The 55,274-nt window shown below is 70.0% G+C and carries 55 protein-coding genes, 1 pseudogene and 1 other annotated feature (1 of these 57 running past the window's edge); of the genes and pseudogenes, 34 read left to right on the top strand and 22 right to left on the bottom strand.

The genetic code is table 11. The annotated features are described in order from the left end of the window. A protein-coding gene (locus HMPREF2863_RS00980) for a helix-turn-helix domain-containing protein (protein ID WP_168165745.1) crosses the window boundary here: on the top strand, window positions 1-397 show its 3' portion. Its footprint begins 104 nt before the window's first position; the window shows 397 of its 501 coding nt (coding positions 105-501); the start codon falls outside the window, past its left edge; the stop codon is at window positions 395-397. Continuing rightward, window positions 394-996, top strand: coding sequence for a PIN domain-containing protein (locus tag HMPREF2863_RS00975; RefSeq protein ID WP_070637298.1), 603 nt, complete (start codon window positions 394-396; stop codon window positions 994-996). The genes HMPREF2863_RS00980 and HMPREF2863_RS00975 overlap by 4 nt, the downstream gene beginning before the upstream one ends. Here the strand turns inward: HMPREF2863_RS00975 and HMPREF2863_RS00970 are convergent. From HMPREF2863_RS00970 to HMPREF2863_RS00960, 3 genes are all read right to left on the bottom strand, one after another. After that, window positions 962-2,026, bottom strand: coding sequence for a hypothetical protein (locus HMPREF2863_RS00970; protein WP_070637296.1), 1,065 nt, complete (start codon window positions 2,024-2,026; stop codon window positions 962-964). The genes HMPREF2863_RS00975 and HMPREF2863_RS00970 overlap by 35 nt on opposite strands. A 3-nt stretch (window positions 2,027-2,029) precedes the next feature. Further along, on the bottom strand, window positions 2,030-2,452 hold the full coding sequence (locus HMPREF2863_RS00965) for a hypothetical protein (protein WP_141756330.1): 423 nt from the start codon (window positions 2,450-2,452) through the stop codon (window positions 2,030-2,032). Window positions 2,453-2,819: 367 nt separating this feature from the next. Then, entirely contained in the window at window positions 2,820-3,575 is a 756-nt protein-coding gene (locus tag HMPREF2863_RS00960) for a class I SAM-dependent methyltransferase (RefSeq protein ID WP_070637293.1), read from the bottom strand. A gap of 58 nt (window positions 3,576-3,633) precedes the next feature. On the opposite strand from HMPREF2863_RS00960, the gene HMPREF2863_RS00955 reads away from it, so the two are divergent. The 15 genes from HMPREF2863_RS00955 (at window position 3,634) to HMPREF2863_RS00880 (ending at window position 16,511) form a co-directional block, all read left to right on the top strand. Next, a complete protein-coding gene (locus HMPREF2863_RS00955; RefSeq protein ID WP_083315134.1) occupies window positions 3,634-4,446 on the top strand; it encodes an alpha/beta hydrolase family protein in 813 nt (270 codons plus the stop codon). A 180-nt stretch (window positions 4,447-4,626) separates the two neighbouring features. Continuing rightward, window positions 4,627-5,250: a biotin transporter BioY gene (locus HMPREF2863_RS00950; protein ID WP_070637291.1), complete on the top strand. Its 624-nt coding sequence runs from the start codon at window positions 4,627-4,629 to the stop codon at window positions 5,248-5,250. A gap of 14 nt (window positions 5,251-5,264) precedes the next feature. Further along, window positions 5,265-6,074 carry an energy-coupling factor ABC transporter ATP-binding protein gene (locus HMPREF2863_RS00945; protein ID WP_067191555.1) on the top strand — a complete coding sequence of 270 codons (810 nt, stop codon included), beginning with the start codon at window positions 5,265-5,267 and terminating at the stop codon, window positions 6,072-6,074. Continuing rightward, window positions 6,071-6,712 (top strand): CbiQ family ECF transporter T component, encoded by a 642-nt coding sequence (locus tag HMPREF2863_RS00940; protein ID WP_070637289.1) that lies wholly within the window; start codon window positions 6,071-6,073, stop codon window positions 6,710-6,712. Before HMPREF2863_RS00945 ends, HMPREF2863_RS00940 begins: the two co-directional genes overlap by 4 nt. A 297-nt stretch (window positions 6,713-7,009) precedes the next feature. After that, a complete protein-coding gene (locus HMPREF2863_RS00935; protein ID WP_070637282.1) occupies window positions 7,010-8,482 on the top strand; it encodes an aldehyde dehydrogenase family protein in 1,473 nt (490 codons plus the stop codon). A 334-nt stretch (window positions 8,483-8,816) separates the two neighbouring features. After that, window positions 8,817-9,782 carry a phosphotransferase enzyme family protein gene (locus HMPREF2863_RS00925; RefSeq protein ID WP_070637278.1) on the top strand — a complete coding sequence of 322 codons (966 nt, stop codon included), beginning with the start codon at window positions 8,817-8,819 and terminating at the stop codon, window positions 9,780-9,782. A gap of 225 nt (window positions 9,783-10,007) precedes the next feature. Continuing rightward, a complete protein-coding gene (locus HMPREF2863_RS00920; RefSeq protein ID WP_083315129.1) occupies window positions 10,008-10,472 on the top strand; it encodes a PadR family transcriptional regulator in 465 nt (154 codons plus the stop codon). Next, on the top strand, window positions 10,469-11,668 hold the full coding sequence (locus HMPREF2863_RS00915; RefSeq protein WP_070637276.1) for a hypothetical protein: 1,200 nt from the start codon (window positions 10,469-10,471) through the stop codon (window positions 11,666-11,668). Before HMPREF2863_RS00920 ends, HMPREF2863_RS00915 begins: the two co-directional genes overlap by 4 nt. Then, window positions 11,665-12,723, top strand: a complete 1,059-nt coding sequence (locus HMPREF2863_RS00910) for a hypothetical protein (RefSeq protein ID WP_070637274.1) — start codon at window positions 11,665-11,667, stop codon at window positions 12,721-12,723. The genes HMPREF2863_RS00915 and HMPREF2863_RS00910 overlap by 4 nt, the downstream gene beginning before the upstream one ends. Window positions 12,724-12,846: 123 nt before the next feature. Next, window positions 12,847-13,125 carry a hypothetical protein gene (locus HMPREF2863_RS00905; protein ID WP_067191544.1) on the top strand — a complete coding sequence of 93 codons (279 nt, stop codon included), beginning with the start codon at window positions 12,847-12,849 and terminating at the stop codon, window positions 13,123-13,125. A 180-nt stretch (window positions 13,126-13,305) separates the two neighbouring features. Beyond that, entirely contained in the window at window positions 13,306-14,043 is a 738-nt protein-coding gene (locus HMPREF2863_RS00900) for a hypothetical protein (protein ID WP_135103337.1), read from the top strand. Window positions 14,044-14,331: 288 nt separating this feature from the next. Further along, window positions 14,332-14,721: a prevent-host-death protein gene (locus tag HMPREF2863_RS00895; RefSeq protein WP_260050847.1), complete on the top strand. Its 390-nt coding sequence runs from the start codon at window positions 14,332-14,334 to the stop codon at window positions 14,719-14,721. Between the two features lie 3 nt (window positions 14,722-14,724). Further along, window positions 14,725-15,375 carry a hypothetical protein gene (locus tag HMPREF2863_RS00890; RefSeq protein WP_067191538.1) on the top strand — a complete coding sequence of 217 codons (651 nt, stop codon included), beginning with the start codon at window positions 14,725-14,727 and terminating at the stop codon, window positions 15,373-15,375. 130 nt (window positions 15,376-15,505) lie between these two features. After that, window positions 15,506-16,219 carry a RelA/SpoT domain-containing protein gene (locus HMPREF2863_RS00885; RefSeq protein WP_082740069.1) on the top strand — a complete coding sequence of 238 codons (714 nt, stop codon included), beginning with the start codon at window positions 15,506-15,508 and terminating at the stop codon, window positions 16,217-16,219. Window positions 16,220-16,232: 13 nt separating this feature from the next. Further along, on the top strand, window positions 16,233-16,511 hold the full coding sequence (locus tag HMPREF2863_RS00880) for a hypothetical protein (RefSeq protein WP_067191534.1): 279 nt from the start codon (window positions 16,233-16,235) through the stop codon (window positions 16,509-16,511). Between the two features lie 9 nt (window positions 16,512-16,520). On the opposite strand, the gene HMPREF2863_RS00875 is transcribed toward HMPREF2863_RS00880, so the two are convergent. Beyond that, the gene (locus tag HMPREF2863_RS00875; RefSeq protein WP_082740066.1) at window positions 16,521-17,192 is read right to left on the bottom strand and encodes a DinB family protein; all 672 of its coding nucleotides are present in this window, start codon (window positions 17,190-17,192) and stop codon (window positions 16,521-16,523) included. Window positions 17,193-17,273: 81 nt separating this feature from the next. Here HMPREF2863_RS00875 and HMPREF2863_RS11690 point away from each other — a divergent pair, with 81 nt between their 5' ends. The 3 genes from HMPREF2863_RS11690 (at window position 17,274) to HMPREF2863_RS00865 (ending at window position 20,035) form a co-directional block, all read left to right on the top strand. Then, window positions 17,274-17,882 (top strand): hypothetical protein, encoded by a 609-nt coding sequence (locus HMPREF2863_RS11690; RefSeq protein WP_141756329.1) that lies wholly within the window; start codon window positions 17,274-17,276, stop codon window positions 17,880-17,882. Then, window positions 17,828-19,076 (top strand): IS3 family transposase gene (locus HMPREF2863_RS00870; protein WP_087133700.1). Its coding sequence is split into 2 segments (ribosomal slippage): window positions 17,828-18,129 and window positions 18,128-19,076, totalling 1,251 coding nucleotides; the frame shifts between segments, so codons are not numbered across the junction. Before HMPREF2863_RS11690 ends, HMPREF2863_RS00870 begins: the two co-directional genes overlap by 55 nt. After that, window positions 18,106-18,236: a sequence feature (AL1L pseudoknot), on the top strand. Its footprint overlaps the gene before it by 131 nt. Window positions 19,077-19,354: 278 nt before the next feature. Further along, on the top strand, window positions 19,355-20,035 hold the full coding sequence (locus HMPREF2863_RS00865; protein ID WP_067191406.1) for a metal-dependent transcriptional regulator: 681 nt from the start codon (window positions 19,355-19,357) through the stop codon (window positions 20,033-20,035). 5 nt (window positions 20,036-20,040) lie between these two features. Here the strand turns inward: HMPREF2863_RS00865 and HMPREF2863_RS12450 are convergent. The 5 genes and pseudogenes from HMPREF2863_RS12450 to HMPREF2863_RS11685 all read right to left on the bottom strand — a co-directional run. Next, window positions 20,041-20,685: pseudogene (locus HMPREF2863_RS12450) on the bottom strand (metal-dependent transcriptional regulator); the annotation flags it as partial. Window positions 20,686-20,745: 60 nt separating this feature from the next. After that, entirely contained in the window at window positions 20,746-21,621 is an 876-nt protein-coding gene (locus HMPREF2863_RS00860; protein ID WP_070637270.1) for a metal ABC transporter permease, read from the bottom strand. Continuing rightward, window positions 21,621-22,358, bottom strand: a complete 738-nt coding sequence (locus HMPREF2863_RS00855) for a metal ABC transporter ATP-binding protein (protein ID WP_067191410.1) — start codon at window positions 22,356-22,358, stop codon at window positions 21,621-21,623. The genes HMPREF2863_RS00860 and HMPREF2863_RS00855 overlap by 1 nt, the downstream gene beginning before the upstream one ends. Then, window positions 22,358-23,299: a metal ABC transporter substrate-binding protein gene (locus tag HMPREF2863_RS00850; RefSeq protein WP_083315128.1), complete on the bottom strand. Its 942-nt coding sequence runs from the start codon at window positions 23,297-23,299 to the stop codon at window positions 22,358-22,360. Before HMPREF2863_RS00850 ends, HMPREF2863_RS00855 begins: the two co-directional genes overlap by 1 nt. Before the next feature lie 29 nt (window positions 23,300-23,328). Next, window positions 23,329-23,598, bottom strand: coding sequence for a hypothetical protein (locus tag HMPREF2863_RS11685; protein ID WP_210386710.1), 270 nt, complete (start codon window positions 23,596-23,598; stop codon window positions 23,329-23,331). A 262-nt stretch (window positions 23,599-23,860) separates the two neighbouring features. On the opposite strand from HMPREF2863_RS11685, the gene HMPREF2863_RS00840 reads away from it, so the two are divergent. The 5 genes from HMPREF2863_RS00840 to HMPREF2863_RS00820 all read left to right on the top strand — a co-directional run bounded on the left by HMPREF2863_RS00840 (window position 23,861) and on the right by HMPREF2863_RS00820 (window position 30,442). Then, window positions 23,861-25,053, top strand: a protein-coding gene (locus HMPREF2863_RS00840; RefSeq protein ID WP_087133702.1) for an IS3 family transposase whose coding sequence is annotated in 2 segments (ribosomal slippage) — window positions 23,861-24,145 and window positions 24,148-25,053 — 1,191 coding nt in all. Because the reading frame shifts where the segments join, the coding sequence is not laid out codon by codon here. 20 nt (window positions 25,054-25,073) lie between these two features. Beyond that, entirely contained in the window at window positions 25,074-25,637 is a 564-nt protein-coding gene (locus HMPREF2863_RS00835) for a DUF3427 domain-containing protein (RefSeq protein ID WP_174520650.1), read from the top strand. Window positions 25,638-25,857: 220 nt separating this feature from the next. Beyond that, window positions 25,858-26,613, top strand: a complete 756-nt coding sequence (locus tag HMPREF2863_RS00830; RefSeq protein WP_070637261.1) for a hypothetical protein — start codon at window positions 25,858-25,860, stop codon at window positions 26,611-26,613. After that, entirely contained in the window at window positions 26,610-29,468 is a 2,859-nt protein-coding gene (locus HMPREF2863_RS11965) for a hypothetical protein (RefSeq protein ID WP_070637259.1), read from the top strand. The genes HMPREF2863_RS00830 and HMPREF2863_RS11965 overlap by 4 nt, the downstream gene beginning before the upstream one ends. Window positions 29,469-29,809: 341 nt before the next feature. Further along, window positions 29,810-30,442 carry a hypothetical protein gene (locus HMPREF2863_RS00820; protein ID WP_070637257.1) on the top strand — a complete coding sequence of 211 codons (633 nt, stop codon included), beginning with the start codon at window positions 29,810-29,812 and terminating at the stop codon, window positions 30,440-30,442. A gap of 203 nt (window positions 30,443-30,645) precedes the next feature. On the opposite strand, the gene HMPREF2863_RS00815 is transcribed toward HMPREF2863_RS00820, so the two are convergent. The 4 genes from HMPREF2863_RS00815 to purB form a co-directional block, all read right to left on the bottom strand. Next, complete coding sequence (locus HMPREF2863_RS00815) at window positions 30,646-32,241, bottom strand: DUF1846 domain-containing protein (RefSeq protein WP_083315126.1); 1,596 nt, start codon at window positions 32,239-32,241, stop codon at window positions 30,646-30,648. Between the two features lie 23 nt (window positions 32,242-32,264). Further along, window positions 32,265-33,482, bottom strand: coding sequence for a trimeric intracellular cation channel family protein (locus HMPREF2863_RS12445; RefSeq protein ID WP_083315125.1), 1,218 nt, complete (start codon window positions 33,480-33,482; stop codon window positions 32,265-32,267). A 201-nt stretch (window positions 33,483-33,683) separates the two neighbouring features. After that, window positions 33,684-34,100 (bottom strand): acyl-CoA thioesterase, encoded by a 417-nt coding sequence (locus HMPREF2863_RS00805; RefSeq protein WP_070637337.1) that lies wholly within the window; start codon window positions 34,098-34,100, stop codon window positions 33,684-33,686. Window positions 34,101-34,466: 366 nt separating this feature from the next. After that, window positions 34,467-35,906: an adenylosuccinate lyase gene (gene purB / locus HMPREF2863_RS00800; RefSeq protein WP_070637256.1), complete on the bottom strand. Its 1,440-nt coding sequence runs from the start codon at window positions 35,904-35,906 to the stop codon at window positions 34,467-34,469. Between the two features lie 172 nt (window positions 35,907-36,078). Here purB and paaI point away from each other — a divergent pair, with 172 nt between their 5' ends. The 3 genes from paaI to HMPREF2863_RS00785 all read left to right on the top strand — a co-directional run bounded on the left by paaI (window position 36,079) and on the right by HMPREF2863_RS00785 (window position 38,679). Continuing rightward, entirely contained in the window at window positions 36,079-36,498 is a 420-nt protein-coding gene (paaI, locus tag HMPREF2863_RS00795; protein WP_245232198.1) for a hydroxyphenylacetyl-CoA thioesterase PaaI, read from the top strand. A 10-nt stretch (window positions 36,499-36,508) separates the two neighbouring features. Continuing rightward, window positions 36,509-37,858, top strand: a complete 1,350-nt coding sequence (locus tag HMPREF2863_RS00790) for a phenylacetate--CoA ligase family protein (protein WP_070637255.1) — start codon at window positions 36,509-36,511, stop codon at window positions 37,856-37,858. A 185-nt stretch (window positions 37,859-38,043) separates the two neighbouring features. Then, window positions 38,044-38,679, top strand: coding sequence for a TetR/AcrR family transcriptional regulator (locus HMPREF2863_RS00785; protein ID WP_067191438.1), 636 nt, complete (start codon window positions 38,044-38,046; stop codon window positions 38,677-38,679). A gap of 55 nt (window positions 38,680-38,734) precedes the next feature. Here HMPREF2863_RS00785 and HMPREF2863_RS00780 read toward each other — a convergent pair whose 3' ends face one another. The 3 genes from HMPREF2863_RS00780 to paaZ all read right to left on the bottom strand — a co-directional run bounded on the left by HMPREF2863_RS00780 (window position 38,735) and on the right by paaZ (window position 43,292). After that, window positions 38,735-39,643: a hypothetical protein gene (locus tag HMPREF2863_RS00780; RefSeq protein WP_135103370.1), complete on the bottom strand. Its 909-nt coding sequence runs from the start codon at window positions 39,641-39,643 to the stop codon at window positions 38,735-38,737. Between the two features lie 282 nt (window positions 39,644-39,925). After that, window positions 39,926-40,873 (bottom strand): hypothetical protein, encoded by a 948-nt coding sequence (locus HMPREF2863_RS00775; RefSeq protein ID WP_070637252.1) that lies wholly within the window; start codon window positions 40,871-40,873, stop codon window positions 39,926-39,928. A 304-nt stretch (window positions 40,874-41,177) separates the two neighbouring features. Then, on the bottom strand, window positions 41,178-43,292 hold the full coding sequence (gene paaZ, locus HMPREF2863_RS00770) for a phenylacetic acid degradation bifunctional protein PaaZ (protein WP_067192350.1): 2,115 nt from the start codon (window positions 43,290-43,292) through the stop codon (window positions 41,178-41,180). 290 nt (window positions 43,293-43,582) lie between these two features. Here paaZ and panD point away from each other — a divergent pair, with 290 nt between their 5' ends. The 6 genes from panD (at window position 43,583) to HMPREF2863_RS00740 (ending at window position 47,845) form a co-directional block, all read left to right on the top strand. Next, complete coding sequence (gene panD / locus HMPREF2863_RS00765; protein ID WP_070637250.1) at window positions 43,583-44,020, top strand: aspartate 1-decarboxylase; 438 nt, start codon at window positions 43,583-43,585, stop codon at window positions 44,018-44,020. Window positions 44,021-44,034: 14 nt separating this feature from the next. Further along, window positions 44,035-45,375 carry a cytochrome P450 gene (locus tag HMPREF2863_RS00760; RefSeq protein WP_246828791.1) on the top strand — a complete coding sequence of 447 codons (1,341 nt, stop codon included), beginning with the start codon at window positions 44,035-44,037 and terminating at the stop codon, window positions 45,373-45,375. Beyond that, window positions 45,317-46,147, top strand: a complete 831-nt coding sequence (locus HMPREF2863_RS00755) for an SDR family NAD(P)-dependent oxidoreductase (protein WP_070637245.1) — start codon at window positions 45,317-45,319, stop codon at window positions 46,145-46,147. Before HMPREF2863_RS00760 ends, HMPREF2863_RS00755 begins: the two co-directional genes overlap by 59 nt. A gap of 67 nt (window positions 46,148-46,214) precedes the next feature. Then, entirely contained in the window at window positions 46,215-47,066 is an 852-nt protein-coding gene (locus tag HMPREF2863_RS00750) for an MBL fold metallo-hydrolase (protein ID WP_141756328.1), read from the top strand. A 235-nt stretch (window positions 47,067-47,301) separates the two neighbouring features. Next, a complete protein-coding gene (locus HMPREF2863_RS11960; RefSeq protein ID WP_070637243.1) occupies window positions 47,302-47,598 on the top strand; it encodes an ArsR/SmtB family transcription factor in 297 nt (98 codons plus the stop codon). Next, on the top strand, window positions 47,588-47,845 hold the full coding sequence (locus HMPREF2863_RS00740; RefSeq protein ID WP_070637241.1) for a hypothetical protein: 258 nt from the start codon (window positions 47,588-47,590) through the stop codon (window positions 47,843-47,845). Before HMPREF2863_RS11960 ends, HMPREF2863_RS00740 begins: the two co-directional genes overlap by 11 nt. A gap of 151 nt (window positions 47,846-47,996) precedes the next feature. Here HMPREF2863_RS00740 and HMPREF2863_RS00735 read toward each other — a convergent pair whose 3' ends face one another. From HMPREF2863_RS00735 to HMPREF2863_RS00710, 6 genes are all read right to left on the bottom strand, one after another. Next, window positions 47,997-48,971, bottom strand: a complete 975-nt coding sequence (locus tag HMPREF2863_RS00735; protein ID WP_070637239.1) for an HpcH/HpaI aldolase/citrate lyase family protein — start codon at window positions 48,969-48,971, stop codon at window positions 47,997-47,999. 422 nt (window positions 48,972-49,393) lie between these two features. Beyond that, window positions 49,394-50,263 (bottom strand): 3-hydroxyacyl-CoA dehydrogenase family protein, encoded by an 870-nt coding sequence (locus HMPREF2863_RS00730; RefSeq protein WP_070637237.1) that lies wholly within the window; start codon window positions 50,261-50,263, stop codon window positions 49,394-49,396. Between the two features lie 8 nt (window positions 50,264-50,271). After that, the gene (locus tag HMPREF2863_RS00725; protein ID WP_070637235.1) at window positions 50,272-51,111 is read right to left on the bottom strand and encodes an enoyl-CoA hydratase/isomerase family protein; all 840 of its coding nucleotides are present in this window, start codon (window positions 51,109-51,111) and stop codon (window positions 50,272-50,274) included. 11 nt (window positions 51,112-51,122) lie between these two features. Beyond that, window positions 51,123-52,349, bottom strand: a complete 1,227-nt coding sequence (locus HMPREF2863_RS00720) for a thiolase family protein (protein WP_070637233.1) — start codon at window positions 52,347-52,349, stop codon at window positions 51,123-51,125. 345 nt (window positions 52,350-52,694) lie between these two features. After that, complete coding sequence (locus HMPREF2863_RS00715) at window positions 52,695-53,120, bottom strand: hypothetical protein (protein WP_070637231.1); 426 nt, start codon at window positions 53,118-53,120, stop codon at window positions 52,695-52,697. Further along, a complete protein-coding gene (locus HMPREF2863_RS00710; RefSeq protein ID WP_070637229.1) occupies window positions 53,105-55,081 on the bottom strand; it encodes a primary-amine oxidase in 1,977 nt (658 codons plus the stop codon). Before HMPREF2863_RS00710 ends, HMPREF2863_RS00715 begins: the two co-directional genes overlap by 16 nt. Window positions 55,082-55,274: the final 193 nt, after the last annotated feature.

Genomic DNA, 55,274 nt, shown 5'->3' with positions numbered 1-55,274 from the left:
CGGCTCTGATCGTGTGGAGCTCGATCCCGAGCTGCGTCGGGTGCTGATGCGGGTGACGGATGCGTTCCGGCGCGGCGAGGCGGTGACGATCGTCCCGAGGAGTTCGACGGTGTCGACACAGCAGGCTGCGGACCTCCTGGGGGTCAGCCGGCCGACGGTGGTGAAGCTGATCGACGACGGTCACCTCACCTGCGAGCGCCCGGGCACACATCGACGCGTCAGCCTGGAGGACGTGCTCGCCTACAGGGACGCGCGTACCCAGCAACGTCGGGAGGCGCTGGGCACTCTCGGGTCGGCCGAAGGAGAACCGGATGAGCCTGCCGAGCTGGTGGCCGACCGCCTGAGGAGGGCGAAGGCAGAGGCGGGACGGCGCCGCCGGGCGGCGTCATCGTCGTGACTGTTCGCAGGGCTCTCCTCGACACGTGTGTCCTGTGGCCGAGCCTCCAGCGCGACTTCCTGCTGTCGCTCGCTGTGGAAGGAGCCTTCGAACCGCTTCTCAGCGAGGGTGTTCTCTGCGAACTCGAGGTCCACGAGGAGCTCAAGCTCCGGGAACGCCACGTGTGCGACGAGGTGGAAGCGCAACAACGAGCGGCGTTTCTCGTCGCACAGATGCGTGCGGCATTCGCCGACTGCATCGTCACGGGGTGGGAGAGGCTCGAAGGCTCCTTCCGGCTCCCGGACTTCGACGACGAGCACGTGCTCGCCGCGGCGGTGGTCGGCAGGGCGGAGTGGATCGTCACGGAGAATCTCCGAGACTTCCCACTCGGCCGAGTGCCCAGTGGGATACGGGTCGGGACCGCCCGCGAGTTCCTTCTTGAGGTCGTCGAGGACAGGCCGGATCTCGGAGCCGAGGCGGTGCGGCAGATCTCGAGTCGCTCGGGCCGTCTGCATGCGGCGCAGCCCGTGGAGCAGATCCTGGATTCCCTCGATCGTCTCTACGGGCTCGAGGACGTGACCGCTCTCATCCGACTGCGGTCTTCTCAGGCCTGGGGCTGACTGCGGGCGACGCCTCGTCCTCGGCCTGTCCGTCCTCCGTCGGAATCTCCTCGGCCGGCGCCTGCTTCTTCGCCGCCCACTCGGCCTTCTGCCGCTGGGACTTGCGGTGGTTCCGGACCGCGATGACGCCGATCACCAGACCGATCAGGACCGGCTTCCACACCTGGTCGTACTCGAGGATGGTCACGAGCCAGCCGGGCAGCGGCGGGAAGTCGATGTTCCACTCAGGAAGGTGCGGCACCGGCAGGTGGATCTGAGGGAACACCGGCACGGGCAGGTGGATCTGGGGCATGCGGAACTCGGGCAGATCCAGCTCGATGTCCGGCAGCAGCTGGGCCAGCAGCGGTAACACCACGAGGAAGACGATCGCCAGGCCGGCCTTCCCGAGTCCGCCCATCAGCGGGTACAGGATCCGTTTCACGCTGCTGGCCTCCATGGCGGCCTGCCGCTTCGCGCCGCGCGAGCCGGCGGGCGGGTCGAACTCGACCACGGAGGAGTCCTCGCGCAGCTGCACGGAGAGGATGTCGCCCAGCATGCTCGACTGGATCTTCAGTCTCCGAGCGTTCGATCCGACGTCGGAGCCGTACGTGGACCATCCGTCCTCGTCCTTGCGCGGATTCTTCAGTCGAATCTCGTCCACGCCGGTGCGCGGGTAGCGGCCGGTGACCGCGCCGTCGATCCGCACCTGCAGCCGCAGCGGCGGGTTCTTCATCCGCGCCCGCACGCGCCGGGCGTAGGAGGCGTCCAGGGGTGCGCGCTCGCCGTGGATCTTCCGTGTCCCGCTTCCCGACGACGGCTCGCTCGCCTCGTCGTGGCGGCCCGCCTCGAGCGTGCCCTCGCCGTGGGGGGCTGCGTTCTGTCTGGGTGCGTCCTGGCCGGACGCGTCCGGCTGGGAGTCCTGGGACCGGGCGTCCTGCCCGGCGGACATCGGGCGCGGCCAGTCCGGGTCCTCGGCGAGGAACTCGGCGTCGAAGCCCTGGCGCAGCTCGAGGAGTCCGTGCTCGGGGTGGTCGAGGGTCCAGACCTCCACGGTTCAGCCCTTGGTCCGGCGGCGGCCGCCGAGGGCGGTGCCGACGCGGGTCAGGGCGAGGACGCCGAGCGCGTAGATCCAGGTGCCGTCGTTCGTGTAGATACGCAGGCCGATGAAGCAGAGGATCGTCGTGAGGATCGGGAACGCCCAGGTCGTGCGGAAGGCGAGGCCGTCGGCCAGGCCGAGCAGCAGGGCGGCGAAGGGCAGCAGGGTCAGCAGGGCCGTGGTGGCGGTCGCGGCGGGCAGGGCGGTGCCGAGGAGGAAGGGAACGATCAGGTAGGCGACGGCTGCCGCGGCGTAGGCCCATGACTGCAGGCCGGTGCGCTCCGGCTCGGAGGCCTTCTTCGCCGGGGCGGGCTCAGGCTTGGTCTCTGCCGGATCGGCCTCGGCCGCATCAGCCTTCGCGGTGGCGTCGATGGTCTCCATGGACACTGAGTCTAGAAATCCCTGGAGCCGCGCAGCACCGCCATTCGTCGCGCGTCGTCACCGGCAGACCTGCGACTTTCGACGCCCCTCGCCAGACGTGCCGCCCCTCCGCGGAACCGGCCGGACTCGTCCTCGCCGCTCGCAGGGGACATCGCGCCGCGATTCCTCATCACTCGAACGGAAAGTCATCACTCCTCTGGTAATGAGAATCCGCGTGAGTGATGACTTTTCGCGTTTCCCTCCGCGCGCCGGGCACGGCACCGCGCCGTCGAACCAGAAGGATCGGTCACTTCGCGGTCGCCGGAAGCAGCCGAAGTCTCTGGTTCGGCGTGGGGGCGTGGGGTACGTCGGTGCATGGGGGCGGGGCTCAGACGCGCACGGCCTCCACGACCATCAACGCATCGCGCGACTCGTCGAACTCCTGCCGCTGCCAGCCGCCGGAGATCCGCTCCACCGTCAGCCCGGCGACCTCCAGGTCGGCCCGCACCTGCGCGGCGGACCGGAACTGCAGGTGCTCCTCGCCCTCGTGCACCGCCCCGGTGTCCAGGTCCTCCTGCCGCCACCGGTGCACCACCACACCCTGGCGATCCGGGGCAGAGGTGACCTCTGATTCGATCAGGCGAGCGGCCGTCGTCGTGGTCTCGGTGGGCTCGGCGTTCCAGCCCTCCCACGCGCGGAGGGCCGGGTTGCGGGTCTCGAAGGCGAGGCGGCCGCCGGGGGCGAGGCCGGCGGCGATGCGGCGGAGGGCGCGGTGCCAGTCGTCGCCGATGAGGTGCATGGCCACGTTGCCGCTCATGATCGCCAGGTCCGCGGAGGCCGGCTCGATCAGCTCGGCGGTGCCGCGCAGCCATCGGACCGCGTCAGCGCCGGGACGTGCCCGGGCGACCGCGAGCATCGCCTCGGCCGGATCGATCCCGACGACGGCCCGTCCACTCCCTGCGAGCGTCACCGTGAGGAGCCCCGTGCCGCAGCCGAGGTCCACGATCCGCCTGGCTCCGGTCTCCTCGGCGAGACGGCGGAAGAAGTCGTGGTCGGGCCCGTCCGGGTTCTGGGCGTCGTAGCCGGCGGCGACGGCCGGGTCGTCATAGGTGCGGCGGTTGGTGTCGCCGGGGGAGTGGGGCATGGGTGCAGGATAGCGGGCGCGACTTGCCCTGGTGCGGTGCGGCCGAGAGCATGGCGGCATGAGCGGCGAGACGAGCAGGACGAAGGCAGCGAACGTGGGTGCGGGTGCGGGTGCGGACGTGGCGGCGGAGGCGCCTGCTGAGACATCCGCGGACGCTGCGGCCGGCGGCCTTCCGGACCTGCCCGACGCCGAGAGGTTCCTCCTCGAGTTGGAGGACGTGCGGCTCGGCGGCTACGCCTGGTGGTGCGAGGGGGAGGCGCCGGCGGTCCTGCTGCTCCACGGGTGGGGCGAGGACGCCTCCGTGATGGCGCCGGTGGCCCGGCAGGTGCGGGAGCACGGCCTGCACGCGGTGAGCCTGTCTTTGCGCGGCTGGCCCGGCTCCACCGGCAGGGACGACTACGGCATCAGCGCGCCGAAGGACGTCGGCCGGGTCCTGGACTGGGTGCGCGGCCGTGCGGGGGTGTCCGGCGTGGTGCTGCTCGGCTTCTCGATGGGAGGCGTCATGGGTGCGCTGGCCTCCGCCGCGCAGGAGCCGGGGAGCCTGCTCGGCTTCGTCTCCGTGAGCGCGCCCTGCGACCTGCGGGACTTCTACCGGGGCACCGCGTACGGCGGGGTGCGCCGCTACTTCGACGCCACCCTGCAGGAGCACCAGTGGGTCGGCTGCTCACCCATCACGCATGCGGAGCGGCTGGGGCATCCGATGCTGATCGCCCTCGGGACGGAGGACACCATGACGCCGCCGGGCCACGGCCGGCGGATGGCTGAGGCCGTGGCGGACGCCGAGCTCATGGAGTTCGATGGCATGAGTCACGTCCCGGACGAGTCGCAGTGGGAGCAGATCCTGGACCGGATGGTGGAGCGGCTCGGCTAGGCCGGACTCGGGGCCCGCACCACCCCGTCGAGCCAGAAGGATCGGCTGCTTCACGCCCGCCGGAACCGGCCGAAGTCTCTGGGTCGGCGAGAGCCACCCGCCCCGCACACCTGATGTACACTCCCTGAACGGTGTTCACTGAACGCCGTGCATCACTCGAGTCTTCCCCAGGAGATGCCCATGGCCTCGACCGTCACGTCCCCGGCTTCCACCGACGCTCCGCGCGCCCAGCGCCCCGCGTCCCGTTCCGCCGGCCCCCAGCTGGCGCGCATCGCGGTCATGACGGCGCTGATCGCGGTGCTCGGCGTCATGCCGGGCATCCCGGTGCCGGGCATCGCCGTCCCCATCACCCTGCAGACCCTCGGCGTCATGCTCGCCGGCCTGGTCCTCGGCCCGTGGGCCGGTGCGGCGTCGGTGCTGCTGCTGCACGCCCTCGTCGCGATGGGCCTGCCGCTGCTCGCCGGCGGCAAGGGCGGCCTCGGCGTCTTCGCCGGCCCGACGGTCGGCTACCTGATCGGCTGGGTCTTCGGCGCCTTCGTGGTCGGCCTGGTGTTCCGCGCGCTCCGCGGCCGCACCGACCGCACCGGCCGCCTCGCCCTCGCCGCGGCGGTCGCATGCGTGCTCGGCGGCATCGTGGTGATCTACGCGTTCGGCATCCCCGGCGTCTCCCTGATCACCGGTGTCCCGTTGGACGCCGCCGCCCTCGGCAACGTCGCCTTCCTCCCCGGCGACGCCCTCAAGGCCGCCCTCGCCACCCTCCTCGTCGTGGGCCTCGCGAAGGCCTACCCACGCGCACTGCGTTGAGTACGCTCACCTCCGTGACCCCTCACCCCCTCCTTCCCGACGACGGCGCCCCACCCTCCGGAGGTGACCGCGCCGTCGTCGTGGACCACCTGACGGTGACGGCCCCCGGGGCCGGGCAGGACGCGGTCCTGCTGGAGGACGTGACGGTGACGCTGTCCGCGGCGCGCACGGCGGTGATCGGGGAGAACGGATCCGGCAAGTCGACGCTGGCGCGGGCGATCGCCGCGCTGGTGCCGGCCGCGTCCGGGACGGTGACGGTGCACGGGGTGGACGCCGAGCAGGACGTGAAGGCGCTGCGGCGGATCCTGGGGATGGTGTTCGCCAACCCGGCCGCGCAGTCGATCATGCCGACCGTCCGGGAGGACGTGGAGCTGACCGTCAAGGCGCTGCGGGACGATGCCGGGCGGAAGCTCGCCAAGGACGAGGTCGCCGGGCGGGTCGAGGCAGCGCTGGCCGAGCACCGGCTCACCGAGCTGGCGGACCGGCCGTGCCTGTCCCTGTCCTCCGGGCAGGCGCAGCGGCTTGCGATGTGCTCGGTGATGGTTGGGCAACCGCAGGTGGTGATCGCGGACGAGCCGACCTCGCTGCTGGACGGACGGCACCGGAGGATCGTGGCCGACAGGCTCCTCGGCGGGGCCGGGCGCGGCCGGTTCCAGCTGCTGCTGGTGACGCACGATCTGGAGCTGGCCCGCGACTGCGACGAGGCCGTCTGGATCCATGACGGGCGCCTTCGTGCCCACGGGCCCGCCGCACAGGTGGTGGGGGAGTACGAGCGGTTCCTTGATCAGGAGTTCGCGGGGGAGGCCGCGGGGCAGCCGCGATGATCTCCCTCTACGTTCCCGGCGACTCGTGGCTGCACCGCTGCCCGGCCGGGCTGAAGCTGCTCGCGCTGGCGGTGCTGTCCTTGGCGCTGATGCTCACGCCGCTGCAGGTGTTGGCCATCCCCGTCCTGGTGCTGCTCGCGGCGGTGGCGGTGGGGTTCCTCGTCGCGTTCGGTCCCGGCCGCGGTGTACGGCTGCAGGGCACGGACCTGCGTGGGATGTGGCTGTTCTATGCGGTGCTGCTGGCGTTTCAGGTGTGGCTGATGCCGTGGGGCGAGGCGCTGGTGGCGGTCGGGCGCGTGATGGGGATCGTGCTGTGCGCGCAGCTGCTGACCCGCACCACGCCGGTGACCGCCATGGTGGCCGTGGCCGAGGGGCTGCTGGGTCCGGTGCTGCGGATCCCCCGTGTCGGTCCGTGGCTGGCGGCGCGTGGGGTGCGGCCGGAGCGGGTCGGGCTGGCCATGGGACTGGTGCTCAGTGCTGTGGGGCACCTGACGCAGCTGGCCACGCAGGTGCGGCAGGCGCAGGCCTCCCGCGGGGTGACGATGGCGCCGTGGGCGTGGATCCTGCCGCTGCTGGTGCTCTCGCTCAGGCACGCCGACGACGTGGGCGACGCCCTCGCCGCCCGCGGGGTGGAGTGACGCGAGGTGGCCGGGGCCGGGGCGTCTGGCTGAGCCGGGGGCGGGGCCTCTGGCTGAGTGGGGGTGTCTGGCTGAGTCGGGGGCGGGGCGGCCGCCGGAGCCTCGCCGTTTTTCATCACTCGATACGAAAGTCATCATGCGAGGGGTGATGAGAATCGGATCGAGTGGTGAAGATCCGCGAGTGGTGAAGATCCGGAGGGATGGAGGTATCGGACGCCCCTGGACCTCGTCCCCGCCGTCTGGAAATGTCCGTAGTGCTTCACATCACCGCAGGCACACACTGGAGGCAGGAATCCCATGACGGAGAGCAAGACTCAGGCAACCTTCGCGGAACGGCCGGTCGACCGGCAGTACATCGCAGGCCATTGGCGTGACGGATCCGCCGGGGGACGCGCCCCGGACGTGAATCCCTTCGATGACGAGCTGGTCGCGGAGTTCGCGCTCGCCACCGTCGAGGACCTGGACGAGGCGTACCGAGCGGCCGCCGATGCACAGAAGGAATGGGCTGGCACCTCGCCTGCCGAACGCGCAGCCGTGATGCGCCGTGCCGCACAGATCCTGGAGGATCGCCGAGACGAGATCGTCGACTGGCTCGTGAAGGAGTCCGGGTCGACCGTGATCAAGGCGAACATCGAGGTCAGCCTCGCCGTCGGCATCACCGAGGAGGCCGCGTCCTTCCCCACCCGCGTGCACGGCACCATCCATCCGTCCAACACGCCGAACCGGGAGATGCGGGTGTACCGCAATCCGGTCGGAGTGGTCGGTGTGATCTCGCCGTGGAACTTCCCGCTGCACCTGTCACAGCGGTCGGTGGCGCCGGCCCTGGCCCTGGGCAACGCCGTGGTGATCAAGCCGGCCTCGGACACTCCGGTCACCGGCGGCACGATCATCGCCAGGATCTTCGAGGAAGCGGGGCTGCCCGCGGGCGTCCTCTCAGTAGTCGTGGGTGCCGGTTCGGAGATCGGCGACGCGTTCGTCACACACCCCGTCCCGCGCCTGATCTCCTTCACCGGCTCCACCCCGGTGGGCAAGCAAGTCGGTGCGAACGCCGTCCAGGGCGACCACATCAAGAAGGTCGCCCTGGAGCTGGGCGGCAACGCCCCGCTGGTGGTGCTGGACGATGCGGACCTGGACGCCGCCGTGGAACAGGCCGTCACCGGCGGCTACCTGCATTCGGGACAGATCTGCATGTCCGTGCAGCGCGTGATCGTGGAGGAGAAGGTCTACGACGACTTCCTCGGCCGCTACGAGGAGGCCGTGAAGTCGGTTCCCTTCGGGGATCCCCGTGACCCGGAGGTGCTGGTCGGTCCGGTGGTGAACGACCAGCAGCTGGAGACTCTGCAGAAGAAGATCGCGTCGGCCCGGGCAGACGGTGCGCGTGCGGTGGTCTCGGGTGAGATCGAGGGGCGCGTGGTGCCGCCGCACCTGTGGGTCGACGTCACCCCAGAGATGGAGATCGCCCGCGAGGAGATCTTCGGGCCCATGACGGTGGTGATGAAGGCACGCGATGAGGCGCATGCCCTGGATCTGGCGAACAACCACGAGTTCGGTCTGTCCTCGTCCGTGTTCACCCAGGACCTGGACCGCGGCCTGAAGTTCGCAGGTGGCCTGGAAGCAGGCATGAGCTTCATCAACGAGATGACGGTCCAGGACGAGGCCCATGTGGCCTTCGGCGGGGCCCGCAACTCCGGCCTGGGCCGCTTCAACGGCGAATGGGCGATCGAGGAGTTCACCACCGCCCATACCGTGGGCATCACGCGTCTGGTCTGAGTGCGCTCACCACTGGCTCCTGAGTGCGCTCACCACTGGCTTCCGAGACGGTATGCGCGTGACGTGTGTGGGGCCCGTGGAGAAGGCGAGGGTGTGAGCAGAGGTGGGTGCCGTCGTCGGGACATGGGAGGAGCTGGTGCGGGAACGTCTGGAGCTGGACCAGCTGGGCGTGGACCACAACGCCCTGCTCCGGCAGCGCGTACCTGGTGGACGGGGTGGTGCGGATCAGCGACTGGAGTGCAGTCGGGCACCCGTGCGCCGAGGTGTCCATGGCGTGAGGGCTCATGGCTGACGCGCCTTCTCCGAGGGCCGGACCCGGCTAGGCTGGACGCTCATGAGCACTTCGCCCAGCCCCGCCGACCTCACCGCCGCCTTCGGGCTGACCGAGGTGTCCGCCGACTCGCTCTCGCCGTGGTCGCCGGTGCACCGCGCCGTGTCCCCGGACGGTCGCGCTGTGGTGGTGAAGAAGACCGCCGGGCGCGCCGACGCCATGGCCGCCTGGACCCGCGCCCTCGCCGAGACGGGCGTGCGTGTGGTGACGCCGGTGCGGCTCGAGCGGTCGAATCCGCAGCAGATCGGCGAGGAGTGGTACGTCGTCTACCCGTTCGTGGCAGGCCGTCCCTATGACGCGGCCGCCGATTCCGCCGCGCTGGGCGACCTCCTCGGCCGCATCCATGCCGCCGAGCTCCCGGCCGACGTGCTCGGCGCCCTGCGCGACTACGAGTTCCCCGAGACCGGCCGCGACGACGTGGACGGCGACCTCGAGACCCTGTCCGAGAAGCTGCCGGAGATGATGGGTGCCGAGGAGGGAGCCCGCGCCGTGGCCGCCGTCCGTGCGCTCGCCGACCGCTGGTGGGACACGGCGTTGCCCACCCTCAAGGCCGCCGATGCCGCCGGCGAGCTGCCCCGCACCGGCGTGAGCTCTGACTACAAGGCGGCCAACGTGGTGATCGCCGAGGACGGCCCCACGCTCGTGGACCCGGACAACGGCGGCAACGAGCCGCGCCTGTTCGACCTGGCCATGGCCGCCGTGCTGCTGCACAACGAGTCCGCCTCCGCACCCGGCCGCCTCCAGGATGCGGGGGAGTGGGACGCCTTCGCCCGCGCCTACCTCGCCCACGTGGACCTGACCGAGAGGGAGCGCGAGCTCTGGCCGCACGCCGTGGACCACATGCTGTGGGAGGAGGGCACCTGGGCCCTCGAGGACAACGACGCCGACGCCTGGGCCGACCCCCGCCAGGGCGGCTACCTGCGCGCGCTCACCGTCGCGACCCCGGAGGACTTCCCGCTGCCGCGGTGACCTCCTTGCTGCGGCCAGCCGGGTCTGGGGGCTGAGGTGGCCCCGGTCCTCGGCGTTGCGTGTATCAAAGGTGAGCCGAACCGGGGTGAATCGGGGCGATCCGACCCAGGTTTGATACACGCAAGGGCTGCGCCGGGGCCGTAGGGCGCCGTGGCGGCCCTGATTCGCCTGATTCTCGGGCAAGGGGGTTGCATTCGGATCTAGGTACAAGTTGTACTTAGATACATGACCCCGCTTCCCGACGACGGCCCCGCGCCTCACGCAGACCACCGCCCCTGGCCTTCGGGCTGGGTCCGGGCGGCCTTGGAGCCCGCCATCCTGGGCGCGCTCCTGGGCGGGCCGCTGCACGGGTACGGCATCGGGCAGGTGCTCGCCGCCCGGGGCTTCGGCACGCTGCGAGGCGGCTCGCTGTACCCGGTGCTCGCCCGTCTCGAGGACGCCGGCCACGTCACCACCCACTGGGTCGAGGGGCAGAGCGGCCCCGGCCGCAAGGACTACGAGCTCACCGACGCCGGCCGCGCCGAGTACGCCGAGGCCGTCGCCTCGTTCCAGGCCCTGGCCGCCGCGCTCGCCGGCCTCGGCGACCAGGCCGCCACGGCGGACGCCGTCGCAGGGTCGGCCGGCGCAGGCGCTGCCGCCTCCGGCACCACCGCTCACACCACCGGCACCACCGAGGAGGGGACATCATGAGCACGCAGACAGATCGCATGAACCACCAGGACAGTCCTGCCCGTCGCGGCCGCATCGCCCGCCGTTCCGCCTCCGGGGCCCCCGTCTCCCGCGCACTCCGCGACCTCGTGGACTCCTTCGCTGACGTCCGTGGCCGCGAGGAGGACGCCGACTGGGCCCGCCGGGCCGACGGGAACCTCGCCGTCGCACAGGTCACCCCTGCGCACCGTCACCGGCTGCTGGCCCGCGCCCACTCGGTCGCCGTCGAGGCGCAGGAGTCCCTGGACGAACTCTTCGGCCTGCCGGAGGACTGGGCCGCGGAGGTCCAGGAGGAGGCCGCCGCCGAGGGCACCTCGCTCACGGACTCCTCGGCCACCTCGGCAGCGGACGTCTTCTCGGTCGGCTTCGTGCTGGCCTCCGTCGCCTCCGTCCTTGCCCTCGTCCTGACCCTCATCGCGGACGGACTCACCACCGACCTCTCGCTGGGCCTGTTGCTGCTGCCGGCGGTGATCGGCCTCGGCGGCGTGGGCGTCTTCTGGGCCTGGGACAGGCTGCAGCGCCGGCTGGCCTCGGTGGTCGCGTTCGGCGTGGTCCTGGTCCTGGCCGGAGCCCTCATCGCGCTGACGGCTCTGGTGATGCTGGCTCTCGGCGAGATCCTCTTCGCCGGCATCAGCAGCTTCCTCTGGCTCGCACCCGCCGCGGTCTACGCCGGCCTGGCCTGGCTTGCCGCCCGGGCCCTCCCGGACGCTGCAGCGGACCAGGGTGCCACCCCGCAGACGGACGACGAATGGGCTGCCCGCCTCGCCTATCTCCTGCGCTCCCGCGCGGACGTGCCGGAGCACCGCGTCACGGAGGCGGTCGCGGAGGCCCGCGCCCACACCGCGGAGTCCGGCACCACCCTCGCTGAGGAGTTCGGCTCCCCGGCCTCCTACGCCGCCCGCATCCCGCGCGATCGCGTGCACCACGCCCGCAACCGGGCTGCCGTCCTCACCGTCGCCATGGCTCTGGTGGTGGGCATGCTGTTCGGCGTCCTGGTCCCGTCTGGGGACGTCTCCTGGGTGCACTGGCTGGTGGTGGCCGGCGCATCCGTCTCTACCGGCTTCGCCTGGGCCGGCGCCCGCTCCGCCGCCCGCGACGCCCGGCAGGCTCGCGCAGCCGGAGCGTCCGCCCACACCACCACCGGCACCGCAGACACCACCGAAGGAGACACCCGATGAGCACCGCCGATGCCCGCATGGAGGATCTCCTCGCCCGCTTCACCAAGGCCCGCGGACTCGAGTCGGACAGGCGCTGGGCCGAAGAGGCGTTCGCACGCTTCGTGCTGGACGACGTCCGGGAGAACGTGATGGTGCGGGAACTCGAGGAGGCGGTGGCCGTCGTCGAGGTCTCGGGCACGCGCCCGGAGAAGCTGTTCGGCCCGGCCGCGGACTGGGCCCGCTCTCGCCGGGACGAGCTGGCCGAGGACGGTGAGGCGGTGCTGGCCGTGGAGTCGCCGCTGACGTGGCGGGCGGTACCGGGCAACGCGCTGCTCATCAGTGCGCTGTTCTCGGTCCCGTTCGCGGTGGTCATGGCGTTCGACGGCCTCACCCTCGACTACTCCTGGCCCCACCTGCTGATGCCGCTGGTGCTGGGAACGCTGATGGCGGTGGTGATCACGGTGTGGTCGCGCACGATCCTGCGCCGTTCCTTCGCCGCGACCGTGGCGATGACCGGTGTGGTCACGCTGCTCCTGGCGACCGGTGCGGCGCTGCTGTTCACGGGGTTGCAGGACGTTGTGGTGTTCACCGGGTCTGTGGCGTGGCTGCTGGCCGTGGTGGGCGCCTACCTGCTGCTGGGGCTGCTCGGGTTCCGGCTGCTGCCGCGGGACGAGAGCACGGGGGACGCCTCGGCCCAGGAGATTCCCGACGACGGCACCTGGGCCCTCGTGCTCGGCGGCACCCTGCGTGGCCGGTTGGGCTACTCGGACGAGCGTGCCCGGCAGATCGTCCAGGAGGCCCGTTCGCACGCGGAGGCCTCCGGCCGGACGCTGGCTGAGGAGTTCGGCACCCCCGCGGAGTATGCGTCCCGCTTGCCGGCGGACACCCGGCGCAAGCAGCGGCTCTACGCGGTGCTGCTGACCGCCGTGGCCGCGTACTGGGTGGGGATGCTCGTGTTCGAGTGGCTCTCCCCGGAGGAGACGGTGCAGTGGTGGCGTGTGGCCGGAGCCGTGCTGTTCCCCGTGCTGGCCGGTGTGCAGTGGCGCGGCGCCGTCCGGAAGCATGCTGACGGCTGAACGGAAATCTGGTGCGGATGCCGGCGCGGGCGCGGCGTGGGGCCGTCGTCGAACCTGCCGATGCGCAGTCGCCTCTGTGCGCAGGCATAGGCGGATACAGGGCCGCCCGCTAGGCTCACGCCCATGGAATCGTCACAGCGACGCACGCGCCGTGCCCGACGCGGCGGCACCCGACGGCGCCCCGGCTTCTTCCGGAGGCTGGTCGGGATCATCGCCGTGCTGCTGGGTCTGGCGGTCGCTGTCGGCGCGGTCTGGGTCCTGAAGGACATCGGCGACCCGCTGCGCGAGGCCGCGCTCGCCGAGGACTACACGCAGATCTTCGCCTGGCTCGGCGGCGGCCTGATGGCCTTCGTGGTCTCGCTGCTGCTGATCTGGGGCGGCATCCGCGTGCAGCGCCCGTAAGGGGAGAGGCGTGCGGAGCCGGGGCGTCCGCTGGGCCGGGCGCCGGCTGGGCCAGGCACGTGCTGAGCCGGGCACGCCCGCAGAAGGCCTGTGGACAACTCTGCGGGCCGGCTGGTGACCTGGTTCACTGGTCAGTGACCGGGTGACGGGCCCGGTCCGTCTGACCGGGAGGGGAACCAGATGCAGCAGTCCAACGCTGTCGCGCGCCTTGAAGCCGAGCGTGAAGCCGACCGCGAAGCGGCTCGCCAAGAGGAGAAGCCGGACGCGCCAGACGGGTACGACTGGGTCACGCCGGAATCGTGGGAGGAACGCAGGTCTGCGGCGAGCGGCTGCAGAGTGTTCGGCTGGATTCTCATGGTCGGCACCGTGGTCGTCGACGGCATCGCACTCTTCGCCAACCTTCTGACGGGCTTCATGTTCGCGGCGGACACCGGCGACTGGTCACCGATGGTCAGTCGCATTGCTCCGATCCTGGTCATCGGGTCGGCGCTGTTCTTCCTCGGGGTGCACATGACGGTCTATGCCCGTCGCTGCCGATGGCAGATGGCGTTCGCCGCCGAGACGGGGCTGATCCCCATGGTGAAGGCGCGCTGGGACTTCGTGGTGTCACTCGGCGTCTTCGGCGCGACCCTGGGGGCGCTCCCGTTCGAGCAGACCGTGAAGTGGGCACTCCGTGTCGTCCAGGATCCGGAGAGGACTCTCTCACCGCTCGGCCTGGTGGTGGGCATCGGCGTCCCGGTCCTCTACATGGGTGCCATGGTGCTGCTCATCCGCTGGGGGACTCGACGGCAGCGACGCTGTCCTCCGCTCGGCGACCGCGATCTCGCCGCCGTCGCCCCGCCTCCGTGGCTGGTGGCCGGGGCTGCGGGGCTGGAGGTCGCCGCCATGGTCGGCGTGATGGACGCCGTGCGCGAGTGAACGCGGGCGCGGTGGTCGGCCTGAGCCCGCCTCCCATTTCGCCAGCGAAAACGCCTGGGCGTGGATGGGGCGGAGTGTGGCTCATCGACGGGTCTGGTCGGCGGGGTGGGGGACTGAAGAGATGGACAGCCCATGAGTTCAGAACTAGTGTTGAATGACTTGCCGTCCGTCGTCCCGCGCCGTGCGTTGCCGCACGCCCCGGAAGGAGAAGGGCCCACGCTCATGGTGTCGACTTTGCCTGTCCCTCAGCACTTCCACTCGTCCGACCTGAGCCGAAATTCCACCGCAGTGTTCGACGCCGCAACCCAGCATCCGGTGCGCGTCAGCCGGCGCAACGCCGAGGACTTCGTGCTCATGACGGAGGCCCATGCGGAGGCCCAGCGCGAGCTGCTCGCGCTTGCCGCGCAGCTCATCGCGATCTCGACGGAGACCGACGGGACGCTCTCCGATCGGATGGCCAACCACTACCCCTGGATGTTCGCCCTCTCACCCGCGGAACGTGACGAGTGCGCCCGGTCTGTGCTCAACGCCGCCCGTGCCTCCTTCTCCACGCAGCGGCCCCATCTGGCGATGGCTGAACTCCACTCCTGGCGCGAGACGGCCGAGGCGATCGCAGCCGGCCTGGGCGAGGTCGAGACCGAGTGGCTCGAGGACGACATCCCCGTGGACCTGCCCTGATCCATGGCGAAGAACCCCCGGTTGCCCCGGCCGACGCGCAGTGACGAGTACGAGATCGTCTTCGCCAGCAACGCCGCCGCGAAAGGCTGGAGGGATTTGGTCGCCGCGCGCCGGAACCTCATGGTCGACGCTTGGGACTTCCTGACGAGGACACCGCACGCGGTGACGCCGAAGAACTACCCCCTGAAGGGGACTCTGGGGACGGTGGCGCTGGTCGCGTTCCTGACGTTCCTGGTGTGGACGAAGGGGCCGTCCGAGGCGGCGACCGTCTACTCGCTGATCACGGCCGGCCTGCTGGCGGTGCTGGTCGGCGGGTTCGCGCTGGGCCTGGTCGTCTCGTGGGGCCGCAGGGCGGTGCCGCCGCCGATGTCCGGTGAGTGGATGACCGCATGGCAGGGCCGCCGGGCCACGGAGCCGCCGCGGCGGGGCGTGAAGCTGGCGGCGTTCGTGTTCGGCATGGCGTGGGTGCTGTTCGCCGCGGGCTTCCGGGCGGTCGCGTTCCTGCGCGACCTGCTCCCCGGCGGGGGAGGCCTGCCCCAGGGCGCCGCCGAGGGGCTCGGCTTCAGCGTGGTGTGCCTGCTGCTCGCGGCCGGGCTGGCCGCCCTGGGCACGTGGTTGGTGCTGCGGCACCGGGACCGGCGGCCGCGGTGCTGACTTTGCGCTTGGGCCGTGCCGAGTGCTTCCCGACGACGGCACTCGCCTTCGTCTGAGACGTCCACCGCCGCGGGGCTGGCTTTCCACAGTGGCGCTGTCGTGTCCGCCGCCCTGAATAGTCTCATGAACCATGAGTGGGAACACCCGGAGCTTTCCTTCCAAGGGCGCGGTCCGTCGTGCAGGATCGACCATCCGCGCCTTTCAGCGAGGAGAAGCGGGGCTGCACGAAATGGACAGCGCGCTGACGGTCATCGAGGAGCACCGGGCCCGGCATGCCCTCCCGTTGGTCAAGGTGAACAACGGCCTCCGCAGGTTCTGCCGCAGTCTGGAGATCGACGGTGAGGTCACGCAGCGCCTGAAGAAGGTCCCGACCATCACGGACAAGCTGATCCGTGAATCAGGCTTGGACCTGTCCCGGATGCAGGACATCGGCGGCTGTCGTGTGGTGGTCAGTGACGTCCAGCAGCTCAGGCTCTTGGAAGCACGCATCCGGAAAACGTGGAGAGATCGCATCAAACGATCCAGCGACTATGTGTCCGAGCCACGGGAGTCCGGTTACCGGGCCGTCCATGTGGTCGTGGAATGGGACAGCTGTCTCGTGGAGATTCAGCTCCGCACTCCGCCGATGCACGCGTGGGCGCAGCTGGTCGAGCGGCTGTCCGGCATGACCAGGACCAATCACAAACAGGATGGGACGAGCATTCTGCAGAGGTACCTGGCGGTTGTCTCGCGGATAGACGCGTTTGCCGAGGGGCTGGCCCCAGAACCGTCTCAGGAGGACCTTGACAGCCTGGTCTACCTTGGAGAGGAGGCCATGCGTGTACTTCGCAAGGCTGGGCTCTGAAGGGAGGCGAACGGTGGAACCAGTGATCAACCACTACCTGCTCGTGTTCGACCACGCCCGTGACGAGCTGATCGATGTCGTTGAGTTCGGAACGGATGTGGAGTCCGCGACGGCGGCATACAGCGCCCGCGAACGGCAACATCGAGAGGACGGGCACATCGACATCGTGCTTGTCGGCTCGGACTCTCTCGAGACCGTGAAGATCACGCACTCCACGTACTTCGCCGGAGCCTCCAAGGTCGATCTGCGCAGCCTTCTTCGCCTGGACGAGCTCACCGCCCACCGAAGCTGAGCCGCCCGCTCACTCCCCGGTCTGCCCGTCGATCTGCTCGCGCAGCAGGTCCGCGTGCCCGTTGTGGCGGGCGTACTCCTTGATCATGTGGGTGAGGATCCACCGCAGGGATACGTCCTGGGCGCCGCCCCAGGCCGGGTGCGTGCGGGCGAGCGCTGCGGCCTCATCGTCTCCGAGCAGGTCTGTCACGATCGCCTGGGACTTCGCCACCGACTCCTCCCACAGTGCCCGCAGCTCGTCGGCGCCGTCCTGGTCCGCGGAGTGCCAGTCCCAGTCCGGGTCCGCGTCCCAGTCAACGTCCACCCACGGCTGCGTCGTCGGCCTTCCCAGCGCCGTGACCTCGAACCAGAAGAACTCCACGAAGGCCAGATGCTTGAGCATCCCGCCGAGGGACATGGTCGAGGCGTGCCCGTCCACCGTGCGGCGCAGCTGCTCGTCCGTGAGCCCCTGCGTCCGCCACCGGAACGTGGCCCGCTGGAACTCCAGGAACCCGAGGAGCGTGCCGGCCTCGCCAGCAGCGACGGCGGGTTCGGGCCGGCCGTGCTCGTCGAAGCCCAGAAACGCACCGTGCGGGACGGCGGGGACCAGGGGAGCGGGCTGGTCTGAGGAGCCCTGCCCCTCATTCCCGACGACGGCACTCGCCTCCGCATCGGAGGGCGCCTGGTTCTGGGGTGTGGTCATGGGGTGAGGGTAGATCAGTGAGCGGCGACGGGGGAGAGCTAGCTCACTATCGAGTCGGTTGTGGATGCAAGAATCGAATGCATGAGCGGATCGGCCTCGTCCTCGCAGAACCGTCAGAACGACCTCGTACCGGGTGTGTATGAACGACTCGAAACCAGGCAGGTTGCCAAGAACGTGGCGGAGGCAACGATGCTGTCTCCCACGTTCTCCACGGTGCCGGACGAAGCACTTCCTCAGCACCTGACCACGCACCTCACGGGCCTGATCCAGCACGCGTTCGAAGGCGCCTCGGCCAGGACACGTGAACAGCAATTGTCTCTGGCGGCACGGGTCGTTGACGCTCTCGGGGCGGACTATGAACTGGACAATCTCGTCGATGACGGCAAGATCCGTGTGCTGCACGAGCTGCGCCGGGCTCAAGAACCCATGGCGCCCCCGGCCGAACGACCTCAGACTCCGTTCTCTGATGTCGCTTTGCTGACGAATGGTCAGGCAGAACCCAGCATCGGTTCGGAGGTGAGGTATGAGTTGGCTTCCGCGGATCGTGTTGACCTGCTGTGCGCGTTCGTGAAGTGGCACGGACTGAATCGCCCCGGGTCTGGTGGAGGCTCTGATTCAACGGAAGGATGCAGAGCATGCCAGCACCACGGAAGTACCCCGACGAGCTCCGCGAACGCGCCACGCGGATGACCATCGAAGCCCGCCAAGACCCCGCCACGAGGTCTGGAGCGTTCCGCCGAGTCGGTGAGCAGCTCGGGATCAATCCCGAGACGCTGCGGAACTGGGTGCGCCAAGCCGAGATCGACGGTGGCCACCGCCCCGGGATCACGACCAGCGAGGCCTCTCGTGTGGCCGAGCTGGAGAAGGAGAACCGTGAGCTGCGGCGGGCCAACGCGATCCTGCGCTCGGCATCGGCTTTCTTCGCGGCGGATGCTCGAGACGCCCACAGCGCTGATCGTGGACTACATCGACGACCACAAGGACGAGTTCGGTGTCGAGCCGATCTGCGCCACACTCTCCGCAGCGGGCACGCAGATCGCACCGAGCACGTACTACGCCGCGAAGACACGTCCTGTCTCGGCCCGCCGTCTGCGCGATGAGCAGCTGCTCGCTGAGATCCGCCGGGTGCACGAGGCCAACTACGGGGTCTACGGGGCCCGGAAGGTCCACGCGCAACTGCGCCGCGAGGGCATCCAAGTTGCCCGATGCACGGTCGAGCGGCTCATGCGTGCCGCAGGGCTGCGCGGTATCAGCCGCGCGAAGGGTCCTCGCACGACAGTCCCGGGCCGGGGACCGGATTCTCGCGAGGATTTGGTGCAGCGCGACTTCACCGCGGCGGCCCCGAATCAGCTGTGGGTTGCTGACATCACCTACTGCCGCACCTTTGCCGGGTGGGTGTATGCCGCGTTCATCATCGACGTGTTCTCCCGCCGGGTGCTGGGCTGGCAGCTGTCGAAGTCGCTGCGCACGGACCTGGCGTTGGACGCGTTGGAGATGGCGTTCTGGACGCGTCAGCGTGCCGGCCAGGACGTGGCCGGGCTACGGCACCACAGTGATAGAGGAGCCCAGTACGTCGCGGTGCGCTACACCCAGCGGCTGGCCGAGGCCGGTGCAGTCGCCTCGGTCGGCTCGACGGGGGATTCTTACGATAATGCCCTCGCCGAGGCGTTCAACTCCCTGTTCAAGGCGGAGCTGATCCGGAACAGGGGCCCGTTCAAGTCCATCGAGGACTTAGAGATCGCGGTCGCGGAGTACATCGACTGGTTCAACCATCGTCGTGTGCACGGCGAGATCGGGCTGGTCCCTCCGGTCGAGTTCGAGGACGTCTACCATCATGAGAACCCCGTGCCGGCGCCTGCCGGGGCGGCACTTGCGAGCCTCTAACAAACCCGGGGCGATTCATACCGCCGGTGGCATCCTGAGCCCGGAACGAAACCCAGGGCACTTCACGGGGACGATGGTGGAAGCAGCGGTCAGCGATGGCTATCGCGTGCTGTGCATCGAGAAGGATGCGTTGTACGTTCCACTGGTTCAGTCACGGTTGGACCGTTAGCCGAGCCGTGGTCGGGGAGCTTCTGGCGACGAACGATCTTTGCCGTCTCGATGCCGTACTTTTGAATGGCGCCACGCCGTAGTTGTGAGTTCGGGGATATTCTGAGCTCATGTCCGTCTCTGAGTTGTCCGCGAGTACCCAGAACTATTTGAAGGCTGTGTGGGGTCTGACGGAGTGGTCGTCGGTGCCGGTGACTCCGACACTGATCGCGGAGCGAACAGGGTTGAAGCTCTCTTCGGTCTCGGATGCTGTCCGTAAGCTGTCGACGCAGGGTCTTGTCGAGCATGCTCCTTACGGTTCGGTGGAGCTGACGGAGACGGGACGCTCCTACGCGCTGGCGATGGTCCGTCGGCACCGACTGATCGAGTCATTCCTCGTCAGCGTCTTGGGCTACTCGTGGGATCAGGTGCATGACGAGGCTGAGCACCTCGAGCATGCGGTGTCAGATTTCATGATCGACCGGATCGACGAGTTCTTGAAGTTCCCCACCCGGGACCCTCACGGCGACCCGATCCCATCTGCTGACGGGACAGTGCACATCCCGGACGCGACGCAGCTGACCGGAGTCGGGGCGGGGCACCGAGTGGTCGTCGAGCGCATTTCGGACTCGGACCCAGCGCTCCTGCAGTTCTTCGAAGAGCATGGTTTCGTCATCGGATCAACACTGGAGATCGACGAAGGGGCGCCGTTCTCGGACGCATTGGACGCGCGAGTTGCGGGATCGGACGCCTCGGTAGCACTGGGCCGTTCGGCGACAGATGCACTCTACGTGTCTGTCGCGGCCAGTTGACGCTGTCACCGCGCAGCTTCGTTGTGGAGTGACGCATGGAGAACGGCTGCTCCGGCAGGGAGTAACGTGCCGTGCCATTGCGCTGTGCGGGCTTCGATAATGTCGACTTCCGCTGTGCTTGCCCGAATGTGTAGGCGTGTGCCGGGGCGAAGGCGTCGCTCGTCGAGGAACGCCAGTGTTTCGACTGGTGCATCGGCGACGCGTGTGATCCTCACGGGAACCCATCGACGGCGTGCGAGTTCCCACAGAGGGGTATCTTGATGGGATTCGATGCGACCGTCTGCGGTGGGGATGGGGTGCCCGTAGGGGTCGTGGGTGGGCTGGTCGAGGGCAGCTTCGATTCGCTGGAGGAAGCGGGGTGAGCTGCTGGCTTCCAATGCGTCGGCGTTCGTGGCGAGTTCACTCCAGGGCAGACTGAGGACATCGTGGAGGAAGCACCGAAGCATCCGGTTCACCCGCACTGCTCGCATCGTTTCGAGGTGTCCCGCTGGAGTAAGGAAGATGCTCTTGTACCGTTCGTGGTCGGCGAGACCGTCATCGACGAGTCGCTTTACCTGTTCGGACACGCTCCCCGGCACGAACCTCAGCACACGGGAAAGACCTGTGACTGTGACCGGAGCGTCACTGGTCTCGGTCAGGGACCAGATCGCACGGAGATACCGTGCTCTGGTCCCTGACCGGTCGCTCTTGCCGCGCGTGCGGGATGCCTTCTACTGCGCGGAAGCGAGTGCGCGTCTGCGGCGTGTGCTCACGATCCGGGTCCCGATGAGCCCGTGCCGGGGGCTGAAGAGGTAGACAAGCGCGAACACGGCTCCCTGCGCGAGGACGACCATGCCGCCGGAAGCGGTGTCGAGGTAGTAGCTCAAGTACAGGCCGATGACAGCGCAGGCTGCGGAGATGGCGGGAGCGATAAGGAGCATGCGCCCGAACCTGTCCGTGAGCAGGTATGCGGTCGCTCCCGGGATGATGAGCATCGCCACGACCAGGATGACGCCCACGGCCTGCAGGGCGACGACGGCGGTGAGGGCGAGGAGGCCGAGGAGAGCCGCGCCGAGGATCTTCGGGTTCAGACCGATTGCGTGGGCGTGGGTGGGGTCGAAGGCGTAGAGGGTGAAGTCGCGGCGCTTGGTGACGAGGATCGTGAAGGTGATCGCGCCGAGGATGATCACCTGAATGAGGTCGGCCCAGGACACGCCGAGCAGGTTGCCGAAGATGATGTGGTTCAGGTCGGTTTGCGACGGCGTGACGGAGATCAGCACGAGCCCCAGAGCGAACAGTGTCGTGAACACGATTCCGATTGCGGCATCTTCTTTCACTCTGCTGGTGTCTCTCACCGCACCGATGAGGGCGACAGCGAGGAATCCGAAGACGACCGCTCCGAGGGCGAACGGCGCCCCGACGATGTAGGCGAGGACCACTCCGGGGAGGACGGCATGGGAGACGGCGTCGCCCATGAGTGACCAGCCGATCAGGACAAGCCAGCACGAGAGCACCGCGCACACGATCGAGGCGATCAGGGTGGTCGCGAGGGCGCGGACCATGAAGTCGTAGCTGAGGGGTTCGAGGAAGAACTCGATCAGGTTCATCAGTTGTCGCCTCGGTTCAGGACGTCCAGGCCGAAGGCCAGGGCGAGGTTGTCGGGTTGGAGTACCTCGTCGGGGTCGCCGTGCATGAGCACGCGCCGCATCAGAAGCACGGCTTCGTCGGCCAGGTCGGGCAATGCGTGGAGATCGTGGGTGGAGACGAGGATCGTGGCCCCGCCGTCGGCGAGCTCTCGTAAGAGCCGGGTGATCGTGGCCTCGGAGCGTTTGTCAACGCCCGCGAATGGCTCGTCCAACAACAGGATCGTCGCGCCCTGAGCGATGCCCCGAGCGACGAACGCGCGCTTCTTCTGCCCCCCGGAGAGCTGCCCGATCTGCCGGTCGGCGTATTCGGTCAGTTCGACCCGTTCGAGCGCGTGGTCGACGGCGTCATGGTCGACTTTTCTCGCGTGGCGGGTGAATCTCATGTGCCCGTAGCGTCCAGTCATGACTACGTCGCGCACCGACAGGGGGAACGCCCAGTCGACGTCTTCGCTCTGGGGCACGTAGCCAACGGTCCTGGCCTTGCGTGCTTTCGTCGGGTTCTCACCGTTCACGCGTACGGTTCCGGAGTCGGGGCGCAGCAGCCCCATGATGGTCTTGAACAGGGTGGACTTCCCGGATCCGTTCATGCCCACAAGCCCGCATACACGTCCGGATTGGATGTCGAGGGTGGCGTGGTCGAGGGCGAGGACCTCACCGTAGTGCACGGTGACGTCGCGCACGGAGATCGCTGTCTCCATCAGTTACCTCCCGTCAGGGCATCGATGATGGTGGTCGCATCGTGACGGATCAGCTCCAGGTAGGTGGGGACCGGGCCGTCCGCCTCGGAGAGGGAATCGACATACAGCACACCGCCAAAGGCGGCATCGGTCGCTTCGACGACCTGCTGCATCGGGGCATCGGACACGGTGGACTCGCAGAACACCGCGGGTACATCGTTGTCGCGCACGAACTCGATGGCAGAGGTGATCTGCTGAGGCGTGGCCTGCTGCTCGGCGTTGACCGCCCAGATGTACTTCTCCGTCAGTCCGGCATCCCGTGCGAGGTAGGAGAACGCGCCTTCGCAGGTCACCAACGCCCGCTGGTTCTCGGGCAGGACCGACAGCTCGTCGACCAGCTCATCCTGCACCGTCTGCAACTCGGCCTTGTACGCCTCGCCGTTGGCCTCGTATTCGCTCGCGTTGTCGGGGTCGAGGTCGCTGAACGCCTCGACCATGTTGTCGACGTAGATCTGCACGTTCACCGGACTCATCCACGCGTGCGGGTTCGGCATCCCCGCGTAGGCATCCTCGCTGATGTCGATCGTCTCGACCCCCTCGCTGACCACGACGTGGGGCACATCCAACCCGTCGACGAACTGCGCGAACCACGCCTCCAGATTCATCCCGTTGTCGAGAATCAGATCCGCCTCCGACGCTCTGCGGATGTCTCCGGGGGTGGGCTCGTAGCCGTGGATCTCCGCCCCTACCTTCGTGATCGACTCCACCCGCAGGTTGTCACCGGCGACGTTCTCTGCGATGTCCGCGAGAACGGTGAACGTCGTCAGCACCACGGGACGCTCGTCGTCCGCTCCTGCATCGTTCTCGCCGGATGTCGCGCAGCCAGCAAGAGAGAGCGCGAGCACGGACGCTGTCAGAAGCGGCAGGGCACGGCGGGGAAGGAAGCGGGAGTTACGTGGCATGGATATTTCCTTAGTTAAGCGGGTGGCGTTCATGTGAGTGGTGGAAGCGGAGGGCGAGGTGTTGGGGGCGGGCCAGCGCGATGGGATGCGTTGATGAAGTGGTCGAGCTTGTCGGACGCTTCTCCGCGCAGGTACACGCCGAGCATGCGCAGGAGGTTCAGCGTCACCGCTTCGGGGTCGGAAGACGTTCGCAGCAGGCGACCGGCAGCGTCATGGTCGGCTTTTCGCACGGACTGAAACAAGGTGATGGCCTCCAGCCATGCACCCTCACTGCGCTGATCGGTGTGCGTTCGTCTCATAGCCCACAGCATAGTGTTCGGCATGCCGTAGTTTCAAATGGTGGCGTGTCGTACATCTGTACACTACATTGATGTTATTACTAAATACGTTGCTCCAAGCACTGGTGAGGCACAACATGTAGTGGTTGCTGGCGGGGTGCGTCGCACCCGAAGAGCGAGGAGGATCGCCATGCCAGCCCTACCCGAGTCCCGGGGGACTGCTGCACGAATAGGTGACATCTGATCTGGCTTGCCCGAGCGGTGGGCCTGGAAGGATGTTGCTGTGCCTAAGCCCTACCCGAGCGAGTTCCGTGAAGATGTTGTGCGCGTCGCGAGGAGCCGCGAGCCCGGCGTGACCATCGAGCAGATCGCGAAAGACTTCGGAGTCCACCCGATGACGTTGCAGAAGTGGCTGCGCCGCGTCGACATCGACGAGGGCGCGAAGCCCGGCCAGACCCGGACCGAGGCTGCCGAGATCCGTGAGCTGCGGAAGCGGAACCGGCTCCTTGAGCAGGAGAACGAGGTGCTCCGCCGCGCGGCGGCGTATCTGTCGCAGGCGAACCTGCCGGGAAAAGGTTCTACCCGCTCGTGACGGAGCTCGCCACCGCAGGGATCCCTGTGACGGTGACGTGTCGGGTGCTCAAGCTCTCCCGCCAGCCCTACTACCGGTGGCTGGCTGACCCCGTCACCACGAGCGAGGTGGTGGAGGCGTATCGCGCGAACGCGTTGTTCGACGCGCATCGTGATGACCCGGAGTTCGGGCACCGGCTCCTCGCCGACGAGGCCCGCGATGCCGGTGAGGCGATGTCGGATCGCACCGCGTGGCGGATCGCGTCCAGCAACGGCTGGTTCAGCGCGTTCGGGAAACCCAAGCGCGGCAAGCACCGCCGGCCCGGCCCTCCGGTTCACGATGACCTGTGCGCGGTCGTCGATGAGCACGGCCGGACCCGGCACGTCTTCGCCGCCGATGCGCCGAACGAACTGTGGTTGACGGACATCACCGAGCACAAGACCGCCGAGGGCAAGCTGTACCTCTACGCGATCAAGGACGCGTACTCCGGTCGCATCGTCGGATACTCCATCGACTCGCGGATGAAGTCCCGCTTGGCCGTCCAGGCGCTCGAGAACGCCGTCGCGATGCGCCGTGATGTCGCCGGCTGTGTGGTCCACAGCGACAGGGGCAGTCAATTTCGCAGTCGGAAGTTCCGGCGCGCGCTCACCCGTCATCGCATGGTCGGAAGCATGGGCAGAGTCGGCTCGAGCGGAGACAACGCCGCCATGGAAAGCTTCTTCGCGTTGCTGCAGAAGAACGTCCTCGACCGCCGCTCCTGGACCACCCGTGATCAGTTGCGCATCGCCATCGTCACCTGGATCGAACGGACCTACCACCGCCGCCGACGCCAGGCCCGCCTGGGCCGTTTGATCCCCATCGAGTTCGAGACCATCATGAACACGGCCGTCGCACTGGCGGCGTGACTACAACCTGTCACCTATTCGTGCAGCAGTCCCAGGTGACACAGTTGCTCGAGTGCTCGCTCGATGCGTCACGCACAGTGCCTGAGACTCTCCAGCTGCCGCGCGAAACGGCCCTCATGAGTCATGCGCATTACAAGCGAGAGGAGATTCTTGCTGGGCTCGACATTGCGACATGGGAGAAAAAGCAGAGCGGACACCGTGAGGGCGTGGCATGGTCGCATGTCTACTCGACCGACGCGTTCTTGGTGACGCTCAAGAAGGACGCCACGAGGTTCTCTCCGACCACCATGTACCGTGACTACGCGGTGAGTCCCTCCCAGTTCCACTGGGAGAGCCAGAGTGGGCTCGGTGCGAAGACGCAGACTGGACAGCGGTATCTGGCTAAGGAGAAGGGGGCAACGAACACGCTGATGTTCGTGCGGAACACCTCTTCTGACGAGATCGGCGACGGCGCGGCATTCCTGAACCTGGGAACCCTGCAGTTCGCGCAGTGGTCCGGAACCGAGCGCCCTATGCAGATCACGTGGGACTTGGATCGCCATATGCCGGCCGAGACGTTCCTCCAGGCAAGCGCGGCTCGATGATCAACAGATAACAACGTTGGGGGCATCAACGCGACGGAGGGGCCGACGAGCGAACGAGCAGTTGGGTTGAGAGAACGGCTGGAGCCCGAGCGGGAAGAGCATCAGCGGCAGTGGCACCCACGACGACCAACAACGGCTCGCCGGCACCCCATCCCGTCCACCCCGCTCCGTAGACTGATTCCCGGATGTGACGCCCGCGACAGGTCCTGGGAGGTGGGGGATGGGAAGCTGCGCCGCACGGTGGACGGCCCTCGCCGCCGTCCTCCATTCCGTCCGCCCCGACGTGGACCTGGATGTCCTGCGAGGACTCGTCATCCTCCCGGTCATCCTGTTCATCGGCCTGGCCGGCCTCGGCCTGCAGACCGTCCTCCGGGCCCGGCGCACCCGCGGCGCCGCCCAGGGCCGGGGCACCTTCGGCAACACGTCGAAGGGACGACGACGGCGCACCGACGCACCGGACTGGACGCCCCCGCACGGCGCGAAGCACGCCGCACCGCCGGCCACCCACACAGGGAAAGAGGAGAGCCCACGGGGAGCGGCCGTCGTCGGGAAGACGGCGGACGCGAGCTGGTACCGCAGCCACACCGACGACCCCAGCCTCGGCCTGCGCCACCGCCTCTGGCTGCTCGGACTCGCCCTCACCGCCGACGGCGCCCATGACCTGCCCTCCGGGCGGAAGGCCGTCACCGCCATGGTCCAGCACACCCACGCGGTGGAGGCCCGCACCGGCGGCGTCGGTGAAGGCCTCCGGCCCGGCCGAGCAGCCCGAGAGGCCGCACGGGTGGAGGACCTGCAGGCCCGTGCCGACCAGACCGCGCAGCTGATCGGGGACCTCGTCAACGAGGGCCACAGGGCACACCCGCCCGTGCACTTCGACCCCGAGGTGGCGGATGCCGGCTGGCAGTACGCCGGCGTGCAGGAGACGGGCACCCCCGCCCGGCACTGGGTCCGCCGCGCCGCAAGGAGGTCGCCATGACCCGCGACCACCGCCGCCGTCAGCTTGACCGCGACCTCGCCTCCGCCGTCTCGGGGAGGACCGACGCCGAGAAGACCGACGCTGCCGAACGCCGGCGCACGCTCATGGAGGACGACGGCCTGCTCCGCCACTGGGCCGACCTCTTCGTCTTCACCGCCCGCCGCGCCTGGACCGGCGCGCTGATCTGCGCCCTACTGCTCGGCGCGCTCGCGGTTCTCGGCTGGAAGGCCGTCAGCGCCGAACCCGAACACACCGCCACCATCACCGTCCAGGGCGAGGACACCACCACCGGCATTCGCCAACAGACCGTGGACGAGGTCACCGGCGGCGAACCCATCCCGTCCTGGCGGCAGCTGGACGTGCTCGTGCTTCCCGAGTACCTGGACGACGGGCAGCAGGACGCGGCCCTCGGCGACTACGACATCATCATGTCCACCAAGCCCGATGACCTCCCCGCCCACCTCGGCTACGCCAAGGACGAGGCCGGGTTCCTCATGACGGAGCAGGTCGAGGACGCCCTCGACCATGATCGACGGACCCCTGACGTCTTCGCCGCCCAGCTCGAGGGCCGCTACCTCTCCGATCTGGCCCGCGGCATGGGTCCCACCGCCGTGGTCAACGTGGTCCGGGACCTCGCCGACCACGGCTACACCGGCCCGCCACGGAATCTGCTCACCTGGTTCGCCTGGGGCATCGTGCCGTTGATCGGCCTGCTCGTCTGCGGGGCCGCGGCCCTGCGCTTCGGTGCCCGCGAACGCAGCGTGAAACGCGGCCTTCAGCGCGCCCAGGCCGCCCTGGCGCGCACCATGCTGCAGGAGCAGGCCCTCAGCCTGGCCGAGGCCAGCGTGGCCGACCGCAGCCGACGCGCGCGAGTGCGTGCAGGACGCCGACGGCTGCACGCGTACCTCGACCGAGCCGCCCGGCAGGAGCGGACCCTGCAACGCCGCGTGGACCGGCTGGGCGAACGCCTGCCGATCCCACGGATGTCTGCGGACACCATCGCCCAGGACAACCGGGACCACGTCCACACCCGCTCTTGGCGGCAGCTCGCCGTGGAGGTGGAGGAGCTGATCGCCGAGACCGAGCGGCTCAACGTGCAGACCGAGGCGGTCATTGTTTCCTCGGGGGTGCTCGCCGGCACCGCCGGCACGCAGCGCGCCCTCGACCGGATCCTCGGCCCCACCGCCACGGCCCTGCTTCGACTCAAGGCCCGGCTGCGGGACGCCCCCGCCGAGACCGTGGCCGGCAAGACCCTCGCTGCCCTGGACGACGCCCACGCGGACCTGCTCGCCCTCGCCCAGGATGAGGACCTCGCCGCCGGCACCGGGCGCTGGAGCGCCGCCGGCACCCGACGTTGGAGCGCCGCCGAGGACCGCCTCACCGCCGTGCTCCGTGATGTCGCCGGCCAGCTGCGCCGCTACCCGGTGCCCCCGAGGGCCCGCGACGAGGAGCCGCCCGAGCCGGAGGAGGCCGCGGCACGCCGCGAGCTCCGCGCCGGCCTCGGCTTGCGCTCGGACGCCGGCCTGCGCGACGCCCTCGCCGACGCCGACCACGCTGCCCGCACCCTCCTGGGACCCCGCTTCGCCACCCTCGACGCCCGACCCGACCCCGACGACGAGGCGCGACGGCAGCGGGCGGTGCGTGCCGTCGTCGGGAAGGAGGCGGCGCCACCACGCCGACTGCTGGCCGGCACCACGGCCGTCTCCGCCGCCGGCCTCGGCGTCCGCGGGTGGACCGTCGCGCTGCTCCTGGCCTGGCTGTTCGCCTCCGTTGTGGCCGACGACGTCTACGAGCGGTACGGAAGGACGGACCTCGGCCTGCAGGTGCAGCAGCAGGCGCTGCGGGACGTACGGATCGACGGGCCGGGCGACGGCGTGGAGCCCGAACGGGTCAAGGAGATCCTGGGCGAAGACTTCCCCGGCGAGATGGAGGTCGTTGTGGCTGTGCGGAAGGCCGAGGAGTACCTTGAGCCACAGCCCGTGGGGCCCGGCGAGGATCTGGACGGCGAGGTCGATCCGGCAGCCGCCCAGGAGGGCGTGCGGCGCATCATGGGCGAGATCGACGGCATCGGCTCAGGCGCCGGCGGCGAGCTGCGGCCCGGCGTGATGGTGGTGCCGGTCTACGTATGGGAGGACGGCACCCAGCAGGTCGGCTCCGCGCTGACCACCCTCGAAGGGCCACGGTCCGTGCAGGGTACGGCGAACCTGACGCGGATGCGCACCGTCGAGGAGCCCGACGAGATCAGCAGACTGGTGGCGGACGAGGCGCGTAAGGCCGGTGACGAGCTCGCCGACATCCCAGTGCGTGCCACGGAGAGCTTCGACGTCGGCGGGGAAGTGCTGACGAAGCGTCTGCTGACCTGCGGCATCCTCGCCGGTGCGGCCGCGCTGCTGATGGTGCTCGACGCGCTGACCGGGCGGGCTGCCGGGCTGCGATGGCTCGGAGGGATGGGCCGTGCTGGGCGCAGACTGCGCCGCGTCATGCGGCGGGTGGAGAAGCTCATGCTCGGCCTGGACCGGTCCCGGATCGACGCGGTGGCCGTGCTGGGTGCCGGACCTGCGGGGTCCGTGGAGGAAGCGGGGCAGCGGCTCTATGAGCGTGAACTCGTGGCCGCCTGGCGCGAAGGCCAGATGCTCGCCGAGACCTCCGTGCCGGAGCGGGCCCGTGGCGGATTCACCGCGCGAGTGGCTCGGCTCGAGCGGACCGTGGCCGTCCTCGAGGCGCGAGGCGAGGGCGTGGCCGGGCGTGCCGGGGGCGCGGTAGGGCGCGGCGAGGGCGTGGCCGGGCGGCGCGAGGACGTGGCTGGGCGGGCCGAGGAGGTGCTGGAGCGGTCCCTGCGGCACGCCGCGGTGTGAGCGGCCGCGGGCGAGGCGAGGTGGAGGTGAGGCGGAGGTGAGCGGCCGTCGTCGGGAAGCGTGCGCTTCGGCGGGCGGGGCTGGGCGCAATTGTCTGTGTGCTACGGGTCGGAAAGATGGCGCCGGCGGCGGTCATTCCGACGCTGTGGATACAGAGGGACCGTCAGTTCCGTCATGGGCCGGGATTTTGTGGACCTCGCATGGACCCGGCCGCTCTCCGCACCCGAACGGCCGCCGTCCGCACCCGACCGGGACTGAAAACGGCAGCTCCTCTCCCAACGCTGCGGCACTGGGACGCTGACTGCTGGACCCGGTGCCGGTGCCTGCTTAGCGTGTGGGCCATGGACGCCATGACGCACCCTCTGCCCCCGTTGAAGGACCTCGTGGACCGCTGGGCCATCCATGCCGCACAGATCCAGGCCTCGTTCCCCGGTCGCCCCATGATCGAGGGCAACCAGTTGAGGTCGGACGACGGTGGCGGCAGCTGGGCCACCCTCGACGTGGTGGACGCCGACCACGCGGTCCTCCGCGCCTGGGACCGCGACGACTTCCGGGCGTCCGAGGTGCCGATCGGTCCGGAGCTGGCCCAGCAGTACCCGGCCTGGTCGCACCCGTACCTGCCGAACGACGGGGACCGCGTGCCGACCCACCTGCTCGCCGTGTGGAAGGACGGGACGTGGCGTTCGGCCGGGCATGAGGGGATGTCAGAGGACTCCCTCGACCACGTGCTGCCCATGCGGTCCGTCAGCGCGATGACCACGTCCCTTGCTGACCTCGTGGAGTCCTACGAGGGGGACAGCGACGAGGACATCGACGACGAGGCCCTGCCGCCGGAGGAGGACGAGGTCGCCGCGGTCTGTGCGCTCGGCGCGGGCATCGACGCGGGCACCCTGGCGACGCTGCTGCGCCACCCCGGCCTGGACGCCGAAGCCGGCGCCGCTGAGGCACGAAAGTTCACTGACGTGCTCGGCTGATCCGGGGAGAAACGGGACCGGCCCGCATCCAGCGCCAACACACCAAGGGGGCGACGTGCTCGGCTGATCCGGGCGGGACCGTCTGTGTGCTGCGGGTCGGAAAGACGGCGCTGGAAGCGGGCATTCCGACGCTGCGGATACAGCTTCGGATACAGAAGGCGCGTCAGCGCCGTCACGGGCCCGGGGTAGCCACCCCTCGCCGCTCACCGCTTCCGGTACAGGCCCTTCTTCTGGAACACCGGCTCCGAGGTGACCAGCATGCCCAGGGAACGGAAGATGCCCTCGTCCACGCTGCCGAGGATCGTGGTGGTGTGGACGTCGCAGCCGTTCAGCTCGCCCAGCCGGTCCAGCGCACGGCGGGCCCGCTCGTCCGTGGCGGCGGAGACGGACAGGGCGATGAGCACCTCGTCCGTGTGCAGGCGCGGGTTCGAGGACCCCAGGTGCCGGACCTTCACCTCGGTGATCGGTTCGATGGCCGCGGGGGACAGGAGCGTGGCCTCGTCCTCGATGCCTGCCAGGTGCTTCAGCGCGTTCAGCACCATGGCCGCCGAGCATCCGAGCAGCGGCGAGGTCTTGCCGGTGATGAGCGTGCCGTCAGCCAGCTGCAGGGCCGAGCCGGGCTCGCCCGTGCGTGCCTGGACGGCCAGGGCGGCGTCCACCACGGGACGGTCCGCGGAGGACAGGCCCAGGCGGGACATCACCAGGGCGATGCGCTCGGAGACCTCGTCGTCGTCCCCGGCGATCGCCTCGGCCACCACCGCCTTGTAGTAACGGCGGATGACCTCCTGCTCGGATGCGGCACGGCAGGCGGCGCCGTCCACGATCGCGTGGCCAGCCATGTTCACGCCCATGTCCGTGGGGGACTTGTACGGGCTGGCGCCGGTGAGCTTCTCCAGCAGGGCGGCCAGCAGCGGGAACACCTCGACGTCCCGGTTGTAGGAGGTGACCTGCTCGCCGTAGGCGGCCAGGTGGAACGGGTCCAGCAGGTTGATGTCGTCCAGGTCCGCGGTGGCGGCCTCATAGGCCACGTTCACCGGGTGCTCCAGCGGCAGGTTCCAGATGGGGAACGTCTCGAACTTCGCGTAGCCGGACCGGATGCCGCGGGCATGGTCGTGGAACACCTGGGACAGGCACGTGGCCAGCTTGCCCGAGCCGGGCCCCGGGGCCGTCACGACGACGAGGTCACGCGAGGTCTCCGAGTACTCGTTCCGGCCGAAGCCGTCCTCGGACACGATCCGGCGGGTGTCCTGCGGGTAGCCCGGGATGATGCGGTGGCGGGCCACCTTCATGCCCAGGCGCTCGAGGCGCTCCAGGAACGCGATGGCCCGGTGGTTCGACTCCTCCAGCTGGGTGACCACCACGTGCTCCACCAGGAAGCCGCGCTCACGGAAGACGTCCACGAGGCGGAGCACGTCATCCTCATAGGTGATGCCCAGATCCGCGCGGACCTTGTTCCGCTCCAGGTCCTTCGCGTTGAAGCAGACCAGGATCTCCGTCTCGTCCTTGAGCTTCTCGAGCATCGCGATCTTGTTGTCCGGGGTGAAGCCGGGCAACACGCGGGAGGCGTGCAGGTCGTCGAAGAGCTTGCCGCCCATCTCCAGGTACAGCTTTCCGCCGATCTGATCGCGGCGGGCCTGGATGTGCTTCGACTGCAGCTCGATGTACTTCTCGCGGTCGAAACCGAGCCGCCGGTACGCCGGCGGCTCGGGCGGGGTCTGCGGAACGTTCGCCGGAGTGTCGGCCGGGGCAACCCCGGCAGGGTGCGGGGCGGAGACGACGTGGTCAGACGAGCCGGTCATGGGACATCAGGCTAGCCGACGGCTCAGCGGTTCTCGCCGTCCGCGTCGCGCTTGACCCAGTCGTCCTCGGGGGCGTCATAGGAGCGGGTCCAGCCGGTGCGCGGATCGGTGACGTCCATGATGCCCGTGGCGGCGTCCAGGCGGGCGACCCGGCCGGATGCGCGGTCGAGCACCGTGATGCTCTCCGTCTGCGGGTCGTAGTCCTCCACGTGCACGCGGGAGGCGTAGTCGTCCGAGGTGACCGAGAGCTCCACGTCCGAGCCCCAGCCGTCCCAGCCGTCCTCGCCCACCAGATGCGAGTCCGCGTGGACCTCCTGCCGGGGCGCGTCGTGCGCGGTCGGACGGGCCCCCTGGCGGGGGTCCCGGCCGGCCGGCGGGACGATCGGGATGTCCCGGGTGTAGACGTCCTCCACGGCGTCGTAGTGGAAGCCGTCGGGGGCCGGAGCGGCAGCGGCCTCACGCTCGGCGACCTCCTGCGCCTGCGCCTGCGGCATCGGCCCGTAGACGCGGCGGCCGATGCGCATGCGGTGGCGGGCCGCCTGCTGCGCCTGCACGGCGGCGGCCCGCAGCCGGTCGATGGAGTCCCGGTCCATGGAGATGTCCGCACCGGGCAGCCTCCACTGGTAGCGGTAGCCGAGCATGCGGATGGTGAAGATCAGTGCCGCGATGAGAAAGCCGGTCACCGCGTTCAAGGCGCCCTGCAGGCCCACGGTGACGGCCACGATCGCGCCCACGACCGTCGGCATCGCATAGATGCCGCGCGGGTCGAACAGCGAGGGGACCTCATTGGCCACGATGTCCCGGAGCATGCCGCCGCCGAGCGCCGTGACGGTCGCGATGACCACGCAGGCCACCGGATTCGCACCGGTCTCCAGGGCGACCATGGCGCCGGTGACCGTGAACAGGGCGAGGCCGCCGGCGTCGAACAGGGTGATGGTCAGGTTCAGCCGATGCGGGGCGATCGCCTTCACATAGACCAGCAGGGACACCAGCACCGGCGGAGCCAGGTAGATCGGATTGTCCAGGGAGGCCGGCAGGCCGCGGTCCAAGAGGATGTCCCGTGTGAAGCCGCCGCCCAGGCCGGCCAGCAGGGACAGCGCGAGCGAGCCCACCAGGTCGAACTGCTTGCGCGAGGCCAGCAGCGCCCCCGAGGTGGCGAAGAAGAAGATCCCGATCAGGTCCAGGGTCGTGAGCAGCCACGGGGCATCGGTGAGGGCGTCGAAGAACTGCTGCACGTCCACGGGCTGCTCCTTCCGTCGGGTTCGGGGTCCACCGGCCATTGTGTCCGGTCCGTGTCCGGTCCGTGTTCGGTCCGGCACTCACCGGCCATTGTCCCGTGAAGCGCGCGCAGGGCGCAGCGCGGGCGAGGTGCAGGTGAAGCGCAGGGCAGGTCTAAGTGAGGCTCGGGCGTTCGGGGAGGAGCCGTCGTCGGGACGCGGGGATCAGGTGCGGGGCTTGGCGACCGACATGGAGGTGGGGATGCGGTCGCGCTTGAAGGTGATGTCCGTGTAGCCGTGGGGCTGCGGGTTGCCGTTCTCGTCCAGCGAGACGAACACGATCTTGTCGATGGTCAGGATGACCTCGCCGGTGATGGTGTTGCGGACCTTCGCGCGCATGGTCAGTGAGGTGCGGCCGAACTTCACCGCGCGTAGGCCCATCTCGATCATGTCTCCCTGCCGGGCCGAGGACACGAAGTTGATCTCCGAGATCAACTTGGTCACCGAACGCGGATTCCCCATCTGGATGATCGCGTAGATCGCCGACTCCTCGTCGATCCAGCGCAGCAGCGACCCGCCGAACAGCGTGCCGTTCGCGTTGAGGTCCTCCGGCTTCACCCATTTGCGGGTGCGGAAGATCATGTCCTCGTCCGTGGTGGTGGAGGCTGCCGTGGCGGAAGCGGCGGCGTCGGAGGCGGAAGCGGCGGCGTCGTTCTCGGCGTTCATGGGACCAGAGTAGCTCTGCGGGTCGACCGACCGGACGGTACTCCGGCCTGTGGGCTGAGGCCTCCCGCGGCGGGGTCCGATGCGCGAGCCGGCAAGGGTGGTGCGGCGGAGGTGGAGCGGTGGCCGCGGAGCTGGCGCTTGGCGGGATCGACGGTTTGTCACCGGATCGCAGAGAATCTCTGCGGTTCCGTGACAAACCATCGATTATCAGCCACCGGCCACTCAGCCCCCGGCCACTCAGCCCCCGGCCATTCAGCCGACCCGGCCACACGAGCCGCAGGCTCAGCCGCGCGCCGGGCCGTGCTCCTTCGCCAGGTCCGCGGCGATGCCCACGTAGGTCGCCGGGCTCAGCTCGAGCAGGCGCTGCTCGGCGCCCTCGGGCAGGCCGAGGCCCTTCACGAACTCGCGCATGCGCGCCCCGTCCACACGGTGCCCGCGGGTGAGCTCCTTGAGGCGCTCATAAGGGTTGTCCAGACCGTCGGCACCGCCCAGTGCCTCGGCGCGCATCACGGTCTGGACGGCCTCGCCGAGCACCTCCCAGTTGGTGTCCAGGTCCTCGGCGAGCACCGGCTCGGCGACCTTCAGCTGGCCCATGCCCTTGGTGACGTTGGACAGGGCCAGCACCGAGTGACCCAACGCCACACCGATGTTGCGCTGCGAGGTGGAGTCGGTGAGGTCGCGCTGCCAGCGGGACTCCACGAGCGTGGCACCCAGCGAGTCCAGCAGCGCGCAGGAGAGCTCGAGGTTGGCCTCGGCGTTCTCGAAGCGGATGGGGTTCACCTTGTGGGGCATGGTGGAGGAGCCGGTGGCCCCGGCGACCGGGACCTGCGCGAAGTAGCCGATGGAGATGTAGGACCACACGTCCACGCAGAAGCCGTGGAGGATCCGGTTGAAGCGGGCGATGTCCGCGTACAGCTCGGCCTGCCAGTCATGGGACTCGATCTGGGTGGTCAGCGGGTTCCAGGTCAGGCCCAGGTGCTCCACGAAGGTCCGGGCGACCTCCTGCCAGTCCGCTTCCGGGGCGGCGGCCAGGTGTGCGGCGTAGGTGCCGGTGGCGCCGTTGATCTTGCCCAGGTACTCCTGGGCGGCCACACGCTTCACCTGGCGGCCGAGGCGGTGGACGAACACCGCCATCTCCTTGCCCAGGGTGGTGGGGGTGGCCGGCTGGCCGTGGGTGCGGGACAGCATGGAGATGTCCGCGGCGGTGGCGGCCATGGCCGAGATCGCCTCGACGGCGGTGCGGGCGGACGGCAGCCAGACCTGCTCCACCGCGTCGCGCACGCCGACGGCGTAGGCGAGGTTGTTGATGTCCTCGGAGGTGCAGGCGAAGTGCACCAGCGCGGTCTTGTCGCCCAGGCCGAGGGCCTCCAGGCGGCGGCCGATGAAGTACTCCACGGCCTTCACGTCATGCACGGTGACCTTCTCGATCTCCGCGAGCTCGGTGACCTCCTCCGGGCCGAAGTCCGTGACGATGGCGCGCAGGCCGGCCTTCTGTTCCTCGGCGAGCGGGGCCAGGCCCGGCAGCACGGACTTCTCGCACAGGTGGATGAACCACTCCACCTCCACGTGGATGCGGTTGCGGTTCAGGGCTGCCTCGGAGAGGTGCTCGACGAGGGGCTCCACCGCGGCGCGGTAGCGGCCGTCGAGCGCACCGAGGGCGATGCCGGAGGGGCCCAGCGGGCGGCGGTCAGCGGACAGGGAGGCGGAGGGCTGGGTGCTCATGGGGTCATTCTTCCATCCCACGTCACACGACCACGATCAGTGACCGATGCCACGTCAGGGCTTGACGTGACTCACTCCGCTGGAGTTACCTAATGATCGTTCAGTAATTGCGAACGCGCCCTGCGCGCGCCGTCGTGCGGCCCCACATCCCTGACCGCAAGCGAGGAGCATCGTGACCGATCTGCCTGCCCACCCCATCCTCGAGGGTGACGCCGCCAGCGCCTGGATGGGCCTGACGGTGGAGACCGCCGAGAAGGATCATGCCGTGGTCCGCATGACCGTCCGCGACGAGATGGTCAACGGCTTCGGCATCACCCACGGCGGCATGATCTTCGCCTTCGCGGACTCCTGCTTCGCCCTGACCTGCAACGACCCTGACGCGGACGGCTCCACCATCACCGTCGCCTCCGGCGTGGACGTGAACTTCCTGGCCCCCACGACGGCCGGGCAGAGCCTCATCGCCGAAGGGAGGCTGGTCTCCCGCGCCGGCCGCTCCGGCGTCTACGACATCACGGTGACCACGGAGGACGGCGCGGTCGTCGCCGTCTTCCGCGGCCGCTCCCGCACCATCCCGAACCCCGCCGCCCGCTGAGGAGAGACCCATGATCGAGGCATCCATCCCCAACCCGTACACCCCGGCGCCGGTCCCGGCGAACCCGGCCGAGCGCGGCCGGCGTGACCCGGAGGAGACGATGAGCCGGGACCAGATCGAGGCGATCCAGTTCGAGCGCCTCCGCTGGACCCTGCACCACGCCTACGAGAACGTGAAGGCCTACAAGGAGCACTTCGACGCCCACGGTGTGCACCCGTCTGACTTCAAGGAGCTGGCCGACCTCGCCAAGTTCCCCTACACGGACAAGGAGTTCCTGCGGAAGAGCTACCCGTTCAAGGCGTTCGCCGCGAAGGGTCCGGAGCTGCGCCGCATCCACGCCTCCTCCGGCACCACCGGCCAGCCCACCGTGGTCGGCTACACGGACAACGACATCGCCACCTGGGCGAGCCTGGTGGCCCGAGTGCTCCGCAACGCCGGCGTGAAGCCGGGCGACCGCGTGCACAACGCCTACGGCTACGGCCTGTTCACCGGCGGCCTGGGCGCCCACTACGGTGTCGAGCGCTGCGGCGCCGCCGTGATCCCGATGTCCGGTGGCCAGACCGAGAAGCAGGTGCAGCTGATCAAGGACTTCGAGCCGTCCGCGATCCTCTCCACCCCCACCTACCTGCTGACCATCGCCGACGGCTTCCGCAAGATGGGCCTGGACCCGCGTGAGACCTCCCTGAAGACCGCGGTGCTCGGCGCCGAGCCGTGGACCGAGGAGATGCGCCGCGAGATCGAGCAGACCTTCGGCCTCGACGCGCTGGACATCTACGGCCTGTCCGAGGTCATGGGCCCCGGCGTGGCCGGCGAGTCCGCCGAGTCCAAGGACGGCTCCCACATCTACGAGGACCACTTCCGTCCGGAGATCATCGACCCGTTCACGGACGAGGTCCTGGAGACCGGTCACCCCGGCGAGCTCGTGTTCACCTCCCTGACCAAGGAGGCGCTGCCGATCATCCGGTACCGCACCCACGACCTCACCCGCCTGCTGCCGGGCACCGCCCTGCCGGGTCACCGCCGCATGGGCCGCATCACCGGCCGCTCGGACGACATGATCATCCTGCGCGGCGTGAACCTGTTCCCCTCCCAGATCGAGGAGCTGGCCCTCCAGATCCCGGCCCTCTCCCCGCACTTCACCCTCGAGATCACGCGACCGAACCGCATGGACGAGATGGCCGTGAACATCGAGCGCCGTCCGGAGTTCTCCAGGCAGGACGCGGAGAGCGGTGCCCGCGTGCTGCAGAAGGAGATCAAGACGAAGATCGGCTCGTCCTGCACCATCAACGTGGTCGAGCCGGACACCCTCGTCCGCTCCTCCGGCAAGCTGCGCCGCGTGTACGACCGCCGCAACGACTGACGCCTGCCCGGCCGACCCCCGGTGCCGCCGTCTGCGACGGTCCGCCCACCGGCCGACTTCCGCCTAGAGTGGGTCTTCCAGCCCCACAGGAGGACACCGTGAGCCCGCAGACCGCCGCATCCCACGACGACGGCACCCGCCTCGGCGAGCCTCTCACCGGGGTGCGCCCGGTCGTCTCCCGGCCCATGCCGGGCGAGCCCGGCGGCGGGCCTCGGGCGGCCTCGGCAGGGTCGGGCGGGCCTGCGCGCCGCGGCCGTCCCGGCTATGACCGGCAGACCCTGATGGCCGTGTGTGTGGACGTGTTCATCCGCCACGGCTATGACGCAACGTCCATGGGCATGCTGGCCAAGCACCTGGGCATCTCGAAGTCCGCGATCTACCACCACGTGGACTCGAAGGAGGCCATCCTCGAGCAGGCCCTCGATGACGCACTCGGTGCTCTCGAGGCGGCGTTCGATGCCGTCGAGGCCGGTGGGGGCTCGGCCGGTGAGCGGGTGGAGGCCGCCGTCCGCGGCACCCTGCAGGCTCTGGCGGACCACATGCCGCAGGTGACGCTCCTGCTGCGGCTGCGCGGCAACTCGGACGTGGAGCTGCGCGCCATGGAGCGCCGCCGCACCATCACCCGGCGCCTGGGCGCCCTGCTGGAGGCCGGCCAGGCAGAGGGGACCGTCCGGGACGACGTCACCCCGCGCAACCTCGCCCGCCTCACCCTGGGCATGATCAACTCGATCGTCGACTGGTTCCGCCCGGACGGCCCACACACCGTTCAGGACATGGTCCACTCCGTCACCGGCGTGGTCCTCAGGGGAGTGCGCGGCTGACGCACCACCCGGCGACCGTCCGAGGCGAGGCGGCTCAGTCCCGAGGCGGGGCGGCTCAGTCCCGCAGCGGCTCTCCGATGACGTCGGCGAGGGCGTCCACGGCCTCCGCGTGCCGCTCGAGGACAGCGGACGGATCCTCGTCCGGTGCGGTGCTGTCCGTGATGGAGATGACGCGGTTGCCGTCGACTGCGACGGTGCCCACGTAGACCCCCTGGCCGTCGCCGCGGTCCGTGGCGAAGGTGTAGCGGGTGCCCTCGCCCCACTCGTGCTCCTCGTGGCCCGAACCGGCGGTGGCGACCACCGCGGTGGCGACCACCGGCTCGCCAACGCACTCCTGGTTGTCGGCGACCGTGAGCATGGCCTCCACGTAGTCTGCGGCGCCGGCGGTTCCCTCGAACGTGTCCACCTCCACCAGGTACGGGGCGCTCACGGTGTCCCCGTCTCCGCCGGCGGCGGGTGACTCTCCGGAGAAGCGGGTGGTCTGTGCCGTGGCGGCGGCGTAGACCTCGGCCCGGGCCACGACGTCCTCTCGGCACTGCTCGGAGACCATGGGGTTCGCGTTCGGGTTCTGGAGAATCTCGAGGGACTGTTCGCTGTCCCGCTGATGGTCGGCGACGGTGCCTCCCTTCACGGAGGCCACGGGGCGGCCCATGGTCTTCTCCAGGGCCCTCGTCATGGCGCGGGTCTTGTCTCCGTCCGGTGGCAGGAGGTGGTCCGGCACAGCCGAGGCCGAGATCTCGGCGTCGCCCGGGCCGTTCTCGTCACCGGAGCCCTCCGAGCCTCCCGTACCGTCGCCGCCGGAGGCCGCGCCCTCTGACGGCGAGGCCGCCGGGTCGGTGTCCGAAGGGTTCGCCGAGGCACTGGCGTCCTGGTCCGCCTGCTGGCAGGCGGTGAGCGTCAGGGCGGCGGCCAGCATCAGGGCAGAGCCGGCGAGGGGTGTGGCGTGGCGGCGACGAGTCCTCATGGAGATGAGTGTGCCAGATCACACTCACCGAAGCCGCGGCGGAACGATACCGGTTCGGCAACGGTTCCGTCCGCGGCCACGGCCCACCGCCCACGGCCGGGTCCACGGCCCACGGTCCACCGCCGGGGCCTACGGCCCGCGGCCCGGGGCAGGTGGGCGATCGGCGGTCCCGGGCGGCCAGAGCGCCGTCCCTCCTGGGCGGCCAGGGCCTCAGCCCTCCGAGCTCGGCGGGCCTCAGCCGCCCGAGCCCGCCAGGCCTCGGCCTTCCCAGCCCGCCAGGCCTCAGCCGTCCTTCGCGTCGGCGCGGAGGTCCTCCAGCAGGGCCTCGTTGCGCTGCTTCACCTCCTCGGCCTGGTCCGCGCCCAGGGCGGGGTGGCTGATCTCGTAGACGCGGGGGCCCTCCACGGCGAGGGTCTGCACGGTGCGCAGGCCGCCGTCGTCCAGGTTCCCGTGCACCATGTGCTCCACGGTGCCCTCGCCCCACGGCTGCTGCTCCGTGCGCTCCACCTCCGGCTTCAGGAACTTCTCCTCGTCCGCGCAGGCCGGGAGTTCCACCTGGGTGACGGCGGCGTCCCGGAAGGCGATCGCGCTCTGCGGGGAGTCCGTGTCCTCCCGGTTCACATACCAGCTCTGCGCGGTGTCCATGTCCTGCGGTGCCCCGTTCACCTGGGTGTGTGCGATGTCCGCATCCAGGTGCACGCTGTCGCGTGCGACCAGCTGCGCAACGCACTCTTCGGAGAAGTCGCCGCCGACCTTCTCCTCCTCCTGTGCGATGCGCTCCTCGGCGGAGGCGGTCATCTCCTCGGGGGTACGGGTGAGGGCGTCCGCGTGCGGGCCGAGGTGCTCCTCCACCACCGCCACCATGGCGTCCAGCTCCTCCTGGACCGGCGGGACGGCGGTGGTGCCGCCGGCCTCGGAGGCAGTGCCGGCGTCCTCGCTCGACGAAGCGGGCGAGTCCGAGCCGCTCGAGGCCTCATCCGTGGCTTCGTCGCCCGCCTCGTCCGCGGCTTCGTCAGTTGCCCCGTCCGAGGCCTCGTCGGTCGCCTCGTCCGAGGCCTCCGCGGACTGCGTGCTGGCCGCGGCTGTCGTCGTCGTGGGCGTGCTCTCGGCCTCGGCGGGATTCCCGCCGCAGCCGGCCAGGGCCAGGGCCGCGGTCAGCACGAGTGCGGTGCCGGCCAGGGCCGGGGTGGTGTGAGTGCGCTTCGTGGTGTCCTTGGCGTTCGTATCCATGTGCCGGGACGTTGCCACAGCCGCGGCAACGGGACCAGGGATCCGGCGGTCTCGTCCTCACAACGATCTCCGCGTCAGGGCACGGCAACGTCACAACGCCCAGGCCAGCCCGCCGAAAGCTCGTCCCGACCTCCTGGGCGGCGGGCCCCCGTCGGCGACCACAGCGAACGGCCCCTCGCCCTGCTGAACTGGTCCCCGTTTCTTGGACTGGATATCCAGTTCCAGGAGACAGGGAGCAGTTCAGCGCAGGGCGAGAGGCCGTCGTCGGGAAGGGGTGGACGTCAGTCCGGCCCGGCGGAGGGGATCAGGCCTCCGGCTGCTCCTTCATGGGCCACGTCTTGGTGACGAGCGTGAGCACGTCGTACTGGGCGCAGAGCTCGTCGTCCTGGTTGTGGATCTGGCAGTCCCAGGCGACCTCCCCGTACTCGTCGGTGACGCGCGGGGTGATGCGCTTGGCGGTCAGGGTGACGCGGATGGAGTCGTCATAGGTGACCGGAGTGATGAACCGCAGGTTCTCCAGGCCGTAGTTGGCGAGCACCGGGCCCGGATCCGGGGCCACGAACAGGCCCGCGGCCCAGGAGACCAGCAGGTAGCCGTGTGCCACCCGGCGCGGGAAGAACGGGTTGGCCATGGCGGCCTCCTCGTCCGTGTGCGCGTAGAACTTGTCCCCGGTCTTCTCGGCGAACTCGGTGATGTCCTCCAGGGTCACCTTGCGCAGGCCCGAGGCGAACTGGTCGCCGACCTTCAGCTCCGCGAGGGACTTGTAGAACGGGTGCTTCTTGGCGCCCGACTCCACGTCCTCGCGGGTGACGGTGTCCGCCGCTGCGCCCTGGTGCCACACGCCGGTGACGGCGGTGAGCAGGTCCGGGGAGCCCTGGATGGCGGTGCGCTGCATGTAGTGCTTCACGGCGCGCACGCCGCCGAGCTCCTCGCCGCCGCCGGCGCGGCCCGGGCCGCCGTGGACCAGCACCGGGACGGGGGCGCCGTGGCCGGTGGTGGTCTTGGCGGTCTGCCGGTTCAGGAAGTGCACGCGGCCGTGGTGTGCGCCGATGCCGGCGGCGAACTCTCGGGCGGTCTCGCCGTCGTTGGTGGCCACGGAGGCGACCAGCGAGCCGGAGCCCAGGGCGGCCAGCTCCACGGCCTCGGCGACGTCCGTGTAGCCGATCACCGAGGTGACCGGGCCGAAGGCCTCCACCGAGTGGACCTCAGGGGTGCGGGCGTCGTCGAAGGACAGGATGGTGGGGGCGAAGAACGCGCCGGCCTCGGCGTCGGCCGATCCGGTGTCCCCGTCCGGGCCGCCGAGGCGGACCTCCGCGCCGGCGTCCACCAGGCGCTGCACGGCCTTGCGGACCTCGGCCTGCTGCTCCTTGGAGGCCAGGGCACCCATGGTGGTGCCCTCGGTGCGCGGGTCGCCCAGCACCACCTTGGAGGACAGGCGCTCGGAGAGGGCCTCCACCACGGCGTCCACGTGCGCCTGCGGGGCGATCACGCGGCGCACGGCGGTGCACTTCTGGCCGGCCTTGACGGTCATCTCCTGGAACACGATCTTCACGAACGCCTCGAACTCCGGGGTGCCCGGGGCGGCGTCCGGGCCGAGGATCGCGGCGTTCAGGGAGTCGGTCTCCGCGGTGAAGCGGACCCCGCCCTCCTGCACGTTCGGGTGCTTCTTCAGCGTGGTGGCGGTGGCGGCGGAGCCGGTGAAGGCCACGTGGTCGCGGTAGTCCAGGTGGTCCAGCAGGTCGCGGGCGGAGCCGGAGATCAGCTGGATCGACCCCTCCGGCAGCACGCCGGACTCGACCATCAGGCGCACGCAGGCCTCGGTGACGTAGGCGGTCGGGGTCGCCGGCTTCACGACGGTCGGCACGCCGGCCACGAAGGACGGGGCGAACTTCTCCAGCATGCCCCACACCGGGAAGTTGAAGGCGTTGATCTGCACGGCCACGCCCGGGATGCGCTGGTAGATGTGCTCGCCGATGAACGAGCCGTCCCGGGACAGCGGCTCCACGTTGCCGTCGATGATCACGTTCGAGTTCGGCAGCTCGCGGCGGCCCTTGCCGGAGAAGGTGAACAGGGTGCCCACGCCGCCGTCCACGTCGAAGGCGTGGTCGCGCTGGGTGGCGCCGGTGGCGAAGGAGATCTCGTACAGCTCCTGGATGCGGGAGTTCAGGTAGATCGCGAGCTCCTTGAGCTTGAGCGCGCGCTCGTGGATGGTCAGCTCACCGAGGTTCTGCTGGCCCACCGTGCGGGCGTACTCGATGGCCTTGGCGGTGTCCAGGCCCTCAGTGGACACGTCCACCAGGTGCTCGCCGGTGTTGGCGTCCAGGACGGCGGTCTTCTTCGACGGGTTCTCCGGCGCCCACCACTGTCCGCAGACGTAGCTGGAAAGGACGGCGGGGGCCTGCTCGGCGGTGGTGGTCACACTGACTCCTTCGTGAGGGCGGCGGTGATCATGCGTGCGGCGCGCTCCGGGCCTGCCGGCGGGGGCCACCGGCGTTGCGGTCCGGGGCGTGCGCACGCGTGCCCGACCGATCGGTCGGTATTTTCCTCCACGCTACCGCAGAAGCTCGCGCCAGGGGAGGGGGAGGGGGCTGATCGTCCGGCGGCGGGTCTGGGGTGCGCTCGCCGGCGCACCTATGCTGGAGCACGGGGTCCTTCCCGACGACGGCCCCCCACCTTCTCCCTGCCGCCCACCTCTGCGAGGCCTCACCCATGCTGCGCACCATGTTCCACGCCAAGATCCACCGGGCCACGGTGACCCAGGCCGACCTGCACTACGTCGGCTCGGTGACCGTTGACCAGGACCTGCTGGACGCGGCGGGCATCCTGCCCGGCGAGCTCGTGTCCATCGTGGACGTCACCAACGGCGCCCGTCTGGAGACCTACACCATCCCGGGCGAGCGCGGCTCGGGAGTGATCGGCATCAACGGCGCCGCCGCCCGCCTGATCCAGCCGGGTGACACCGTCATCCTCATCGCCTACGGGCAGATGGACGAGGAGGAGGCCCGCACCTTCACCCCCACCGTGGTGCACGTGGACGGGGACAACCGGATCGTCGAGCTCGGCCACGACCCCGCCGACGCGATCGTGGACGGCACCTCCCGCCCGCCGCAGTCCCGGAGCTTCGGCGAGGCCCAGGCGGAGCTGTGACCGTCGGCTGCCCGGTGACGGGGTCCGACCGCATCACCGACCGCCCCGGGGAGGCCGACGCCCCCGCGCTCGAGCGCACCGTGGACGAGCAGGGCCGCGCGACGTGGCACGTCCGGTCCCTGGCCCTGGTCCGCGAAATCCTGCGCCGCAGCGGCGAGGTCCACCAGTCCGGCTTCGGCTCCGAGGCGGTCCGCCAGAGCATGCCGCTCACGCGCTGGCCCGTGCTGTGGGCCGACGGGGACGAACACCGCGCCCAGCGCACCAAGGTGGCCCGCTACTTCGCGCCCACGGTGGTGGACACCCGGTACCGGGAGCTCATCGAGGCCCGCGCGGACGCCTTCCTCGCCCGCCTGGACGCCGGCGAGGCCGTGGACATGTCCGAGCTGACCCTGCACTTCTCCGCGCAGGTGGCCGCCCAGGTGATCGGCCTGACCGACTCGGACCAGGAGGCGATGGCCCGGCGGCTCGTCGGGTTCTTCGACCAGCCCGCCGCCGTCCTCGAGCCCGGCGCCTCCGGCTGGCGCCGCCTGCTGTCCCTGCCCGCGGCGCTGCCCGGCTCGCTGGAGCTGCTGCGCTTCCACCTCAAGGACGTCCGGCCTGCGCTGAAGGCCCGCCGCGGCGAGGCGCGGGAGGATGTGCTCTCCCATCTGATCGCAGAGGGCTACTCCGAGCTGGAGATCGTCATGGAGTGCGTGACCTACGCCGCGGCCGGCATGGTCACCACCCGCGAGTGCCTGCAGGTCTGCGCCTGGCACCTGCTCACGGACGAGGACCTGCGGACCCGGTTCCTCGGGGCCGACTCGGCCGGGCGGCGGCGGATCCTCCACGAGCTGCTCCGGCTGGAACCGGTGGTCGGGCACCTGCTGCGCCGGGCCGTCGTCGACGTCCGCCTGATGACGGAAGAAGGCGAGGTGACGATCCCGGCCGGCGACCGCCTCGACCTCTACATCCGGGGCGCGAACGCGGACCCGGCGATCGGCGACGACGGGAAGCGGCTGTGCCCGGAGCGCACCATGCCTTCAGGCGTGCGGGCCGAGGTGATGAGCTTCGGGGACGGGCCCCACCGCTGCCCGGGCAACACCATCGCGATGATCGAGACCGAGGTGCTGCTCGAGCGGCTGCTGCGCCGGGACGTGGAGCTCGTGGGGGAGCCGCGGATCGAGTGGGAGGACCTGATCGCCGGATACGCCGTGCGTGGACTCGTGCTCCGCCAAAGGGGTGCCCGCCTAGGCTGGAGGTGCCGGGCGCGCCGCACGCGCCCCGGCCCATCCCGACCCCTCAAGGAGGGCACCCACCGTGCAGACCAAGGACAAGGTCTTCGTCGTCACCGGCGCAGGAAACGGCATCGGACGTGAGGTGGCGCTCGAGCTGCTGCGCCGCGGCGCCTCCGTGGCCGGCGTGGACCTGCGCTCTGAGTCCCTCGCCGAGACCGCGGCCCTGGCGAACGCCGGGGACCGCTTCACCCAGCACGAGCTGAACATCGCGGACCAGGAGGCCGTCGAGCTGCTGCCCATGCAGGTGGCCGCCCAGCACGGCCACGTGGACGGCCTGCTCAACGTCGCCGGCATCATCCAGAAGTTCGTCCTCTTCAAGGAGTTGGACCTGGACGAGATGCGCAAGGTCATGGACGTGAACTTCTGGGGCACCGTCTTCCTGAACAAGGCGTTCATCCCGCACCTGACCGCCCGCCCGGAGGCGTCCCTGGTGAACGTGTCCTCCATGGGCGGCTTCCCGCCTGTGCCCGGCCAGACCGTCTACGGCGCCTCCAAGGCCGCCGTGAAGCTGCTGACCGAGGGCATCTACGCCGAGCTGCGCGAGACCTCCGTGGCCACCACCATCGTGTTCCCCGGCGCGATCGCCACGAACATCACGGGCAACTCCGGCGTCTCCTCGCCCGGTGGCGCCAAGTCCGAGGAGGAGGCCAAGAAGGAGGCCGAGTCCTCCAAGCTCAAGCCGCTGCCGGCGGACGAGGCCGCGAAGATCATCGTGGACCAGGCCGTGGAGAAGGGCCGCTTCCGCGTGACGATCGGCAAGGACGCCACCATGCTGGACAAGATGGCCCGCATCGCCCCGCAGCGGGCGACGGACCTGATCGCCAAGAAGATGGCCTCGCTCATCAAGAGCTGAGACACGCACCGCCCCGGCCCCGCGAGGGACCGGGGCGGTCGGCTTTCGGCGGGCGGAGAGTTCGCCGGTGAACGACGCAGGGGAGGACGCGATGACGGTGCAGGTCGACCGCTGGAGCAACGGGCCCTTCGAGCCCGTGGCCGAGCGCGTCCTGGTGGCGCGCTGTCAGCCCTGCGACGTGAACGTGGGGCTCGTGGTGGGCGATGCCGCCGCACTGCTCGTGGACGTCGGCACCCACCCGGAGCAGGGCGCCGCGCTCTACCGGGCGGCGGTGCGCGAGACCGAGGATGCGGCGCGGCATCCGGTGCCCGTGCGCTGGGCGCTGCTCACCCACGACCACTACGACCACTGGTTCGGCCTGTCCGGCGTCCGCGCAGAGGCGGGGGAGCGGCTCATCGCGGCGGCGCACGCCTGGTTCGGTCGTCGGCATGGTGCGGAGGAGGACGGGGAGAACGAGCGGGTGCAGCGGCAGCTCGGGCTGGCGGACGTTCCGATGCCGGACCTGCGCCTCGAGTCCGCCCAGTGCACCGCCGAGGACCCGTGGACGCTGGACCTCGGCGGGGTGACGGTGCAGGTCGCCTGGCTCGGCCATGCGCACACGCCGAGCGACCTCGTGGCGAGGGTGGAGGCCGACGGCACGGCGCATCCGGGGCGAACCGGTGTGCCGGGCGCGGGCGGTCGTGCTGTGGAGGGAGCGGCCGGGCGGCGCCCGGTGGTCTTCGCCGGGGACCTGGTGGAGGAGTCGGGCCCGCCGCAGGCCGGAGGTGAGGCGGACGTGCCCGGGTGGGCGGCCGTCGTCGGGAAGCTGGTGGAGTTCGGGGGCGAGGACGCGCTCTACGTCCCGGGCCACGGAGCCCCGGTGGACGCGGCGTTCGTGCGCGCCCAGGGCGAGGAGCTGGCGGCCCGGGCTGCCGGCTGATTCCCCATGTGGCGTTTTCGCTCGCGAAATGGGAGGCGGGCGCTGGGCTCGGCTGCGCCGTTCGGGGTCGGACGGCGAGGTGGGCCTCCAATTTCGGGCCGGGAGGGGAACGGGCCTCCGATTTCGCGAGCGAAAGTGTCCTGCTTCAGTCCCCTGTCGCGAGCGAAAACGGCGGGGGCGCTGCCACGGGAAGCTTCGGTTGTCATATGAAGATATTTGCAGGTATGGTGAAGCCATGACCGACGACGTCCAGCGAACCGCAGACCTGTTCAAGGTGCTCGCCTCACCCGTGCGCGTGGCAGCGTTGCTGCGCGTAGACGAGCAGCCGTGCAGCGTCGGTGAGCTGGCCGATCACGTCGGAGTGACCCACACGCTGATGTCCCAGCACCTGCGGGTGCTGCGCATGAGCGGGCTGGTGCGCTCCGAGCTGGACGGGAAGTCCCGCACCTACCACCTGACCGACGAGCACGTCGCCCACATCCTGCGCGACGCCGTCCACCACGCCGCCGAGGAGGCTCCCCATGGCAACTGATCACACCAAGCACGCCGTCCACACCGACCACGCAGACCACACCCACGGCCCGGACTGCGGCCACGAGGCCGTCCAGCACGGCGACCACGTGGACTACAAGCACGACGGCCACCTGCACCACATCCACAACGACCATGTGGACGAGTGCGACACCTGCACCTGCACCCGCTGCGGCGAGGGTGAGTGCCACTGCGCCACCTGCGAGTGCGAGGACTGCACCTGCGCCACCTGCGACCACGCCGCCTGAACCGGCGCCGCAGCGCACGCGACGGCCCCTCACCGGGAAGGCGAGGGGCCGTCGTCGTTGCCCCGGCCGCCTCCCGTTTCGCGAGCGAAAACGTCAGGGGCGTCAGGGGCGTCAGGGGCGTCAGGCGGGGGCCGGCCGGCAGGCGAGCCGGTCAGTAGTGGTAGGTGTCCGACGGGGCGGCGAGCGAGTTGTCCTGGTCCGGGTAGCGGGTCGACGTCACACCGTAGGCCTCGGCCAGGGACAGGATCTTCTCCGCGCGGGCCTTGCGCGGCAGGTCCGAGCCGTTGCGGATCTCGCCGCCGTCCGCCTCGAAGTCCGTGAGGAATCCATGCGCCCAGGCCAGCTCCTCCTGGGAGGGGCTCAAGCCCTCGTTCACAGCGGCGCACTGCTCCGGGGCGAGGCAGATCTTGCCGGTCATGCCGAATTCGGCGGTGACGGCCGTGGCCTCGGCCAGCTTCACGCCGGTGGACCCGACCGTCGGCCCGTCGATGGGGCCGGGCAGGCCGGTGGCCTTCGCGGCGATCGTGAACTGGGAGCGGGTATAGGCCAGGGCCATCGGAGAGTCGCCCAGGCCGGTGTCACGGCGGAAGTCGCCGATGCCGAAGGCCAGGCGGAACGTGCCGCGGGCGGCGGCGATCGAGTTCACGCGCTGCAGGCCGCGGGCGGTCTCCACCAGGGCCACCACCGGAATGCCGGGCAGCCGGGCGGCGGTCTCGTTCACGTGGTCCGTGGACTCCACCATCGCCAGGACGACGCCGGCCAGGCCACCGGAGGCCACGGTGCCGCCGAGCGCCGTCGGCAGAGTGGCGGCGAGAGCGGCCATGTCCTGCTCCCACCACGGGGTGCCGTAGCCGTTCAGGCGCACCCAGGCGGTGTGCCCGGACGTCAGCCAGTCCACGGTGTTCTGCAGGGCGGCGGCCTTGTCCTTCGGGGCCACGGCGTCCTCGATGTCCAGGACGACGATGTCCGCGGCCGAGTCTTCGGCGGGGGCGAAGCGCTCGGGCTGGGCGGCGTTCACCAGCAGCCAGGAGCGGGCGAGCATGGGGTCGATGCGCTGGCCGGGTGCGGGGGAGAAGGTGCCGGTGCCGGCGGTGAAGGGGGCGATCGAGGACAGGGGAGTGGTCATGGGAGTTCCTCCGGGACAGGGTGCGCGGGCGCGCACGGGTATGTGGGTTCGGCGACGGCCGTGCGGGTCCGGTGGGCACGCAGCAGGCGGTCGCAGCGGACGCAGGTGGGTCCGCCGGAGGGTGCCGGGATGGGCGGCGGTTGCGGCCGAGGGTGGTGGCCGCTGTCCCACACCGTAGTGGGCGCGGGGCATCACGTGATGGGGTGTCCGCATCGTGGGAGGAACCGGTCCGAGGTCAGAGGCGGTCCACGACACGACGCGGCCCACGACGCGACGCGGCCCCTCACCGTGAAGGCGAGGGGCCGTCGTCGTTGCCCTGGATTCCTCCCGTTTCGCTAGCGAAAACGACAGGGGAGGGGCCGTCGTCGGCCTGGCCGCCTCCCATTTCGCGAGCGAAAGCGAAAGGGGCGGGGCAGAGCGGGTCAGGAGTAGTCGTAGAAGCCCTTGCCGGACTTCCGGCCCAGCTCGCCGCGGGCGACCATGTCCCGCATCAGCTGCGGGGGAGCGAAGCGCTCGCCGAGCTGGGACTCGAGATACTCGGCGATGCCCAGGCGCACGTCCAGGCCCACGATGTCCGTCAGGGCCAGCGGGCCGACCGGGAACTTGTAGCCCAGGACCATGGCGTTGTCGATGTCCTCGGGGGAGGCCACGCCCTCCTCGACCATCCGGATGGCCTCGAGGGCGATCGCCACGCCCAGGCGGGAGGAGGCGAAGCCCGGGGCGTCCTTGACCACGACCGGGGTCTTGCCCAGGCCCTTGACCCACTCGGTGGACAGGGCCTTGAGCTCCTCGCCGGTCTTCGCGCCCACGACGACCTCGACCAGCTTCGAGGCCGGGACCGGGTTGAAGTAGTGCAGGCCGCAGAAGCGCTCGGGGCGCTGCAGGTGGTCGGCCAGCTCGTCCACGGACAGGGAGGAGGTGTTGGTGGCCAGCCAGGCGTCGGCGCCCAGGTGCTTCTCCACCTCGGTGAGGGACTCGATCTTCAGGTCCATGATCTCCGGGACGGCTTCGACCACCAGGCCGCAGCGGGCGAAGTCCGCCTTGTCCAGGGAGATGGTCAGGCGCTCGGCCCAGACGTCCAGGTTGCCGTCCAGCTTGCCGCGCTCCAGGGACTTGGCCAGGTCGGACTCGATGCGCTCCTTCGCGGCCTCGGCGGAGGCCGCGTCGCGCTCGACCACGATCACCTCGTCCGCACCGGAGGTCAGGAAGGCGTGGGCGATGCCGGCGCCCATGCGGCCGCCGCCCAGTACGCCGACGACGGAGGGGACGGAGCCGTGGGGGGTGTCAGTCATGGAGATCCTCACTTCTTCTTGCGGTCCAGGAAGGCCTGCATGCGGTCGAACTTCGCCTCGGACTCGAACAGGATGGCCTGCGCCAGCTCGTCCACGTGCGGGTGCGCCGCACGCGGCATGTGGAACACGCGCTTGGACACGCGCACGGCCAGCGGGTCGTTCTTGCCGATCCGGTCGGCCAGGGCGTGGGCCCCGTCCATCAGTGCCTCCGGGGAGTGCAGCTCGGTGACCAGGTGCAGGTCCAGGGCCTGCTGGGCGTCCAGGATGCGGCCGGCCCAGAGGATCTCCAGGGCGATCGGCTCGCCCACGAGCTCCTTCAGGCGCCACTGCGCACCGGCGGCGGCGGTGATGCCCAGGCCGGCCTCCGGTTGGCCGATCTTCACGTGCTCGGTGGCGATGCGGAAGTCCGCGGCCCAGGCGAGCTCGGCGCCGCCGCCGAGGCAGAAGCCGTCGATCGCGGCGATCACCGGCAGCGGCAGGCTGTGCAGGCGGTCGAAGAGCTGCGAGTTCACCCCGCGCAGGGCGTCGTCCCGGCGGCGCTCGCGCAGCTGCGCGATGTCCGCGCCGGAGGCGAAGATGCCTTTCATGCCGCCGCGCTTGCGGTCCTCCACCTGGGTGCCGGTGATGATCAGGATGCGCGGGTTGCGCTCGAGCCAGCCGCTGAGGGCGTGGAACTCGTCGATCATCGTCTGGTCGATCGCGTTCAGGACCTCCGGCCGGTCCATGGCCGCGACGACGCGGTCCGGGCGCTCTGCGGACGCCTCGAGGCGGAGGGCGGTGAAGCCGGTGGCGACGTCGGCGAGGCCGGGGAAGGCGCCGTCGTCGATCGTCTGGGTCTGCTCGGTCATCTGTGCGGTCCTCAGAGCTTCTCGATCAGGGTCGCCGCGCCCTGGCCGACGCCCACGCACATGGTGGCCAGGCCCTTGTCCACGCCTTCGCGGTCCATGCGGTTCAGCAGGGTCACGATGATGCGGGAGCCCGAGGAGCCCAGCGGGTGGCCGAGGGCGATCGCGCCGCCGTCGTTGTTGACGATGGACTCGTCCAGGCCGAGGCCGCGCACGCAGCCCAGGGACTGGGAGGCGAACGCCTCGTTCAGCTCCACCGCGCCGATCTCGTCCAGGGACCAGCCGGAGCGCTCCAGGGCCTTCCGGGTGGCCGGCACCGGGCCCAGGCCCATGATGTGCGGGGCCACGCCGGCGGCGGTGGAGTCCACCACCCGGGCGCGGGGCTCGAGGTTGTACTTCTCAGCGGCGCGCTCGGACACCACGAGGATGGCGGAGGCGCCGTCGTTGAGCGAGGAGGAGTTGCCGGCGGTCACCACGCCGTTCTCCTTGATGATCGGACGCAGCGTGGCCAGGACCTCCATGGTGGTGCCCGGGCGGGGGCCCTCGTCCGTGTCCACGATCGTCTCGGCGCCCTTGCGGCCCTTGACGGTGACGGGGACGATCTCGTCCTTGAAGCGGCCGGCCTCGATCGCGGCGAGGGCGCGCTCCTGGGACCGGACGGCGAAGGCGTCGGCGTCCTCGCGGGTGATGCCCTCGGTCTCGGCGACCTCCTCCGCGGTCTGCGGCATGGAGAAGACGAACTTGTCTCCGAACTCGCCGGAGGCGAAGCGCGGGTTCACGAAGCGCCAGCCGATGGCGGTGTCGAACTGCTCTCCGGGCTTGGCGAACGCGGTGGTCGGCTTGGCCTGCACCCACGGGGCTCGGGACATGGACTCGACGCCGCCGGCCACGACCACGTCGGCCATGCCGGCACGGACCAAGGCGGTGGCCATCGCGACGGCGGACATGCCCGAGGCGCACAGACGGTTCACGGAGATGCCCGGGACGGTGTCCGGGAAGCCGGCCAGCAGCCAGGCCATCCGGGCCACGTTGCGGTTCTCCTCTCCGGCCCCGTTGGCGTTGCCGAAGATGACCTCGTCCACGTCCGCCGGGTCGATCCCCGCGTCCTCGACCACGGCCTTGATGGTCAGCGCCGCCAGGTCGTCCGGGCGGACGGAGGACAGCGCGCCGCCGTAGCGGCCGACCGGGGTGCGACGGCCGCCGACGAGCAGGGCCTGGGATGGGGTGGCGAGAGTGGACATGCGTGGGCCTCCTTGGCGTGCGTGGCGGGCGCGGTCCCGGTGCGCGGCACAGCGCCCGGCAACTCTGAGAATTACCGACCGGGCGTTCAGGTTCATATCCAGTATCCGCGGGGCATGTGAGGGCGGTCAACATGTGTCCGGGCAGAGAGAAGCCGCAACGGGTCGGGCGGGCCCTGCGAGCCCACGTGTGGGCGGGTGGGCGGACGGACGGAGGCGAGCGGACAGACGAAGGCGAGCGGCCGTCATCGGGGGCGGCGGGATCGACGGTTCGTCACGGGATCGAGGAGATTCTCCGCGATCTGGTGACTTTTCGTCGATTATGCGGTCGGGCTCCGCAGGCCCGCCTCAGCCGAGCCCGAGCCGCCGCCTCCGCGACAGCGCCAGCCCCGCACACATCGCCACGGCCAGCTCCACCCCCATGATCATCAGCATCGCCCCGTCCGCAGCCAGTGCATTCCCGACGACGTCCCCTCGCCCTGCGTGGTCATGCCCGCCTCCCCCAAGGCCCACCCCGGGCAGGCCGGCGGTCATGACCGCGTGTGCCAGGACCACCAGCACGGCCATGGCCTGCAGCTGCTGGAGGGCCCGGCATCCGGAGGTCCCGCGCAGCACATGCACGCCGCAGACGGTGCAGGCGAGCACCATCGCGCCGATCGCGGCGCCGAGCAGCAGTCCGTGCGCGTGCGCCACGAGCATCCAGACGTGCAACGGCAGGGCCGCCAGGGCCAGTGCCCCGGCGGCCCTGTCCCACAGGCTCAGGCGCTGCAGCATCCCTCGTCGCTGTCCTTCGCCGTGTCGACGCCACCGCCGGCGTCGGTGGAGCACTGGCCCTTCCTGGGGGCGGGCACATCCAGCACGGGGGAGCGGTCGAAGAAGCCCTCGGGGCGGAGCTTGAAGCCGGTGACGTCCACGGGCATGATCGGCCAGTCCTCCACGCGCGGGAAGTGCGTGAGGCCGAAGGAGTGCCAGACCACCAGGTCTTCCCCGTCCACGCTGCGGTCCGCGGCGGTCCACTCCGGCAGGCCGGCACCGCCGGCGTGCTGGTTCGGGAAGTCGCCGGTGGGGTAGCGCTCGTCCTCGTGGTACTGGGAGACCCACAGCGCCTTGGATGCGAAGGTCGCGCGCTTGTGGATGGAGGAGCCCTCGGCGGCCAGCAGGGTGGGCAGGCCCTCCGGGTGCAGCTTGTAGCCCACCGGGCGTCCGAGCCGGTTGGTGGACTCGGTGGACTCCACGATCCAGGTGCGGCCCACGGACTGGTCGGTCTCGCGGATGGCCTGTTGCTCGGTCGCCAGCACGGTGTGCTTGCGGGTGAAGGCGTTGCCGCGCGGGTTCTCCTCGGAGATCGGCAGGCGGACGCCGTCCTCCTCCACCACGCGGCAGGCGCCGCCGTCGAGGGCGAAGTCCAGGCGGGCGCCGAACAGGTGCTGGTGGAAGGGGGCGCCGAGGCCCGGGGCCATCTCGGAGGCGTAGTCCGTGGGCCCGTCCGGGACCGCCGAGGTGAAGACCACGCCGGTGGCCTTGGCCTCGAATTCGATGTTGCCGTCCAGATAGAGGTACCAGTAGAAGCCGTAGTCGTAGTTGCCCACCGTGGTGAAGAAGGAGATCACCAGGCGGCGGTTGCGGCGCGTGTAGGCCACCCCGGACCACAGGTCCGTGTGCTTGGACAGGATGGACCAGTCCTCCTCGTGCATGCAGATGCCGTTCTTGATCTGACGGGGCTCGCCGGCGTTGTTGACCACCCAGGGGGACAGGTAGGTGATGTCGCCGAGGCAGTCGCAGCCCAGCTCCAACGAGTTGGCCCACTGGCCCACCAGGTACTCGCCGGTGTCGAAGTAGTTCTGCCATGACCGCACCGGGGAGGGGTCGCCGTAGGGGACCACCATCTCGGCGATCGCGGCGCGGTCCAGGATGGTGCGGCGGCGGCCGGTGTGCGGGTCGTCGAACGCGATGTTCTGCAGCACCAGGCCCTCACGCATGTCGAAGCCGACGTCCAGGCTCCAGCGCTCCCACTCCACGTGGTTGCCGTCGGCCACGGTGAAGGACGGGCCCTCGGGCTGGGTGATCTCGATAGGCTTCTGGGAGGTGCGGACCTCGCCGACCATCTCCGGGTCTGTGTAGTTGCCGTGCTCGGCCGGCACCGGGACCGGACCGAAGTCCAGGACCTGGGTGACCTTCTTCGCGGTGACGTCCACGTAGGCCACCAGTCCGTCGATGGGATGGGCCCAGGCCGAGTCCGTCTCATGCTGCTGGTGGAAGGCCAGCCCGCGGAGGATGCGGTGGCCCACCTCGTCGTCGTACTCGAACACGCCCGCGGACAGCGGGGCCACACGGACCTCGTCGATCGGGATGTCCCGCTTGGCGATCGCCTCGAGCCACTGCGGGTCCTCAGCGAGGATCGCCTCCACGACCTCGAACTCCTCCTCCATCACCGGGAACTCTCCGTCCACGGACGAGTCGAGCTCGCGGTTCGAGAGGAGCTCGCCGCGGGCGGCGGAGACCACCGCGTCCCGCGGGGTGCCGCCGGTGGAGTCCAGGATGAACACGCGGAAACGGCGGTCGTGTGAGACCTCCACGCGCTGTGCACCGCGCGGTGGGTCCAGCAGGCCCAGGTAGGCGATGCGGTGGGTGTCCGTGAACAGGCCCTCCCGGCGGAGCACGGCCATCACGGCCTCGATCTCCTCGGGGGTCTGCTGCCTGAAGTCGCCCGCGGTGGTGGCGGTCTCGGTGCTCATGTGCTCCTCGTCTCCCGGCCCAGGGGGCCGTCGGTGGTCGGATTCTTCTCCGTACGGAGAGGCTAGGCTCGTCTGTGATCCGCGTCATAGGACTTGCGCGCAGTCCTGCGCGTCACGCAGGTGTCGGTGCGCGCACGATCAATCGCGACGGCGGTAGCGTCACCTCGTCCGCTCGTCCGCTCGTCCGCTCGTC

The organism is Micrococcus sp. HMSC067E09 (assembly GCF_001812555.1).
GTDB classification, from domain to species: domain Bacteria; phylum Actinomycetota; class Actinomycetes; order Actinomycetales; family Micrococcaceae; genus Micrococcus; species Micrococcus lylae.
Note: the sequence above shows the minus strand (reverse complement) of the source record. Positions and strands in the feature narration are given on the sequence as shown.

Bases quoted from the DNA above. Each gene is read 5' to 3' on its own strand.
- HMPREF2863_RS00965 (WP_141756330.1), bottom strand. From the start codon at position 2,452: ATGGAGACCATCGACGCCACCGCGAAGGCTGATGCGGCCGAGGCCGAT.
- HMPREF2863_RS00960 (WP_070637293.1), bottom strand. From the start codon at position 3,575: ATGCCCCACTCCCCCGGCGACACCAACCGCCGCACCTATGACGACCCG.
- HMPREF2863_RS00955 (WP_083315134.1), top strand. From the start codon at position 3,634: ATGAGCGGCGAGACGAGCAGGACGAAGGCAGCGAACGTGGGTGCGGGT.
- HMPREF2863_RS00950 (WP_070637291.1), top strand. From the start codon at position 4,627: ATGGCCTCGACCGTCACGTCCCCGGCTTCCACCGACGCTCCGCGCGCC.
- HMPREF2863_RS00940 (WP_070637289.1), top strand. From the start codon at position 6,071: ATGATCTCCCTCTACGTTCCCGGCGACTCGTGGCTGCACCGCTGCCCG.
- HMPREF2863_RS00935 (WP_070637282.1), top strand. From the start codon at position 7,010: ATGACGGAGAGCAAGACTCAGGCAACCTTCGCGGAACGGCCGGTCGAC.
- HMPREF2863_RS00925 (WP_070637278.1), top strand. From the start codon at position 8,817: ATGAGCACTTCGCCCAGCCCCGCCGACCTCACCGCCGCCTTCGGGCTG.
- HMPREF2863_RS00920 (WP_083315129.1), top strand. From the start codon at position 10,008: ATGACCCCGCTTCCCGACGACGGCCCCGCGCCTCACGCAGACCACCGC.
- HMPREF2863_RS00915 (WP_070637276.1), top strand. From the start codon at position 10,469: ATGAGCACGCAGACAGATCGCATGAACCACCAGGACAGTCCTGCCCGT.
- HMPREF2863_RS00910 (WP_070637274.1), top strand. From the start codon at position 11,665: ATGAGCACCGCCGATGCCCGCATGGAGGATCTCCTCGCCCGCTTCACC.
- HMPREF2863_RS00905 (WP_067191544.1), top strand. From the start codon at position 12,847: ATGGAATCGTCACAGCGACGCACGCGCCGTGCCCGACGCGGCGGCACC.
- HMPREF2863_RS00900 (WP_135103337.1), top strand. From the start codon at position 13,306: ATGCAGCAGTCCAACGCTGTCGCGCGCCTTGAAGCCGAGCGTGAAGCC.
- HMPREF2863_RS00890 (WP_067191538.1), top strand. From the start codon at position 14,725: ATGGCGAAGAACCCCCGGTTGCCCCGGCCGACGCGCAGTGACGAGTAC.
- HMPREF2863_RS00885 (WP_082740069.1), top strand. From the start codon at position 15,506: ATGAGTGGGAACACCCGGAGCTTTCCTTCCAAGGGCGCGGTCCGTCGT.
- HMPREF2863_RS00875 (WP_082740066.1), bottom strand. From the start codon at position 17,192: ATGACCACACCCCAGAACCAGGCGCCCTCCGATGCGGAGGCGAGTGCC.
- HMPREF2863_RS11690 (WP_141756329.1), top strand. From the start codon at position 17,274: ATGAGCGGATCGGCCTCGTCCTCGCAGAACCGTCAGAACGACCTCGTA.
- HMPREF2863_RS00865 (WP_067191406.1), top strand. From the start codon at position 19,355: ATGTCCGTCTCTGAGTTGTCCGCGAGTACCCAGAACTATTTGAAGGCT.
- HMPREF2863_RS00860 (WP_070637270.1), bottom strand. From the start codon at position 21,621: ATGAACCTGATCGAGTTCTTCCTCGAACCCCTCAGCTACGACTTCATG.
- HMPREF2863_RS00855 (WP_067191410.1), bottom strand. From the start codon at position 22,358: ATGGAGACAGCGATCTCCGTGCGCGACGTCACCGTGCACTACGGTGAG.
- HMPREF2863_RS00850 (WP_083315128.1), bottom strand. From the start codon at position 23,299: ATGCCACGTAACTCCCGCTTCCTTCCCCGCCGTGCCCTGCCGCTTCTG.
- HMPREF2863_RS11685 (WP_210386710.1), bottom strand. From the start codon at position 23,598: ATGAGACGAACGCACACCGATCAGCGCAGTGAGGGTGCATGGCTGGAG.
- HMPREF2863_RS00830 (WP_070637261.1), top strand. From the start codon at position 25,858: ATGGGAAGCTGCGCCGCACGGTGGACGGCCCTCGCCGCCGTCCTCCAT.
- HMPREF2863_RS11965 (WP_070637259.1), top strand. From the start codon at position 26,610: ATGACCCGCGACCACCGCCGCCGTCAGCTTGACCGCGACCTCGCCTCC.
- HMPREF2863_RS00820 (WP_070637257.1), top strand. From the start codon at position 29,810: ATGGACGCCATGACGCACCCTCTGCCCCCGTTGAAGGACCTCGTGGAC.
- HMPREF2863_RS00815 (WP_083315126.1), bottom strand. From the start codon at position 32,241: ATGACCGGCTCGTCTGACCACGTCGTCTCCGCCCCGCACCCTGCCGGG.
- HMPREF2863_RS00805 (WP_070637337.1), bottom strand. From the start codon at position 34,100: ATGATCTTCCGCACCCGCAAATGGGTGAAGCCGGAGGACCTCAACGCG.
- purB (WP_070637256.1), bottom strand. From the start codon at position 35,906: ATGAGCACCCAGCCCTCCGCCTCCCTGTCCGCTGACCGCCGCCCGCTG.
- HMPREF2863_RS00790 (WP_070637255.1), top strand. From the start codon at position 36,509: ATGATCGAGGCATCCATCCCCAACCCGTACACCCCGGCGCCGGTCCCG.
- HMPREF2863_RS00785 (WP_067191438.1), top strand. From the start codon at position 38,044: ATGCCGGGCGAGCCCGGCGGCGGGCCTCGGGCGGCCTCGGCAGGGTCG.
- HMPREF2863_RS00780 (WP_135103370.1), bottom strand. From the start codon at position 39,643: ATGAGGACTCGTCGCCGCCACGCCACACCCCTCGCCGGCTCTGCCCTG.
- HMPREF2863_RS00775 (WP_070637252.1), bottom strand. From the start codon at position 40,873: ATGGATACGAACGCCAAGGACACCACGAAGCGCACTCACACCACCCCG.
- panD (WP_070637250.1), top strand. From the start codon at position 43,583: ATGCTGCGCACCATGTTCCACGCCAAGATCCACCGGGCCACGGTGACC.
- HMPREF2863_RS11960 (WP_070637243.1), top strand. From the start codon at position 47,302: ATGACCGACGACGTCCAGCGAACCGCAGACCTGTTCAAGGTGCTCGCC.
- HMPREF2863_RS00740 (WP_070637241.1), top strand. From the start codon at position 47,588: ATGGCAACTGATCACACCAAGCACGCCGTCCACACCGACCACGCAGAC.
- HMPREF2863_RS00735 (WP_070637239.1), bottom strand. From the start codon at position 48,971: ATGACCACTCCCCTGTCCTCGATCGCCCCCTTCACCGCCGGCACCGGC.
- HMPREF2863_RS00730 (WP_070637237.1), bottom strand. From the start codon at position 50,263: ATGACTGACACCCCCCACGGCTCCGTCCCCTCCGTCGTCGGCGTACTG.
- HMPREF2863_RS00725 (WP_070637235.1), bottom strand. From the start codon at position 51,111: ATGACCGAGCAGACCCAGACGATCGACGACGGCGCCTTCCCCGGCCTC.
- HMPREF2863_RS00720 (WP_070637233.1), bottom strand. From the start codon at position 52,349: ATGTCCACTCTCGCCACCCCATCCCAGGCCCTGCTCGTCGGCGGCCGT.
- HMPREF2863_RS00715 (WP_070637231.1), bottom strand. From the start codon at position 53,120: ATGCTGCAGCGCCTGAGCCTGTGGGACAGGGCCGCCGGGGCACTGGCC.
- HMPREF2863_RS00710 (WP_070637229.1), bottom strand. From the start codon at position 55,081: ATGAGCACCGAGACCGCCACCACCGCGGGCGACTTCAGGCAGCAGACC.